49 protein-coding genes (2 of these 49 running past the window's edge) are annotated in these 56,829 nt (G+C 67.8%); 18 read left to right on the top strand and 31 right to left on the bottom strand.

Annotated elements, in window-relative coordinates; translation table 11 throughout:
* The 3 genes from ACFSGX_RS17225 to ACFSGX_RS17235 all read left to right on the top strand — a co-directional run.
* On the top strand, positions 1 to 451 hold the 3' portion of the coding sequence (locus tag ACFSGX_RS17225; RefSeq protein WP_380931528.1) for a DUF3617 domain-containing protein. The gene continues 20 nt to the left of window position 1, outside the view; the window shows 451 of its 471 coding nt (coding positions 21-471); its start codon lies beyond the left edge, outside the window; it ends in the stop codon at positions 449 to 451.
* Positions 448 to 1,305, top strand: coding sequence for an arylamine N-acetyltransferase family protein (locus ACFSGX_RS17230; RefSeq protein ID WP_380931529.1), 858 nt, complete (start codon positions 448 to 450; stop codon positions 1,303 to 1,305). Before ACFSGX_RS17225 ends, ACFSGX_RS17230 begins: the two co-directional genes overlap by 4 nt.
* A 122-nt stretch (positions 1,306 to 1,427) precedes the next feature.
* The gene (locus ACFSGX_RS17235) at positions 1,428 to 3,170 is read left to right on the top strand and encodes a vWA domain-containing protein (RefSeq protein WP_380931530.1); all 1,743 of its coding nucleotides are present in this window, start codon (positions 1,428 to 1,430) and stop codon (positions 3,168 to 3,170) included.
* An 18-nt stretch (positions 3,171 to 3,188) separates the two neighbouring features.
* On the opposite strand, the gene ACFSGX_RS17240 is transcribed toward ACFSGX_RS17235, so the two are convergent.
* The gene (locus ACFSGX_RS17240) at positions 3,189 to 4,319 is read right to left on the bottom strand and encodes an MBL fold metallo-hydrolase (RefSeq protein WP_380931531.1); all 1,131 of its coding nucleotides are present in this window, start codon (positions 4,317 to 4,319) and stop codon (positions 3,189 to 3,191) included.
* Positions 4,320 to 4,483: 164 nt separating this feature from the next.
* Here ACFSGX_RS17240 and ACFSGX_RS17245 point away from each other — a divergent pair, with 164 nt between their 5' ends.
* Complete coding sequence (locus tag ACFSGX_RS17245) at positions 4,484 to 5,110, top strand: outer membrane protein (protein ID WP_380931532.1); 627 nt, start codon at positions 4,484 to 4,486, stop codon at positions 5,108 to 5,110.
* A 30-nt stretch (positions 5,111 to 5,140) separates the two neighbouring features.
* Here ACFSGX_RS17245 and ACFSGX_RS17250 read toward each other — a convergent pair whose 3' ends face one another.
* Both ACFSGX_RS17250 and ACFSGX_RS17255 read right to left on the bottom strand, forming a co-directional pair.
* A complete protein-coding gene (locus ACFSGX_RS17250; protein WP_380931533.1) occupies positions 5,141 to 6,658 on the bottom strand; it encodes a fumarate hydratase in 1,518 nt (505 codons plus the stop codon).
* 87 nt (positions 6,659 to 6,745) lie between these two features.
* A complete protein-coding gene (locus ACFSGX_RS17255; protein WP_380931534.1) occupies positions 6,746 to 7,114 on the bottom strand; it encodes a hypothetical protein in 369 nt (122 codons plus the stop codon).
* Positions 7,115 to 7,542: 428 nt separating this feature from the next.
* Between ACFSGX_RS17255 and ACFSGX_RS17260 the strand changes: the two genes are divergently transcribed.
* From ACFSGX_RS17260 to ACFSGX_RS17275, 4 genes are all read left to right on the top strand, one after another.
* Entirely contained in the window at positions 7,543 to 9,426 is a 1,884-nt protein-coding gene (locus tag ACFSGX_RS17260; RefSeq protein ID WP_380931535.1) for a ribonucleoside-diphosphate reductase subunit alpha, read from the top strand.
* A 47-nt stretch (positions 9,427 to 9,473) separates the two neighbouring features.
* Positions 9,474 to 10,529, top strand: coding sequence for a ribonucleotide-diphosphate reductase subunit beta (locus ACFSGX_RS17265; protein WP_157176085.1), 1,056 nt, complete (start codon positions 9,474 to 9,476; stop codon positions 10,527 to 10,529).
* A gap of 128 nt (positions 10,530 to 10,657) precedes the next feature.
* On the top strand, positions 10,658 to 10,807 hold the full coding sequence (locus ACFSGX_RS17270) for a hypothetical protein (RefSeq protein ID WP_184075218.1): 150 nt from the start codon (positions 10,658 to 10,660) through the stop codon (positions 10,805 to 10,807).
* Between the two features lie 39 nt (positions 10,808 to 10,846).
* On the top strand, positions 10,847 to 11,179 hold the full coding sequence (locus ACFSGX_RS17275; RefSeq protein ID WP_380931536.1) for a hypothetical protein: 333 nt from the start codon (positions 10,847 to 10,849) through the stop codon (positions 11,177 to 11,179).
* A gap of 211 nt (positions 11,180 to 11,390) precedes the next feature.
* Here the strand turns inward: ACFSGX_RS17275 and lepA are convergent, their stop codons facing one another.
* From lepA to ACFSGX_RS17290, 3 genes are all read right to left on the bottom strand, one after another.
* The gene (gene lepA, locus ACFSGX_RS17280) at positions 11,391 to 13,199 is read right to left on the bottom strand and encodes a translation elongation factor 4 (RefSeq protein ID WP_380931537.1); all 1,809 of its coding nucleotides are present in this window, start codon (positions 13,197 to 13,199) and stop codon (positions 11,391 to 11,393) included.
* A gap of 315 nt (positions 13,200 to 13,514) precedes the next feature.
* Positions 13,515 to 14,042, bottom strand: a complete 528-nt coding sequence (locus tag ACFSGX_RS17285; protein WP_380931538.1) for a glycine zipper 2TM domain-containing protein — start codon at positions 14,040 to 14,042, stop codon at positions 13,515 to 13,517.
* A 114-nt stretch (positions 14,043 to 14,156) separates the two neighbouring features.
* Positions 14,157 to 14,798 carry a response regulator transcription factor gene (locus ACFSGX_RS17290; protein WP_380931539.1) on the bottom strand — a complete coding sequence of 214 codons (642 nt, stop codon included), beginning with the start codon at positions 14,796 to 14,798 and terminating at the stop codon, positions 14,157 to 14,159.
* A gap of 122 nt (positions 14,799 to 14,920) precedes the next feature.
* Between ACFSGX_RS17290 and ACFSGX_RS17295 the strand changes: the two genes are divergently transcribed.
* Positions 14,921 to 15,610 (top strand): hypothetical protein, encoded by a 690-nt coding sequence (locus tag ACFSGX_RS17295; protein ID WP_380931540.1) that lies wholly within the window; start codon positions 14,921 to 14,923, stop codon positions 15,608 to 15,610.
* A 304-nt stretch (positions 15,611 to 15,914) separates the two neighbouring features.
* Positions 15,915 to 17,315 (top strand): sugar transferase, encoded by a 1,401-nt coding sequence (locus tag ACFSGX_RS17300; protein ID WP_380931541.1) that lies wholly within the window; start codon positions 15,915 to 15,917, stop codon positions 17,313 to 17,315.
* A gap of 151 nt (positions 17,316 to 17,466) precedes the next feature.
* On the opposite strand, the gene ACFSGX_RS17305 is transcribed toward ACFSGX_RS17300, so the two are convergent.
* The 4 genes from ACFSGX_RS17305 to ACFSGX_RS17320 form a co-directional block, all read right to left on the bottom strand.
* Positions 17,467 to 18,840, bottom strand: a complete 1,374-nt coding sequence (locus ACFSGX_RS17305) for an alpha,alpha-trehalose-phosphate synthase (UDP-forming) (protein WP_380931542.1) — start codon at positions 18,838 to 18,840, stop codon at positions 17,467 to 17,469.
* Positions 18,837 to 20,633 (bottom strand): glycoside hydrolase family 15 protein, encoded by a 1,797-nt coding sequence (locus ACFSGX_RS17310; RefSeq protein ID WP_380931543.1) that lies wholly within the window; start codon positions 20,631 to 20,633, stop codon positions 18,837 to 18,839. The genes ACFSGX_RS17305 and ACFSGX_RS17310 overlap by 4 nt, the downstream gene beginning before the upstream one ends.
* Positions 20,630 to 21,361, bottom strand: a complete 732-nt coding sequence (otsB, locus tag ACFSGX_RS17315; RefSeq protein WP_380931544.1) for a trehalose-phosphatase — start codon at positions 21,359 to 21,361, stop codon at positions 20,630 to 20,632. Before otsB ends, ACFSGX_RS17310 begins: the two co-directional genes overlap by 4 nt.
* A 410-nt stretch (positions 21,362 to 21,771) precedes the next feature.
* Positions 21,772 to 23,337, bottom strand: coding sequence for a peptide chain release factor 3 (locus ACFSGX_RS17320; RefSeq protein WP_380931545.1), 1,566 nt, complete (start codon positions 23,335 to 23,337; stop codon positions 21,772 to 21,774).
* Positions 23,338 to 23,754: 417 nt separating this feature from the next.
* Between ACFSGX_RS17320 and ACFSGX_RS17325 the strand changes: the two genes are divergently transcribed.
* From ACFSGX_RS17325 to ACFSGX_RS17335, 3 genes are read left to right on the top strand one after another with little or no spacing between them, the layout of a single operon-like run.
* Entirely contained in the window at positions 23,755 to 24,948 is a 1,194-nt protein-coding gene (locus ACFSGX_RS17325; protein ID WP_380931546.1) for an efflux RND transporter periplasmic adaptor subunit, read from the top strand.
* Between the two features lie 7 nt (positions 24,949 to 24,955).
* Positions 24,956 to 28,174, top strand: coding sequence for an efflux RND transporter permease subunit (locus ACFSGX_RS17330; protein WP_380931547.1), 3,219 nt, complete (start codon positions 24,956 to 24,958; stop codon positions 28,172 to 28,174).
* Positions 28,171 to 29,781, top strand: a complete 1,611-nt coding sequence (locus ACFSGX_RS17335) for an efflux transporter outer membrane subunit (RefSeq protein ID WP_380931548.1) — start codon at positions 28,171 to 28,173, stop codon at positions 29,779 to 29,781. Before ACFSGX_RS17330 ends, ACFSGX_RS17335 begins: the two co-directional genes overlap by 4 nt.
* On the opposite strand, the gene ACFSGX_RS17340 is transcribed toward ACFSGX_RS17335, so the two are convergent.
* From ACFSGX_RS17340 to ACFSGX_RS17355, 4 genes are all read right to left on the bottom strand, one after another.
* The gene (locus tag ACFSGX_RS17340) at positions 29,750 to 30,172 is read right to left on the bottom strand and encodes a DUF4345 domain-containing protein (protein ID WP_380931549.1); all 423 of its coding nucleotides are present in this window, start codon (positions 30,170 to 30,172) and stop codon (positions 29,750 to 29,752) included. The two genes, ACFSGX_RS17335 and ACFSGX_RS17340, sit on opposite strands and share 32 nt — an antisense overlap.
* Positions 30,169 to 30,651, bottom strand: coding sequence for a DUF2721 domain-containing protein (locus tag ACFSGX_RS17345; RefSeq protein ID WP_380931550.1), 483 nt, complete (start codon positions 30,649 to 30,651; stop codon positions 30,169 to 30,171). The genes ACFSGX_RS17340 and ACFSGX_RS17345 overlap by 4 nt, the downstream gene beginning before the upstream one ends.
* Positions 30,652 to 30,733: 82 nt before the next feature.
* Positions 30,734 to 30,958 (bottom strand): hypothetical protein, encoded by a 225-nt coding sequence (locus tag ACFSGX_RS17350; protein ID WP_380931551.1) that lies wholly within the window; start codon positions 30,956 to 30,958, stop codon positions 30,734 to 30,736.
* A gap of 217 nt (positions 30,959 to 31,175) precedes the next feature.
* Positions 31,176 to 31,328 carry a hypothetical protein gene (locus tag ACFSGX_RS17355; RefSeq protein WP_380931552.1) on the bottom strand — a complete coding sequence of 51 codons (153 nt, stop codon included), beginning with the start codon at positions 31,326 to 31,328 and terminating at the stop codon, positions 31,176 to 31,178.
* 312 nt (positions 31,329 to 31,640) lie between these two features.
* Between ACFSGX_RS17355 and ACFSGX_RS17360 the strand changes: the two genes are divergently transcribed.
* Positions 31,641 to 31,853, top strand: a complete 213-nt coding sequence (locus ACFSGX_RS17360) for a hypothetical protein (protein ID WP_380931553.1) — start codon at positions 31,641 to 31,643, stop codon at positions 31,851 to 31,853.
* Positions 31,854 to 32,041: 188 nt separating this feature from the next.
* On the opposite strand, the gene ACFSGX_RS17365 is transcribed toward ACFSGX_RS17360, so the two are convergent.
* The 6 genes from ACFSGX_RS17365 to ACFSGX_RS17390 all read right to left on the bottom strand — a co-directional run bounded on the left by ACFSGX_RS17365 (position 32,042) and on the right by ACFSGX_RS17390 (position 38,995).
* The gene (locus ACFSGX_RS17365; protein ID WP_380931554.1) at positions 32,042 to 34,087 is read right to left on the bottom strand and encodes a 3-hydroxyacyl-CoA dehydrogenase NAD-binding domain-containing protein; all 2,046 of its coding nucleotides are present in this window, start codon (positions 34,085 to 34,087) and stop codon (positions 32,042 to 32,044) included.
* 12 nt (positions 34,088 to 34,099) lie between these two features.
* Positions 34,100 to 34,879, bottom strand: coding sequence for a class II aldolase/adducin family protein (locus ACFSGX_RS17370; RefSeq protein WP_380931555.1), 780 nt, complete (start codon positions 34,877 to 34,879; stop codon positions 34,100 to 34,102).
* Between the two features lie 418 nt (positions 34,880 to 35,297).
* Complete coding sequence (locus ACFSGX_RS17375) at positions 35,298 to 35,987, bottom strand: aspartate/glutamate racemase family protein (protein WP_380931556.1); 690 nt, start codon at positions 35,985 to 35,987, stop codon at positions 35,298 to 35,300.
* Positions 35,984 to 36,181, bottom strand: coding sequence for a DUF5818 domain-containing protein (locus ACFSGX_RS17380; RefSeq protein WP_380931557.1), 198 nt, complete (start codon positions 36,179 to 36,181; stop codon positions 35,984 to 35,986). The genes ACFSGX_RS17375 and ACFSGX_RS17380 overlap by 4 nt, the downstream gene beginning before the upstream one ends.
* Entirely contained in the window at positions 36,178 to 36,936 is a 759-nt protein-coding gene (locus tag ACFSGX_RS17385; RefSeq protein ID WP_380931558.1) for an SDR family NAD(P)-dependent oxidoreductase, read from the bottom strand. Before ACFSGX_RS17385 ends, ACFSGX_RS17380 begins: the two co-directional genes overlap by 4 nt.
* Positions 36,937 to 36,946: 10 nt before the next feature.
* A complete protein-coding gene (locus tag ACFSGX_RS17390) occupies positions 36,947 to 38,995 on the bottom strand; it encodes a protein-disulfide reductase DsbD family protein (RefSeq protein WP_380931559.1) in 2,049 nt (682 codons plus the stop codon).
* Positions 38,996 to 39,074: 79 nt separating this feature from the next.
* Between ACFSGX_RS17390 and ACFSGX_RS17395 the strand changes: the two genes are divergently transcribed.
* The gene (locus ACFSGX_RS17395) at positions 39,075 to 40,706 is read left to right on the top strand and encodes an alkaline phosphatase family protein (protein WP_380931631.1); all 1,632 of its coding nucleotides are present in this window, start codon (positions 39,075 to 39,077) and stop codon (positions 40,704 to 40,706) included.
* A gap of 380 nt (positions 40,707 to 41,086) precedes the next feature.
* Here ACFSGX_RS17395 and ACFSGX_RS17400 read toward each other — a convergent pair whose 3' ends face one another.
* The 5 genes from ACFSGX_RS17400 to ACFSGX_RS17420 all read right to left on the bottom strand — a co-directional run bounded on the left by ACFSGX_RS17400 (position 41,087) and on the right by ACFSGX_RS17420 (position 48,011).
* Entirely contained in the window at positions 41,087 to 42,016 is a 930-nt protein-coding gene (locus ACFSGX_RS17400) for a right-handed parallel beta-helix repeat-containing protein (RefSeq protein WP_380931560.1), read from the bottom strand.
* Between the two features lie 207 nt (positions 42,017 to 42,223).
* A complete protein-coding gene (metH, locus tag ACFSGX_RS17405; protein WP_380931561.1) occupies positions 42,224 to 44,860 on the bottom strand; it encodes a methionine synthase in 2,637 nt (878 codons plus the stop codon).
* 70 nt (positions 44,861 to 44,930) lie between these two features.
* The gene (locus ACFSGX_RS17410; protein WP_380931632.1) at positions 44,931 to 45,986 is read right to left on the bottom strand and encodes a homocysteine S-methyltransferase family protein; all 1,056 of its coding nucleotides are present in this window, start codon (positions 45,984 to 45,986) and stop codon (positions 44,931 to 44,933) included.
* Between the two features lie 124 nt (positions 45,987 to 46,110).
* A complete protein-coding gene (metF, locus tag ACFSGX_RS17415; RefSeq protein WP_380931562.1) occupies positions 46,111 to 47,058 on the bottom strand; it encodes a methylenetetrahydrofolate reductase in 948 nt (315 codons plus the stop codon).
* Positions 47,055 to 48,011 (bottom strand): ArsR/SmtB family transcription factor, encoded by a 957-nt coding sequence (locus tag ACFSGX_RS17420; RefSeq protein WP_380931563.1) that lies wholly within the window; start codon positions 48,009 to 48,011, stop codon positions 47,055 to 47,057. Before ACFSGX_RS17420 ends, metF begins: the two co-directional genes overlap by 4 nt.
* 112 nt (positions 48,012 to 48,123) lie before the next feature.
* On the opposite strand from ACFSGX_RS17420, the gene ACFSGX_RS17425 reads away from it, so the two are divergent.
* From ACFSGX_RS17425 to ACFSGX_RS17435, 3 genes are all read left to right on the top strand, one after another.
* Positions 48,124 to 49,185 carry an MlaA family lipoprotein gene (locus ACFSGX_RS17425; RefSeq protein WP_380931564.1) on the top strand — a complete coding sequence of 354 codons (1,062 nt, stop codon included), beginning with the start codon at positions 48,124 to 48,126 and terminating at the stop codon, positions 49,183 to 49,185.
* A 67-nt stretch (positions 49,186 to 49,252) separates the two neighbouring features.
* Positions 49,253 to 49,558, top strand: a complete 306-nt coding sequence (locus ACFSGX_RS17430; RefSeq protein WP_380931565.1) for a hypothetical protein — start codon at positions 49,253 to 49,255, stop codon at positions 49,556 to 49,558.
* 183 nt (positions 49,559 to 49,741) lie between these two features.
* On the top strand, positions 49,742 to 51,115 hold the full coding sequence (locus tag ACFSGX_RS17435; RefSeq protein WP_380931566.1) for a glycosyltransferase family 4 protein: 1,374 nt from the start codon (positions 49,742 to 49,744) through the stop codon (positions 51,113 to 51,115).
* Here the strand turns inward: ACFSGX_RS17435 and ACFSGX_RS17440 are convergent.
* The 6 genes from ACFSGX_RS17440 to ACFSGX_RS17465 all read right to left on the bottom strand — a co-directional run.
* Complete coding sequence (locus ACFSGX_RS17440) at positions 51,086 to 52,024, bottom strand: phytanoyl-CoA dioxygenase family protein (protein WP_380931567.1); 939 nt, start codon at positions 52,022 to 52,024, stop codon at positions 51,086 to 51,088. The genes ACFSGX_RS17435 and ACFSGX_RS17440 overlap by 30 nt on opposite strands.
* Before the next feature lie 16 nt (positions 52,025 to 52,040).
* Positions 52,041 to 53,186, bottom strand: coding sequence for a DegT/DnrJ/EryC1/StrS family aminotransferase (locus tag ACFSGX_RS17445; RefSeq protein WP_380931568.1), 1,146 nt, complete (start codon positions 53,184 to 53,186; stop codon positions 52,041 to 52,043).
* A gap of 66 nt (positions 53,187 to 53,252) precedes the next feature.
* Complete coding sequence (locus ACFSGX_RS17450; protein WP_380931569.1) at positions 53,253 to 54,044, bottom strand: CpsD/CapB family tyrosine-protein kinase; 792 nt, start codon at positions 54,042 to 54,044, stop codon at positions 53,253 to 53,255.
* A complete protein-coding gene (locus ACFSGX_RS17455) occupies positions 54,031 to 55,500 on the bottom strand; it encodes a GumC family protein (RefSeq protein ID WP_380931570.1) in 1,470 nt (489 codons plus the stop codon). Before ACFSGX_RS17455 ends, ACFSGX_RS17450 begins: the two co-directional genes overlap by 14 nt.
* Complete coding sequence (locus tag ACFSGX_RS17460; RefSeq protein WP_380931571.1) at positions 55,497 to 56,666, bottom strand: hypothetical protein; 1,170 nt, start codon at positions 56,664 to 56,666, stop codon at positions 55,497 to 55,499. The genes ACFSGX_RS17455 and ACFSGX_RS17460 overlap by 4 nt, the downstream gene beginning before the upstream one ends.
* Positions 56,647 to 56,829 carry the 3' portion of a polysaccharide biosynthesis/export family protein gene (locus ACFSGX_RS17465; RefSeq protein ID WP_380931572.1) on the bottom strand. It continues 477 nt past the right edge of the window, so the window shows 183 of its 660 coding nt (coding positions 478-660); its start codon lies beyond the right edge, outside the window — the gene reads right to left on this strand; its stop codon occupies positions 56,647 to 56,649. Before ACFSGX_RS17465 ends, ACFSGX_RS17460 begins: the two co-directional genes overlap by 20 nt.

Genomic DNA, 56,829 nt, shown 5'->3' on the forward strand with positions numbered 1-56,829 from the left:
CCGTCTCCTGACGATCCCGCTCCTGCTCGCCCCCGCGATGCTGTCCGCGCAGGGGCTCGCCCCCGGCCGCTGGGACGTGAAGTCGACCGGCGTCGAACTGGTCATCCCCGGCGTGCCCGCCTTCATGGTCCGCATGATGCAGGGCAAGTCGAAGACCGAGAACAAGTGCGTCCTGCCCGCCGAGGCGAAGGCCGGCGTCGCCACGCTCATGCTGCCCAAACCCGCTGCGAAATGCAGCGTCGAGCGCGCCGTCGTCGCGAACGGCCGCATCGACCATCTCATGCTCTGCCCGCAAAAGGATGGCGGGGCACCGATGCGGATCACCCGCGTCGGCACCTACACGCCGGCCGGCTTCGCGCTGCGCATGACGATGACCGGCACGACGCCGAAGGGACCGCTCCGCATCGTCGCGGACCAGGTCGCCACCCATGCCGGACCGAAATGCAAATGACCGACCTGCCGTTCGACCTGCCCGCCTACCTCTCGCGCATCGGCCTGTCGGAGGCCCCCGAGCCCGACGCGGAGGGCCTCGCCACGATCCAGCGCGCGCAACGCATGACGATCCCGTTCGAAAATCTCGACGTCCGGCTCGGCCGCGGCGTCTCGGTCGCTCCGCAAGCGATCTTCGCGAAGCTCGTCGGCACGCGGCGCGGCGGCTATTGCTTCGAACATAACCAGCTGTTCGCCGCGGCGCTGACCGCGCTCGGCTTCGTCGTCCGCCCGTTGCTCGCGCGCGTCTGGCTCGGCGTGCCGGACGATGCGACCGGTGACGCGGTCCCGGCGCGCACGCACCAGCTGTTGCTCGTCGAACTGCCCGACGGACCGTGGATCGCGGACGCCGGGTTCGGCGGCGCCTACACCCCGCCGATGCCGCTGCGCGACGACGCCACTGCCACCAGCCCGGACGGCGCGCTCCACCGGCTCCATGCCGATGCGGTCCATGGCTGGATCACGACGCGCGACGGTGATCTCCACGCCACCGATGCGCGCGGCGTGGCGCAGCCCGGCGGCGGCCCCATCCGCCAGTACAGCTTCACCGAAGACGCCGTCTGGCCGGCCGACATCGCGCAGTGCAACCACCACATCGCGACAGTGCCGAACCACCGTTTCACCACCGTGGCGATCGTCAGCATCGTCCTGCCACGCGGCTTCGCCACCCTCACCGACCGCCACTACCGCCGCCGCAACGGCACGGAGGCGGTCACCACCGACATCACCGACCCGCGCGTCTACCGCATGCGGCTCAGCCTGGTCTTCGGCATCGACCTGACCGCGGAAGAGGTGGCTGCGCTCGAGCTGTTCTAGACCGCAACTCTCGCCGGCCGAGACTGCCGCAACCGGTTCTAAGATAACTCGAATCGGTTCCAACCACCGCTTGCCGACAACCGTGCCCCATGCGACCCTCCGGGCAAATGGGGGAGAGCATCATGGTCTACCAGTCGGTTATCGCCGTTGCCGCGGGCATGGCGCTTCTCGCGGCCGCCCCTCCCCCGCCACCCCCCGCACGATCGTCGGCCGACGATTCGCCCGTCCGCTGCCGCACCGGGGACGACGGCGAAGCGATCGTGAAGACGAACGGCTTCACGCGCCGATCGCGCTCGGGCGCCGTCATGAACGCCCTACCATCGCTCAGCAGCGTCGCGCCCTCACCCATCGCACCACCGCCCGCCCCCGCGCCGCTTCCGCCGGAGCCCTCAGCCATGGGTGCCGGCGTACCGTCCATTGTCCGAACGCCTGTCGTCACACCTCCTGGACAGCCGCCCTACGGAGCGGCCGGCAATACCGAACGCTATGCCGAGCAGGCCGTCGCGTCGATCAAGGACAGCGCCACCACCCCGGTCTCCACCTTCTCGGTCGATGTCGATACCGGTGCCTATGCCAATGTCCGCCGCTTCCTGAACAAAGGCGAACCGGTTCCGGCGGCGGCGGTCCGGACCGAGGAGATGATCAACTATTTCCGCTACGACTATCCGCGCCCGACCGACCGGCGCCAGCCGTTCAGTGTCACCACCGACGTGGCGCGCACCCCCTGGAACCCGAACACCCGCCTGCTGCGCGTCGGGTTGCGCGCGGACGCCGTCGCCACGGCCGCACGCCCGGCCGCCAACATCGTCTTCCTCGTCGATACGTCGGGGTCGATGAACTCGCCCGACAAGCTGCCGTTGGTAAAGGGTGCGCTGCGTGGGTTGGCCAAGCGGCTGCGCGCCGACGACCGCGTGGCGATCGTCGCCTATGCGGGCAGCGCGGGCGTGGTGCTGGAGCCGACGTCGCAGACGCGTTACATCGACGCCGCGCTCGACTGTCTCGATGCGGGCGGGTCGACCGCCGGCGGTGAGGGCATCGAACTGGCCTATTCGCTTGCCCGCGCGCATTTCCGTCGCGGCGAGGTCAACCGCATCTTCCTGGCGACCGATGGCGACTTCAACGTCGGTATCCGGGATAATGCCACGCTCGAGGCATTGGTGAAGCGCAACCGCGACACCGGCATCACGCTCACCACGCTGGGGTTCGGCACCGGCAACTATAACGAGGCGATGATGGAGCGGATCGCCGACGTCGGCAACGGCAACTACGCTTATATCGACAGCGCGCGGGAGGCGGACAAGGTGCTCGGCGACGAGCTGTCCGCCACGCTGGTGACGGTCGCGCAGGACGTGAAGGTGCAGGTCGAATTCAATCCGGCGCAGGTCAGCCAGTACCGGCTGATCGGGTACGAGAACCGGGCGCTCCGCGAAGAGGACTTCACCAACGATGCGGTCGATGCGGGCGACATCGGCGCCGGACACCAGGTGACCGCACTCTACGAGATCGTGCCCGCCGGGGCCCAGGGCTGGACGCCGTCGCGCCGCTACCCGGCGAACCGGACAGCCCCCGCCGCGGGCGGATCCGAGGCCTGCGAGGTCCGGCTGCGCTACAAGCTGCCCGGCGAAACCACCTCCCGCGCGCTGTCACGCGTCGTGCCCGCCACCGCGTTGCGTACGGCACGCGCCCCGACCGGCGACATGGCGTTCGTCGCGGCGGTCGCGGCCTATGGCCAAGGACTGCGCGGCGACACCTATCTTGGGCGCTTCAGCATGGCCGACGTCACCCGGCTCGCCGGCCCGCAACGCGATCCCGCGCGTCAGGAGTTCATCACGCTCGCCGGCCTCGCCGGACAGGCGAAGGACTGACGCCGGCCGGGTCGAGCTTTACTCGACCTCCCACGGCACCCCCGCGTCGGTCACCCGGAACCGCGCCTGTTCGGCGGGGGTCAGCGCAGCGACCAGCGCCAGGGGCGGCGCGTCGATCGCCTCGTCGGTCAGCTGGAACGTGCCCCAATGCACGCCCAAAGCGTGACGCGCGCCAAGCGTCCGGAACACCGCCGCCGCCTCGGCCGGGTTCATGTGTGCGTCCGCCATAAGGCCGCGCGGTTCGTAGGCACCGATCGGGATGATCGCCAGCCGCACCGGCCCGCGCGCCGCCGCATCGCGCGCCCAGCTGCCGTCGCCATAGCCCGTGTCGCCCGCGAAGAAGATGTTGCCGCCCGGCAGCCGAACGGTGAAGCCCGACCACAGCGCCCGGTTACGGTCCGCGCCGAACCGCGAACCCCAATGCTGGACGCGTTCGACCACCACCGACACCTCCGGCGTCACCGCCACGCTACCGCCCCAGTCGCGCGCGACCGCAGTGATCCCCGCCTTGCGCAGGATCGTGTCGTTGCCGAGCGACGTCACGATTAACGGCTTGTCACGCGCCCACAGCGCCTTCAGCGTCGTCAGGTCCATATGATCGTAATGATTGTGGCTGAGCAGCACGACGTCGATCTTGGGCAGCGCGTCGAACGCGATCCCCGGCGCGCGCACCCGCTTCGGCCCCGCGAACCCGACCGGTGAGGCACGCTCGGACCAGATCGGGTCGGTCAGGATCGCCAGCCGCTGCGTCTGGATCAGCGCGGTCGAATGACCGATCCAGGTCACCGCCATCCGCTGCGGATCGATCGTGTCGGCCGGCATGCACTGCGCCCAGCCCTCATGCACCACACCGCCGGTCCGCGCCGGGCACGGCGTCAGCGCGGCGAGCGCACCGCCCGGCTTCACCGCGACCGACTTCGGCCACGGCGTCCGATCGCGCCCGCTCATGAACCGCGCCATCGATCCGGACCGCGGCGCATTGCCCGTCGTGCCCGGCGGATTGAAGAAGCGTTCGCCATCGAAATGGTCGCTCACCGGCCCACGATAATAGACCCGGTCCAGGAACCGCGGCACGATCACCACCGCCAGGCAGAGAGCGACCACGACGAACAGCAATCCCGCCCCAACTCTCCTGCCGATCCGCCGCATATGTCCATCCTCATACTCCCGTCAGCCCCGAACGCCCCGCCGCCGGGTCGGGTCCGCACCGCCTGCCGCACCGACAGCCGTTCCCGGAACGCCATGCCGCAAAATGGTTCGCAACCGCCGTCACTTGCCCTAGGCGAACGGAACCAGCCGGAGGATATCGCCGCATGACCGCCCTCGCCACCCTGCTTCGCACCACGACCCTGTTCGCGCTCGCCGTCCCCGGCCTCGCCGGCGCGCAGGGCCTGCCGATCCCGTTCGTGCCGCATGTCTATGCGGGCGTGGAGGCGGGCCGCGGCACGCGCGGCACCACCGACTATGCCGGCTCCGGTCGCCTCGGCGACGACGAGAAGTCGCTCGATTACGGCGCGTTCGCCGGGGTCGAGCTGCCCTCGCTGCCGTTCGGCTACCTCGCGGTCGAGGGGAATGTCGGCAAGTCGGATGCGAAGACCCGCGCTACCTCCGGCACCGGCGCGGCCGCGATCCTGACGCAGGGCGACGCGGACACCAACTGGTCCGCCACCGCGCGCGCCGGCATCAACGCGATCCCCGGCCTCGCCGCCTACGGCATCGCGGGCTATGGCGCGGAGAAAGTCGACGTCACCACCACCAACATCGCGACCGGCCTCGTCACCGGCGAGGACCGCCGTTCGCTCGACGGCCTGATCTACGGTCTCGGCGCCCGCTACACCTTCGGCCGCTTCCTCGGCGCCCGCATCGAATATCGCCGCATGGCCACCGAAGGCCGCTACGATCCCGAGCGGGTGATGGGCGGGGTTTACTTCCGGTTGTAGTGCGGGACGCCGGTCACCCCCGACCGGCGCTCAAACCCCCTCCAACGCCTTCATCCGCGCGATCTTCTCGCGCCACACCAGCGGCGCGGTGTGGTGCACGCTCACCCCCTCCGCATCGACCGCCACGGTCACCGGCATGTCGCGCACCTCGAATTCGTAGATCGCCTCCATCCCGAGATCCGCGAACCCGACGACCTTCGCGCCCTTGATCGCGCGCGCCACCAGATAGGCCGCACCGCCCACCGCCATCAGATAGGCGGACTTCCGCTCGCGGATCACCTCGATCGCCGCAACGCCGCGCTCCGCCTTGCCGATCATGGCGAGCAGCCCCTGGTCGAGCATCATCGCGGTGAACTTGTCCATCCGCGTCGCGGTCGTGGGGCCGGCCGGGCCCACCACCTCGCCCGCGATCGGATCGACCGGCCCGACATAGTAGATCACGCGGCCGGCGAACTCGACGGGAAGTGGCTCGCCCTTGGCCAGCATGTCCTGGATCCGCTTGTGCGCCGCGTCGCGCCCGGTCAGCATCTTGCCGTTCAGCAGCAGCCGGTCGCCCGGCTTCCACGTCGCCACCACCGCGGGGGTCAGCGTATCGAGGTCGACGCGGATCGACTCCTTGGACGGCGTCCATTCCACCTTCGGCCAGTCGTCCAGGTTCGGCGTCTCCAGATACACCGGCCCCGCGCCGGTCAGCGTGAAATGCGCGTGGCGCGTCGCCGCACAGTTCGGGATCATCGCGACCGGCTTCGATGCCGCATGCGTCGGCCAGCTCTCGATCTTCACGTCCAGGATGGTCGACAGCCCGCCCAGCCCCTGCGCGCCGATGCCCAGCGCGTTGACCTTGTCGAAGATCTCGATCCGCATCGCCTCGGTCTCGTTCTGCGCCCCGCGCAGCTTCAGCGTCGCCATGTCGATGTCGCCCATCAGCGATTCCTTCGCCAGCGTCATCGCCTTTTCCGCGGTCCCGCCGATGCCGATCCCCAGCATCCCCGGCGGGCACCAGCCCGCCCCCATCTTCGGGATCATCTCCAGCACCCAGTCGACGATGCTGTCCGACGGGTTCAGCATCGCGAACTTGCTCTTGTTCTCCGAACCGCCGCCCTTGGCCGCCACCGTGACCTCGACGGTCGCACCCGGCACCATCTCCACGTTCACGACCGACGGCGTATTGTCCTTGGTGTTCTTCCGCGAGAATGCCGGGTCCGCCACGATCGAGGCGCGCAGCCGGTTCTCGGGGTGGAGGTAGGCGCGTCGCACGCCCTCGTCGATCACCGCCTGCAACGACGACGCGCTCTCCAGCCGGCAATCCTGCCCCCATTTGACGAACACCGTGACGATGCCCGTGTCCTGGCAGATCGGGCGATGCCCCTCCGCGCACATCCGCGAATTGGTCAGGATCTGCGCGATCGCATCCTTGGCGGCCGGCCCCTGCTCGGCCTCATACGCATCGCCCAGCGCGCGGATATAATCCATCGGGTGGTAGTAGCTGATATATTGCAGCGCATCGGCCACGCTCTCGATCAGGTCGGCTTCGCGGATGGTGATCATGTGCGGCTCTCTCGGCTGGTCGGCGGTTCCCCCGCTCCTACGCCGCCGCGCCGAACGAGGGCAAGTATCGGACGCGCGCGGGCCGGTTCAGAGCATCGTCCAGCGTCGCTCCACCAGATCGAACTGCGCCGACGTCCCGACCATGACGGTCCGCTTATCCCACGTCACCGGCCCGGAATCGCTCAGCTCGAACACCGGGCTCTCGCTCAGCGCCTCGCCCCCTGCCAGCTTGGTGATCCGCACGAAGCCCGGCCATGCATCATATCGCAACGGATGCTGCCAGACCTGCCACCGCCGGGCTTCATAGGTCTCCGCGCGCAAAAGACCGTCGGGGGACACGTCATAGCCGACCAGCCGCGTCCCTCCTTCCAGATACATCCCCAGCGGCCCCGCGATCGCCATCCCGAGCAGGAACGCCGCCAACATCCGCCACCCACTTCGACCGCCCTCGCGCATCTCCGACCCTCCCAAACCAGCGGCACCCGACGGTGTCCGGATAACGGACGCCGCCCATCCCTGTCACCCCGACGCCACACCGCATAGACCATCGTCGCGGACCGCTTGTCGACGCCGCCGCGCAACCCGCGCAAAACCGCCAATGCGACGAACCGTTGATCACTGGCGCAAAATTCCGCTTGGGGTTGGACCCGGTTTGAGCCACTATCTGTTGTGTGGCTGACGGGGTGCGGACACCAGAGAGAGCATATTCGCGAAACCACGGTTTCCCGCCGAATATGCCCTTCGACCATCCCGCAGATGGTCCGGACGGGGATTTGATCCCCCCGGACGCATGAAATCGACTAGGCTCCGGGGCACTCCCCCGAGTCGAACATAATAAGAACGGGGCGAGCGAGACCATGGACCTTTCCGGCGGCGAGACGAGCATGACCGATACCCTCTTCGAAACCACGACCGCGGAACCGCAGGTCGTGAAACCGCCGGAAGGCAGCACGTCGTCGCAACAGGGCGCGCGGCCGCAGCTTTATGCGATTGACGTCGACCATAGCCGCGACGCGCTGCTGACCGATTTCGGCAAAGATACGCTCAAGGACCGCTACCTTCTGCCCGGCGAAAGCTACCAGGATCTGTTCGTCCGCGTCGCCTCCGCCTATGCCGACGATCAGCCGCACGCCCAGCGGCTCTACGACTATATCTCGCGCCTGTGGTTCATGCCGTCGACGCCCGTGCTGTCGAACGGCGGCACCGGCCGCGGCCTGCCGATCTCCTGCTACCTGAACTCGGTCCCCGACAGCCTCGAGGGCATCGTCGAGACGTGGAACGAGAATGTCTGGCTCGCCTCGCGCGGCGGCGGCATCGGCACCTATTGGGGTAATGTCCGCGGCATCGGCGAACCGGTCGGCCTGAACGGCAAGACCAGCGGCATCATCCCGTTCGTGCGCGTCATGGATTCGCTCACGCTCGCGATCAGCCAGGGCTCGCTGCGCCGCGGGTCGGCCGCCTGCTATCTCGACGTCAGCCATCCGGAGATCGAGGAATTTCTCGAAATCCGCAAACCCTCGGGCGATTTCAACCGCAAGGCGCTCAACCTGCACCACGGTGTGCTGCTGACCGACGCATTCATGGAGGCGGTCCGGTCGGGCTCCAGCTTCGACCTCGTCAGCCCGAAGGACGGCAGCAAGCGCGCCGAGGTCGACGCCCGCTCGCTGTTCCAGAAGCTCGTCGAAACGCGGCTCCAGACCGGCGAGCCCTATATCGTGTTCGCCGACACGGTGAACCGCGCGATGCCCAAGTTCCAGCGCGACGTCGGGCTGAAGGTTTCGACCTCCAACCTCTGTTCGGAAATCACGCTGCCCACCGGGCGCGACCAGTTCGGCCGCGATCGCACCGCGGTCTGCTGCCTCTCCTCGCTCAACCTGGAAAAGTGGGACGAATGGAACGGCGACAAGCGGTTCGTGGAGGACGTGCTGCGCTTCCTCGACAACGTGCTGCAGGACTATATCGACCGCGCCGAGCCCGAGATGGAGCGTGCGCGCTACTCCGCGGAGCGTGAGCGCTCGGTCGGCCTCGGCGTCATGGGCTTCCACAGCTTCCTCCAGGCGCGCGGCGTGCCGTTCGAAGGCGCGACGGCGAAGAGCTGGAACATGCGGATGTTCAAGCAGATCAGCCAGCAGGCCGACGAGGCATCGATGCAGCTCGCGGTCGAACGCGGCCCCTGCCCCGATGCCGCCGACCAGGGCGTGATGGCGCGTTTCTCCTGCAAGATGGCGATCGCGCCCACCGCGTCGATCAGCATCATCTGCGGCGGCACCAGCGCCTGCATCGAACCGATCCCGGCCAACATCTACACGCACAAGACGTTGTCGGGCTCCTGGTCGATCAAGAACCCGTATCTGGAAAAGCTGCTCGCCACCAAGTCGAAGAACAGCGACGCGGTGTGGAACAGCATCCTGGAGCTGGGCGGCTCGGTCCAGCATCTCGATTTCCTCACGCCTGAGGAAAAGGACACGTTCAAGACCAGCTTCGAGATCGACCAGCGCTGGCTGCTCGAACTTGCCGCGGACCGGACGCCCTATATCGACCAGGCGACCAGCCTGAACCTGTTCATCCCGGCCGACGTGGAGAAATGGGACCTGCTCATGCTCCACTTCCGCGCCTGGGAACTGGGCATCAAGTCGCTCTATTATCTTCGTTCCAAGAGCATCCAGCGTGCCGGTTTCGCCGGTGGGGTGGAAGCCGACAACAGCATCGACCTTCGCCAGATCGAACTGGACGCCAAGGACTATGACGAGTGCCTCGCCTGCCAGTGAGTTGAGCTTGTTCTAGCCCGTCCGTCCGCACATCAGAAAGAACCACCATGTCCCTCCTTTCCGCCTCCCGCGTCTACAAGCCGTTCGAGTACCCCTGGGCGTTCGATTTCTGGAAGCGCCAGCAGCAGCTCCACTGGCTGCCCGAAGAAGTGCCGCTCGGCGAGGATTGCCGCGACTGGGCGCAAAAGCTCAGCGACCATGAGCGCAACCTGCTGACGCAGATCTTCCGCTTCTTCACGCAGGCCGACATCGAGGTGCAGGATTGCTACCACGAGAAGTATGGCCGCGTGTTCAAGCCGACCGAGATCAAGATGATGCTGACCGCGTTCAGCAACATGGAGACGGTCCACATCGCCGCCTACAGCCATCTGCTCGACACGATCGGCATGCCGGAGAGCGATTATAACGCCTTCCTCCAGTATAAGGAGATGAAGGACAAGGTCGACTATCTCGACACGTTCGGCGTCGACAGCGACGAGGATATCGCCCGCACGCTCGCGATGTTCGGCGGCTTCACCGAGGGGCTCCAGCTGTTCGCGTCGTTCGCGATGCTGATGAACTTCCCGCGCTTCAACAAGATGAAGGGCATGGGCCAGATCGTGACCTGGTCGGTCCGCGACGAAAGCCTGCACTGCGAAGGCATCATCAAGCTGTTCCACGCCTTCTGCCACGAACGCCAGTGCCTGACGCCGGCGGTCCGCGACGACATCATGGACATGTGCCAGAAGACCGTCCGGATCGAGGACGCGTTCATCGACCTCGTCTTCGAAATGGGCCCGGTCGAGGGGATGAAGGCCAAGGATATCAAGAAGTATATCCGCTACATCGCCGACTGGCGGCTGGGGCAGCTCGGCATGAAGCCGATCTACCTGATCGAGGAGCATCCCCTCCCCTGGCTCGCTCCGCTGCTGAACGGTGTCGAGCACGCGAACTTCTTCGAAGCGCGCGCGACGGAATATTCCAAGGCCGCCACCCGCGGCCAGTGGAACGACGTGTGGGACTCGTTCGACCGCCGCAAGGTCGCCGGTGCCGCAGCGCCGGTCGCGAACGAGGACATCGCGGTCGCCGACATGTTCGGCCACGCCGGCATCGCTGCCGAGTAAGGCCTGGTCGCCCTCTCTTGTCGGAGGGGGCGACAACAAACCCCGCGGCGCGACGGACCCTCGCTGCCGGCCGCTCGTTCCTATGTTCGACTCCGCACCTTGGCGGACCATGAACAAAGGACTTTCACATGGCAGACAAGACCCTCGGCAAGAGCATGGCGAAATCGGCAGCACTCGGCGCAGTGATCGCGATCCCAGTGCCGTTCATCGGCCCGATCCTTGGTGCCGCAGCGGGTGCGGGCTACGCTTACTACAAGGCCAAGAAGCGCGGCTACTGATCTCTTGACGCGGACACGGCGCGCAGTGATCCTGCCGCCGTGTTCCTGCCCTATCTTCTTCTGATCCAGCAGGCGTTTGGCCCGCCAGTACCCGCGGCGTTACGTGCGCCTGCGCCTCGGTCCGCCTCGCCAGCCTGCGCGGTGACGCCTTCGGCTACGGACATCACGGTTTGCGCGCGGCGTGGGCCGGACCAGCGATTGTCATCGCTTCCCGAACAGCCTTTGGAACCGCCGGCAAATCCCACGACGTTTCGTCTTCCCGGCGGCGGTAGCGGTTCCGTCAACGCGGCGCAGAGCAACGTCAACGGCTTCACCGGGCAGGCCGCCAAACTCACGCTCCGCATCCCGTTCGGCAAGGGCAAGCGCGATTGAGCTTGCGCTGGAGAAATACCCCGCCGCCGCAAACGGGACCAGACTCCCTCCCCCCTCCGGGGGGGTGGGGAGAGGGGCATGCTGGAAAAGGCCTAGCCAGGAACGGAACCAAAAAAGAGGCCGTGGGCAAAGCCCACGTCGTCGGCCGGGCTCGGCGCCCGCCGGCCGGGCTTCGCGCACTCTTGCCTAAGCTACGCTTAGGCGCGGGCGCTCAGCCTTCATCCCCCATCCGCAGCGCCGCAATAAACGCCTCCTGCGGGATCGACACATTGCCGTACTCCCGCATCCGCTTCTTGCCTTCCTTCTGCTTCTCCAGCAGCTTCTTCTTCCGGCTCGCATCGCCGCCGTAGCATTTTGCGGTCACGTCCTTGCGCAGCGCCGCAATCGTCTCGCGTGCGATCACCTTGCCGCCAATCGCCGCCTGGATCGGCACCTTGAACATGTGGCGGGGGATCAGGTCCTTCAGCCGCTCGACCATGTGGCGGCCGCGCGTTTCCGCCGCGGACCGGTGGACGATCATCGACAGCGCATCGACCGGTTCGTTGTTCACCAGCACGTTCATCTTGACGAGGTCGCCCTCGCGGTAGCCAATCTGGTGATAGTCGAACGAGGCATAGCCGCGACTGATGCTCTTCAGCCGGTCGTAGAAGTCGAACACGACCTCGTTCAACGGCAGCTCGTACGTCAGCTGCGCGCGGCCCGAGACGTAGGTCAGGTTCTTCTGGATCCCGCGCCGGTCCTGACACAGCTTCAGAATCGACCCGAGATGCTCGTCGGGAACGTAGATCGTCGCTTCGATCCACGGCTCCTCGATCGTGTCGATCTTCATCGGATCGGGCATGTCGGCCGGGTTGTGCAGCTCGGTCATCCCCTCGCCGTGCGCCAGGTTGATATGGTAGACGACCGACGGCGCGGTGGTGATCAGGTCGAGGTCGTACTCGCGCGTCAGCCGCTCCTGGATGATCTCCAGATGCAGCAGCCCCAGAAACCCGCAGCGGAAGCCGAAGCCCAGCGCCGCCGACGTCTCCATCTCGAACGAGAAGGACGCATCGTTCAGCCGCAGCTTGTACAGGCTGTCGCGCAGCTTCTCGAAATCGTTCGCGTCGATCGGGAACAGCCCGCAGAACACCACCGGCTGAACCAGCTTGAAGCCCGGCAGCGCCTCCGCCGTCGGCCGTTTCGCATCGGTGATCGTATCGCCGACCGCGGTCTGCGCCACTTCCTTGATCTGTGCGGTGATGAAGCCGATCTCGCCGGGTCCCAGGTCCGCCAGCACGTCGATCTTCGGACGGAACGCGCCGACCCGGTCGACCAGGTGGACGGTGCCCGCCTCCATGAACTTGATCTGCTGGCCCTTCTTCAGGACCCCGTCGATCACCCGGACTAGGATGACGACGCCGAGATACGGATCGTACCAGCTGTCGACCAGCATCGCCTTCAGCGGAGCGGCGGCATCGCCCTTCGGCGGCGGGATGTGCGCGACGATCGCTTCCAGGATCTCGTCGATGCCGATCCCCGCCTTTGCCGACGCCAGCACGGCGTGCTCGGTCGACAGGCCGATCAGGTCCTCGATCTCCGCCTTCACCTTTTCGGGCTCCGCGGCGGGCAGGTCGATCTTGTTGATGACCGGGATGATCTCGTGATCATGTTCGATCGACTGGTACACATTAGCCAGCGTCTGCGCCTCGACGCCCTGCGCGGCGTCGACGACCAGCAACGCGCCCTCGCACGCCGCCAGCGACCGGCTCACCTCATAGGCGAAATCCACGTGGCCCGGCGTATCCATCAGGTTCAGGACATACGCCTTGCCGTCCTTGGCGGTGTAATCGAGCCGCACGGTCTGCGCCTTGATCGTGATCCCGCGCTCCTTCTCGATCTCCATATTGTCGAGCACCTGCGCGGTCATCTCGCGGTCCTGCAGGCCGCCCGTGCGCTGGATCAACCGGTCGGCCAGCGTCGACTTGCCATGGTCGATATGCGCGATGATCGAAAAATTGCGGATCGAGGAAAGTGGGGTCACGCGGGGCCGATCTTGGGCGGGAGTATTGGGTTTCCGCCGCGATAGCAGGTGGGCGCGCGGGGGGCAAAGGCTTGGGGATGCGCGCGTCGCGGGGTGGGACAAGAAAGCCCTCTCCCCCGCGGGGAGAGGGTTGGGAGAGGGGATGTGGCTTGGGGTAACGCCGGGCCCACAAAGAACCCCTCCCGACCATTCCCCGGCCGGAACCGAGAGAAGGAAGGAAGGGGTCCCGGGCAAAGCCCGTGCCGTCGGTCGGGCTAAAGCCCGCCGGCCGCGCTTCGCGCTCTCAGGGTCAGGCTAGGCCTGACCCAGTGGCGCTCAGCGGCACTGAACATTGTTCCGGTCGATCCCACGGCCCACCAGCGCACCGCCACCGGCACCCAGCAGCGTCCCGAGGGTGTTCGAACCACCCGGCGCGATCAGGTTGCCGAGCACGCCGCCACCCAATGCGCCGATCAGCAGGCCGGTCGTGCCATCGTTACGCCGGCAGTAATAGTTGCCGTTCTGCCCGCGATAGACCCGGTCATTGCTGTTCAGCCGGCGCGCCTGATACTGGTTGCCCGAACGGTAATAGCGGTCGGCGTAATAACGGCCACCCTGCGGCGGACGGTTATAGTCGTAGCGACGACCCTCGCGCCACTCTTCCTTGTTCGCCTGGCGCACGTCCTGGCGATACTCCTTGTTCGCGCGGCGCACGTCCTTGCGGCTGTCCGCATTGCGCAGGTCCTCGCGGCGTTCCTGGCGTGCATCGCGGATATCCTCGCGATATTCCCGGCTCTGCGCCATGACGGGGATGGCGGGCACGGCGATGGCGGCCAGCGTGGCGGCGACGATGAACTTGCGCATGAGGTCTCTCCTGTTTGATCTCGAATGTGACCAGTGAACAGGTGGTGGGTGAAACGGTTGCGTGAACCGCAAACTACACGCCGTTCATCCTAGCGCCATGCGGCGCCGGATGCCTCAGCCGGCATGGTCCATCGTGCGGAGCAGCGGCTGGATCGACAACACCGCCTGCGTCCGGTTCAGCACGCCCAGCTTGCGGAAGATCGCGGTCAGATGCGCCTTGATCGTCGCCTCCGACACGTCGAGTTCCTGCGCGATCTGCTTGTTCAGATGCCCGCGCGCCAGCGCCAGCAACACGCGCCGCTGCGCCGAGGACAATGTCTCGAGCCGCCCGCGCGCCGCCTCGATCTCGTGCGCGGACCGCGTCGGCGGCGGGAACACCCGTTCGCCGCGCAGCATGCGTTCGACCATGTCGGCCAGCACGTCGAGCGGCTGCGTCTTGGATAGAAAGCCGCACGCGCCCAGCACGCGGGCGGCCTCGACGATCTGCGGATCGCCGAAGCCGGAGATGATCGCGATCGGCACGTCGCCGAGCAGATATTGCAGGCGGAAGAAGCCGGAATAACCGTCGCTGTCCGGCAATCGGTAGTCGAGTAGGACGAGCCGGATCCCCTTCGCATCGCGACAGGCCGCCTCCGCCGCCGCCACGCTGCTGACGATATCGACACGGTGGTCCGGATACCGGGCCGACAAAGCGAGCCGTAGCGCATCACCGATCAAAGGATGATCGTCTGCGATGATAATACGTGCTGTCGCCACGCGAATACGATATCCTTTATTGCCGTTCGTTACAAAACGGAATGGTAGCGCAACAATTGTAACAGTCGCGGAAACCACGCTCGCTGTCGACTGCCAATCCTTTAGACAAAGGTCTAGAACCAATGTCACTGCTGGAAAACGACGCGGGGCGTGTCGCGGGGACCACACTATTACGGACTAACCATTCCGTCCTGCTGGCCGTCGATCCGGTAACGACCGCCGAACGTGCCGCGGCCGCCCTCACCGAGCGCGGCTGGACGGTCACGACCGTAACCGACGCGGCAACGCTTGTCGCGCGGGTGCAGACGCAGGATTTCGCGCTTCTCCTGCTCGGCGCGCTGCCGGATATCGCGCCGGCATCGCTGGCCGCCCGGATCGCCCGCCTGCCCCCGCCGCGCGGGCTGCTCCCGATCCTCCTGCTCGGCCCCGATGCGGCGCTGCCTACGGACGCCGTCCTGCACGCCCGGATCGCCGCGACGTCGCGGTCCGGCTCGGCGCCGCCCGATCCGATCGCGCGATTGTCGCCGCTGTTCGGCGCGGTCGGCATCGCGGCGTTGATGGGCGATTTCCGCAACAGGCTCGGCGCGTTGCTGGCGGCGACGGATCCGTGCGCGATCGGCGAGGGCGCGACCATCGGCGCGGTCGCCCATCGGATGGCGGGGCTGGGTGGTACGCTGGACTTCCCGCTGCTCTCCAACGCGTGGCAGCAGGTGGAGCGCGACGGCCCCGCGCACCTGCCCGACGCCTGGGCCGAAACCCGGATCACACATGCCGTCCTGACGCTCCTGCTCGACCGCCGAACCGCGAGGTGACGCTACGGTAGCCGGGATTTTTGTACGTTCCGGTCGTGGAGACCCCGTGACGGATCGCAATTGCCGCTCGTCCTGCGGCTTTGATATTGCCATTTTCGCCGCCCGCGCTACCCATCTCCCGACGAGCGGGTGTGATGGTCCGGGGCGTTTGCGAACGTCGCGGTTTTACGCGGCCGAACGCAGCGCCCGGACGCCTGAACGGATGATGATCGCATGACACGCAGGACAGACAGGGTAATGCCCGCCGCGCTGCGCACCATGCGGGCGTTCGCGCGCCCGCCACAACCGATATGGACCATCTGAGATGGGACATCAGTCCACCGGATCGCCGTCGAACGTCGAATGGGGCGGCTATCTCCGGCCGCTGATGCCGCGCCGCAAGGAAAGGCTGCGCGTGCAGTTGCTGATCGGCATGATCGGGTTCGATCTCGGCGCGATCCTGATCGGGTTCGTGCTCGCCAACCTGCTGCGCTTCGACGCGCCGTTCGAACCGCAGGGCTTCTACCTGATGAAGATCGTGGTGCCGATCTTCCTGGCGATCGCGGTCAACAACGGCGCCTACTCGCTCGATGCGCTGGTCCAGCGCCGCTACGGCATCGGCCGGGCGCTCAGCGCGTTTATGATCGCGATCGCGGCGGTCGCGGTGCTCGTCTTCTACCTGCGCGTCGCAGCCAGCTATTCGCGTGTCGGGTTCAGCATCGGCATCACGCTGTCGATGGCGACGCTCATCGCCGGGCGGCTGCTCTACGATCGGCTCGCGCGCCGCGTCTACGGCGCCTCGCCGCTCAGCATCGTGCTGATCAACGACGGCGCCGATGCGGCGGCCGAACCCGGCGTCCTGCTGGTCGATGCCGCCGCGGCCGGCCTGGTCCCCGACGCCCGCGATCCGCTGATGCTCGACCGGCTCGGCCGCTTCCTCGAAAATGCCGATCGCGTCGTGGTGGCCTGTGCCGAGGATCGCCGGCTGGCCTGGGCGATGGCGCTGAAGGGTGCCAATATCCTGGGCGAGATCATCGATCCGGAGATCGCCCGGGTGGGTGCGCTCGGCACCGGCTATTATGCGGGCGCGGGGACTTTGGTGGTGTCCGCCGGCGCGCTCAGCCTGCCGAACCGCGTGCTCAAACGCGTGCTCGACCTGTCGCTGGCGGTGTTCGGCATGATCGCGATCACCCCCGTGCTCGTTGCCACCGCGATCGCGATCAAGCTGGACGATGGCGGCCCCGTACTGTTCGTCCAGCAACGGCTCGGCCGCGGCAACCGGCTGTTCAACATGTACAAGTTCCGCAGCATGAAGACCGCGCAGCTCGACCATTCCGGCTCCCGCTCCGCCACGCGCGACGACGATCGCATCACCCGCGTCGGCCGAATCATCCGCAGCACGAGCATCGACGAACTGCCGCAGCTGCTCAACATCCTGAAAGGCGACATGAGCTTCGTCGGCCCGCGCCCGCACGCGCTCGGCTCGCTCGCCGGCGACCAGCTGTTCTGGGAAGTCGATCAGCGCTACTGGCACCGCCACGCCAGCAAGCCCGGCCTCACCGGCCTCGCCCAGGTCCGCGGTTTCCGCGGCGCCACGCTCGAACGGATCGACCTCGTCAACCGGCTCCAGGCCGATCTGGAGTATCTCAACGGCTGGACGCTCGCCCGCGACATCCGCATCCTGGCCGCCACGCTCAAGGTCCTGGTCCACCGCAACGCGTTTTGAGGGCGCCAGACTGCTATTAGGCCTGGCCCCGAAGCCTACCCAGTCCCCCACACCACCCGTTTGGTTCGAGCCTGTCGAGAACTCATCGCCGAGTTCTCGACACGCTCGAACCAAACGGAACTGAGGTTCGGATCAGCCGCGCATCAGCCCCTCAAGCCGCCATCAGCGCAGCCGCGAACCGGTCGCGCCACCACAGCACGTCCTCCTGCTCGATATTGTCCATCAGCGCGCGCCACCGCTCGATCCGCTCGGCTTTCGGCATCGCCAGCGCCATCGAGATCGCGTCGGCCATCTCCTCCGCGCTGTACGGATTGATCAGCACCGCCTGGGTCAGTTGTTCCGCGGCCCCCGCGAAGCGCGACAGAATCAGCACGCCCGGGTCCTCCGGGTCCTGCGCGGCGACATATTCCTTCGCCACCAGGTTCATCCCGTCGCGCAGCGGGGTGACCAGCCCGATCTTCGCGGCGCGGTAGATGCCGGCCAGCACGTCGCGCGGATAGCCCTGGTTCACATAGCGGATCGGCACCCAGTCGGTATCGGCGAACGCCCCGTTGATCCGCCCGGACATCGCGTCCAGCGTGCTGCGGATCTTGCGGTAGCTCTCGACGCTCGCCCGGCTCGGCGGTGCGATCTGCAGCAGGAACACTTCTTTCCGCTGGTCGGGATGCTCTTCCAGGAACCGCTCGTAGCCGAGGAACCGCTCCTCCAGCCCCTTGGAATAATCCAGCCGGTCGACGCCCACGATCATGTCGCGCCCGTCGGCACTGTCGCGCATACGGCGATACGCCAGCCGCGCGTTCACGCCGCGCGATGCCTCGACGAACTCGGTCGTGTCGATCCCGATCGGGCACGCGATCGCGGTCACCGTCCGGTCGCCCAGCGTCAGCACGCCCCCCTCGCCCAGCGTCGCGCCCAGTTCCTTCGTCGCGAAATCCTGGAAGCTCTCCAGCCATTCGCGCGTGTGGAACCCGACGACGTCGTATGCGAACAGCGTCGTCGCCAGTTCGGCGGCATGCGGCAACGTCGACAGCAACCGGCGCGGCGGCCACGGGATGTGCAGGAAGAACCCCATCCGGTTCGTCACCCCCCGCTTGCGCAATTCCTGGCCCAGCGGGATCATGTGATAATCCTGGATCCAGACGGCGTCTCCCTCGCCGATCAGCGGCCGGACGCTGTCCGCGAACCGCTCGTTCGTGCGCTGATACCCGTCGGCGAACCCGCGCTCATATTCCGCCAGGTCGATCCGGTAATGGAACAGCGGCCACAACGTCCGGTTGGCGTAACCGTCATAATATTCCTCGATATCCTGGTCCTCCAGGTCGATCGTGGCCGTCGTGACGCCGAACCCCTCGGTATAGTTGATCTCGCCGGTATACTCGTCGGTCCGCTCGCCCGACCAGCCGAACCACACCCCGCCATGTTCCAGCAAAGCGGCCTGCAACGCGACCGCCAGGCCACCCTGCGCGCCAGAATGCGACCCGGTCGGGGCCGCAACGCGGTTCGAAATGACGACCAGCCGGCTCATCGCACAGCACTCCATGGTTTCGACAACAGGACGGCGCAGTTGATCAGCCCGACCAGCGAATAGGTCTGCGGGTAATTCCCCCACAGCTCGCCGCTGACCGGATCGATATCCTCGGACAGCAGCCCGGCCCCCGTCCGGCGCGCCAGCATCTCGTCGAACAACGCACGGGCATCCGTCTCGCGCCCCGTGAAATGCAGCGCCTCGATCAGCCAGAAGGTACAGACGTTGAACGCCGTCTCGGGCAGCCCGAAATCGTCCTCGCTGTCGTAACGCAGCATATGGCTGCCGCGCCGCAGGCCCGCCTCGACCGCCTTCAGCGTCGACAGGAAGCGCGGATCGTCCGGCCGCAGGAACCGCAGGTCGAGCAGCTGGATCAGGCTCGCGTCCAGATCATCGCCCGAGAAAGTGGCCGACAGCCGCTGCGTCTCCTCGCGCCATGCCGAATCCATGATCGTCGCGCGGATGGTGTCGGCGCGGTCCTGCCAGAACTGCCGGCGGTCCTCCAGCTCGAGCGCCGCGGCCGCATTGGCCAGCCGGTCGCACGCGGCCCAGCACATCGCGGCGGAATAGGTATGGACCGACTGCCGCGTGCGCAGTTCCCACAGGCCGGCGTCGGGCTGGTCGTGGAACTTCCACGCGCGCTCGCCCACCTTTTCCAGCGCGCGGAAATCGGCGATCCCCGCCATCCGGAACAGCCGCCGGTCGACGAACGCCTGCACGTTGCACAGCACGATCTGGCCGTATGCGTCGTGCTGGATCTGTTCATAGGCCTGGTTGCCGACCCGCACCGGTCCCATCCCGCGATAGCCGGGCAGGCCGGGCGCCAGCCGTTCCTCCAGCTTCGCCTCACCCAGCACGCCGTACAGCGGCTGGATATGGCCGCCCTCCGCCTCGCCGACGATGTTGCGGAGATATTCGAGATACGCCTCCAGCACGTCGAGCGCGCCAAGCCGGTTGAGCGCCTGCACCGTATAATAAGCGTCGCGCACCCAGCAGTAGCGATAGTCCCAGTTGCGTTCCGACCCGGCATGTTCGGGCACCGACGTGGTCAGCGCCGCGACGATCGCGCCGGTCTCCTCATGCTGGCACAGCTTCAGCGTGATGGCGGAGCGGATGACCGCGTCCTGCCACTCGACCGGCGTTGCCAGTCCGCGCACCCAGCCCTGCCATTCGGCGATCGTGCGGTCGAGCATCTGGTCGACCGTGGCACCGATATCGCCCGAGAAACTCTCGTCCGGCCCCAGGAAGAAATGCAGCGGCCGTTCGCACCGGAACACCGTCTCCGCCTCGATCCGCCCGACCGGCGCGGTGGTCGACAGCCGCATCGTCAGCGGGTTGAGCAGATAGCGGACATGATGCGATCCGCTCGTCGTCTCGACCGCCTGCGTCGTCCAGTCATGCGTCGGGCGCAGCCGGATCCGGATCCGCGGCACCCCCGCCACCGGCCGCACGACGCGCGCATAGGCGACCGGGCGATAGGTCCGCCCGACCTGTTCGAACCGCGGGCAGAAATCGACGACCTCGATCGCGTTGCCGTCCGCATCCTCGTGGCGCGTCACCAACACCGGCGTGTTGCGGAGATATTCCTGGCTGGTCTTCACGACGCCTTCCAGGTCGATCGCCCAGAACCCGCGCTCGGCCTCGTCGCCGCCGATCAGCGTGCTGAACAAGGGATCGCCGTCGACCCGCGGCACGCATCCCCACACGAACCGCCCGCGATCGTCGATCAGGGCGGACACCTGGCAATTGCCGATCGGCCACAGGTCCAGGTTGGTCTTCGGTTCGGTCATCATGCTCCCTTTAGCCAGCGGCGCACCGCCGTCACATCGTCCAGCCGGTACCGCGCGGCGGTCGCCCGCGCCGGCCCCACGAGGATACCGCATCCGCCCAGCGCCGTCGCCGCCACGAAAGCCGCCTCGTCCGTATCGTCGTCGCCCACGAAGATCGGATCGTGCCCGGCAAAGGGGTTCGCGGCATGCAACCGGCGGAGCGCATGCCCCTTATCGACGCCCGCGGGGCGCAGTTCGACGACCATCTTGCCGGTCTGCACGTCGAGCCCGGTCCGCTCGGCCAGCCCGGCGACCAGCGCATGCGCGTCGGTCTCCGCCCCCGGATCGCCGCGATAATGCAGCGCCACGCCGAACGGCTTCTCCTCGACCAGCACACCCTGCCGCTTGGCCGCAAACGCCGTCATCTCCGCGATCGCCGCGTCCAGACCGTCGGCCCGGTCCGGCCCTTCGCGCCGCCCATCGGCCCAGCGCGTCTCGACGCCGTGGCTTCCGCTGATCGGCAGGCCCGGCACCGGAACCATCGCCGCCAGCCCGTCGATCGCCCGCCCGCTGATCAGCGCCAGCCGCCCGTCCAGCCGCTCCGTCAGCGTCGCGAGCAGATCCGGCACCAGCGGCTCCACCACCACCGCGTCGGGCGTGTCGGCGATCTCCACCAGCGTCCCGTCGAAATCGAGATACAGGCTGGCCCCGTCGATCAGATCGGCGGGCGGCGGGGGAAGCGGGTCGTTCATGGGAGGAGGAACGCTGGCATCGTGGATTGTTCCGTTGCAGTGCAGCAAAATCCGCGCAGGTGCTGCTTTAGGCGCGATGACCCGAGCAACCTCTCAACAAGAACCGCCCATCCCGAGCGAAGTCGAGGGACCCCGTCGAGCGAAGCCGAGACGAGCAACAGCGCCTCGGCTGCGCTCGGCATGCAGGGTTGGGGTTTAGGCCGGATCGGTAGTCAGTATCCATAGCCGCTGCGCTCATGGAGTCCGGGCCGAAGCGCTCAAAGACCGCCCCGGATCCCAACCGTACCCCCGCGCATGCGGGGGTCCAGCGCCACGAGCGATACCGCTTGTGGCACTGGGGCCCCGCCTGCGCGGGGGTACGCAAGCTTTCCGATTGAACATCGATCCGGCCTACAACCGATCCGCCCGACCTACACCCGCTCCTTCGTCGCCGAGAACCGCACCGTCGGCGACCGCCCGCTTACGAAGTTCAGATCCCACAGATCCTTCGCCAGGAACACCGGCTGCCCGTCGCGGTCGGTCGCCATCGCGCTGCGATGCTGCGACTGGAACGCCGCCATGTCGGGCGCCGCGTCGGTCGCGATCCAGCGCGCGGTGTCCCAGGGCGAGGGCTCCAGCCGGGCGTCGACCTTGTACTCATGCTCCAGCCGGCTGATCAGCACCTCCAACTGCAGCTGCCCGACCACGCCGACGATCATCTGCGATCCGATCGCCGGGTGGAACACCTGCACCACCCCCTCCTCGGACAGGTCGTCGAGCGCTTTCCGCAACTGCTTCGTCTTCGTCGGATCGACGAGCTGCACGCGGCGCAGGATCTCCGGCGCGAAGTTCGGTAGCCCGGTGAACACCACCGGCGTCCCCTCGGCCAGCGAGTCGCCCACCCGCAGCGTGCCGTGGTTGGGAATGCCGATGATGTCGCCCGGCCACGCCTCGTCCGCCACTTCGCGGCTCTGCGCGAAGAACAGGATCGGCGAATGCACCGCGATCGCCTTGCCCGTGCCCGACTGGTTCAGCTTCATGCCGCGCCGGAACTTGCCCGAACACAGCCGCATGAACGCCACGCGGTCGCGGTGCTGGGGGTTCATGTTGGCCTGCACCTTGAACACGAATCCGGTCACGCCGTCCTGGTCCGGGCTGATCGGCGCCGGGTCCGCGGGCTGCGGCCGCGGGCTCGGCGCCAGATCGCGCAATGCGTGGATCAGCTCCGGCACGCCGAAATCGCGCAGGGCCGACCCGAAATAGACCGGCGTCATGTCACCGCTCAGATACTTCGCCCGGTCGAACGCGGCATAGCCCCCGACGCCCAGCTCGACCTCCTCGCGCAACCGCGCCGCCGCCCGCTCCGACAGCATCGTGTCGAGCTTCGGATCGTCCAGCCCGTCGACCGACTCTACCCGCCCCTCGGGCAACAGCATCCGCTGCCCCGCGACATCGTATAACCCCTCGAACTCGCCACCCAGGCCGGCCGGCCACATCATTGGCGCGACGTCGAGCGCGAGTTGGTCGGCGATTTCGTCCATCAGGTCGAACGGCGACCGCCCTTCGCGGTCCACCTTGTTCACGAAGGTGATGATCGGAACGGACCGCAGCCGGCACACCTCGAACAGCTTGCGCGTCTGCGCCTCGATCCCGCGCGCCGCATCGATCACCATCACCGCGCTGTCGACCGCGGTCAGCGTGCGGTACGTGTCCTCGCTGAAATCCTCGTGCCCCGGCGTATCGAGCAGGTTGAACGTCAACCCGTCATATTCGAACGTCATGACCGACGACGTGACCGAAATCCCGCGCTGCTGCTCGATCTTCATCCAGTCGGACCGCGCGCGCCGCGTCTGGCCGCGCGCCTTTACCTCGCCCGCCAGGTGGATGGCGCCACCCGCGATCAGCAGCTTCTCGGTCAGCGTCGTCTTGCCGGCGTCGGGATGCGAGATGATCGCGAAGGTCCGGCGGTCGGGGCGTCCGGTCGGACGGTCGTTCATGCGTCATGGTCCAGCAGAAATCGGGGATGCCGGATGCGGTACAGCCTGCCGCGTCCAAAGGCGAGCATGGCGGATCGTTAAAAAACGCACGAAGCCCGGAACCCGAACCGCTTTCATGCGCTTCGCACCATGTCCCTTCCGACCCCCCCTCGGAACGGATATAGATCGCGGGCCGCGCATCCTCCCCCCCCCGGAGCGCGGCCCGTTTTCTTGCGGGCCGGTTGTGGTCGCGGTTCGTCCGCGATAGCGCCGGCCCGCCTAGTTTTCACCAACCCGCAACCCGTATGGGTGCCATATCCGTAGCTCATGCCGTCACGTCCCAGCGCGCACGACCGGATCCGGCGGCGCGTCGATTGTGTCAGCATTGAAACCATACTCTGATTGACCGGGATCGCGCGGAAACCCATGCTGACCACCATGAAAGTTTCGCGCGCCGGGGGCCTTGCCGGGTCCCTTCCCTTCCGCCTGCTCGTCATCCTGGCCTTGTCCGGATGCGGCGCGAAGGAAGATGAGAAGAAGGGCCCGCCGCCCATCCCCGAAGTCGGTTTCGTGACGGTGCGCACACAAAGCGTCCCGCTGGTCGCGGAGCTCGCGGGCCGCACGGCGGCCTATGAAACGTCGGAGGTCCGGCCGCAGGTGTCGGGCATCATCAAGGCGCGGCTGTTCACCGAGGGCACGATCGTCCGCGAAGGGCAGACGCTGTACCAGATCGACCCGCGGCTTTATCGAGCGACCGCTGCGGAGGCGCAGGCCAACGTCGCCAGCGCGCGCGCCGCCGAAACCGCCGCCCGCGTCCGGGCCGACCGCCTCCGCCCGCTGGCGCAGATTGAGGCCGTGGCGCAGCAGGACTATACCGACGCCGCCGCCACCGCCGCGCAGGCCCGCGCCACCATCGCGCAGAACCGCGCGCAGTTGGACACAGCGCAGATCAACCTGGCCTTCACCCGCGTGCCCGCGCCGATCACCGGCCGCATCGGGCGCTCGCTGTTCACCACCGGCGCGCTGGTCACCGCCAGCCAGGCCGATCCGCTCACCACCATCCAGCGGCTCGACCCGATCTTCGTCGATATCCAGCAATCGTCCGCCGAACTGCTCACGCTCCGCCGCGCGCTGGCGTCCGGCGGCGTCGTGCCGACCAGCGGCACCGTCCGACTGAAGCTGGAAGACGGCAGCGACTACGGCCGCACCGGCACCGTCCAGTTCGCGGAGGTCACGGTCGACCAGAACACCGGCACCGTCACGCTGCGCGCTCGCTTCCCCAATCCGGACGGGCTCCTGCTGCCCGGCATGTATGTCCGCGCGATCCTGGCACAAAGCAGCGACACCAACGCGATCCTCGTACCGCAGGCCGGCATCGCGCGCGATCCGAAGGGTCAGGCGACCGCCTTCATCGTCGGCCCGAACAACAAGGCCGTGATGCGCGTCGTGCAGACGAACCGCACCGTCGGCAGCAACTGGCTCGTCACCGGCGGGCTGAAGCCCGGCGACCGCGTCATCACTGAAGGGCTCGCCAAGCTGAAGCCGAACCAGACCGTGCGGCCCGTGCCCGCGGGTTCGAAGCCCCGTGCCCAGGCCGCCCCCGCGGGTGCCGCGCAGCCCAAGGGCAACTGACCGCCTCATGATCAGCCGCGTCTTCATCGATCGCCCGATCTTTGCCTGGGTCATCGCCATCGTCATCATGCTGGCGGGCGTCGGCGCGATCCTGACGCTGCCGATCGAGCAATATCCCGACGTCGCCCCACCGCAGGTCAGCATTCGCGCCAACTATCCGGGCGCATCCGCGGACATCCTCGAATCGAGCGTCACGCAGATCGTCGAACAGCAGCTGACCGGTATCGACGGGCTGATCTATTTCCAGTCGACGTCCAGTTCCGAAGGCCAGGTGACGATCTCCGTCACGTTCGAAAAGGGGACCGATCCCGACATCGCGCAGGTCCAGGTCCAGAACAAGGTCCAGCAGGCGCTCCCCCGCCTGCCCCAACAGGTGCAGCAACAGGGGCTGTCCGTCACCAAGTCGAACAGCGATTTCCTGCTGCTCGCCGCAATCTATGACGAGACCGACCGCCGGACGAACGGTGACATCTCCGACTATCTCGTCGCCAATCTTCAGGATCCGATCGGCCGTATCCCCGGCGTCGGCGCGACCAACGTGTTCGGCGCGCAATATGCGATGCGGATCTGGCTCGATCCCTACCGGCTCAACTCCTACGCGTTGATGCCGTCGGACGTCACCGCCGCGATCGAGGCGCAGAACGCGCAGGTCGCCGCCGGCCAGATCGGCGCGTCGCCCTCCCCGGTCACGCAGATGCTGAACGCCACCGTTACCGCCAAGACGCGGCTGACCACGCCCGAACAGTTCCGCAACATCATCGTCAAGACGCAGACCGACGGTTCGAAGGTGCTGCTGTCCAACGTCGCCCGCGTCGAGTTGGGCCAGGAAAACTACAACGCGCTCAGCCGGTTCAACCGCCACCCCGCTTCCGGCATCTCGATCCAGCTCGCACCCGGCGCAGACGCGCTCAAGACCGCCGAACTGGTGAAGGCGGAGGTCACGCGCCAGTCGAAAGCATTCCCGGACGGGTTCCGCTTCACCTTCCCGCGCGACAGCACCGACTTCATCAAGCTGTCGGTGGAAGAGGTCGTCAAGACGCTGATTGAGGCGATCATCCTCGTCATCATCGTCATGTTCGTGTTCCTGCAGAACTGGCGCGCTACGCTGATCCCGACGATCGCGGTGCCCGTCGTACTCCTCGGCACGTTCGGCGTGATCGCGCTGTTCGGATATTCAATCAACACGCTCACCCTGTTCGGCTTGGTGCTGTCGATCGGCCTGCTCGTCGACGACGCGATCGTCGTGGTCGAGAATGTCGAACGCGTGATGGACGAGGAACCCGACATCTCGCCGCGCGATGCGACGATCAAGTCGATGTCCGAAATCCAGACCGCGCTGATCGGCATCGCGCTCGTCCTTTCCGCCGTGTTCATGCCGATGGCATTCTTCGGCGGCTCGACCGGCGTCATCTACCGGCAGTTCTCGATCACGATCATCTCCTCCATGGTCCTCTCGGTCGTGGTCGCGCTCGTCCTCACCCCCGCACTCACCGCCGCGCTGCTCAAGCGCCGCGACGAGACGGACGAGAAGCCGCGCAACCGCGTCGCCGGCTGGTTCGCCAAGTTCGCGGACTGGTTCAACCGCATGTTCGACCGCACCACCAAGCGCTACGTCGACGGTGTGAAGGCGATGATCGCGCGCGCCTGGATCGCGATGCTCGCCTTCGCCGGCATCGTCGCCGTACTGATCCTGATGTTCCTGCAATTGCCGCAGGGCTTCCTGCCGACCGAGGATCAGGGTTCCGCGATCATCCAGTACACGCTGCCGCCCGGCGCGACGCAGCCCCGCACACTGGCCGCCGCCAAGTCGATCGAGGATTATTTCCTGGGGTCGGAGAAGGCCAATATCGCCGGTATCTTCACCATCTCCGGCTTCCGCTTCGGCGGGTCCGGCCAGAATGTCGGTCAGGGCTTCGTCCAGCTGGCGCCGTGGGACGAGCGCAAGGGCAAGGAAAACGCCGCCAAGGCGATCACCGAACGCGCGACCAAGAGCGTCTCGCCGCTGGTCCGCGACGTGCAGTTCGTGGCGCTCACCCCGCCGTCGGTCCAGGGTCTTGGCCAGTCCAACGGCTTCACCATGGAACTGCAGAACGCATCCGGCATGCCGCAGGCGCAGTTCAAGACGCTGCGCGACAAGCTGCTCGCCGACGCCGCGGCCGATCCGGATCTCGCCGCGGTTCGCCCCGGCGGGCTGGAGGACGTGCCCACGCTTCAGGTCAATGTCGATCAGGCGAAGGTCGGTGCGCTCGGCATCGCCCAGGCTACCGTCGACAACACGCTCAGCGCGGCGTGGGGCGGCGTCTACGTCAACGACTTCGTCGATCGCGGCCGGGTGAAGCGCGTCTATGTCCAGGGCGACGCACCCTACCGCGCCTCGCCGAGCGACCTCAACGACTGGTTCGTCCGCACCGAGAGCGGCCAGATGGCGCCGTTCTCCGCGTTCGCGACGACCAGCTGGTCGCAGGCCCCGACCACGCTCGTCCGGTTCAGCGGCCTGCCCGCCTATGAAATCCAGGGCCAGGCCGCGCCCGGCAAATCGTCTGGCGAGGCGATGGAGCGGATGACCGCAATCGCGGCGAAACTGCCCGGCACTTCGGTCGCTTGGTCCGGGCTGTCCTATCAGGAACGGCTCTCGTCGGGTCAGGCGCCTTTGCTCTACGGCCTGTCGATCCTCGTCATCTTCCTCTGCCTCGCCGCCTTGTACGAAAGCTGGTCGATCCCCTTCTCGGTGCTGCTCGTCATCCCGCTCGGGCTGGTCGGCGCGGTCATCGCGGTGGCGCTGCGCGGGCTGGAGAACGACGTCTATTTCCAGGTCGGCCTGCTGACCACCATGGGCCTGTCCGCCAAGAACGCGATCCTGATCGTCGAATTCGCCGAACAGGCCGAACGCGCCGGCAAGTCGCCGTTCGACGCGGCGATCGAGGCCGCCCGCCTGCGCCTCCGCCCCATCCTGATGACCAGCCTCGCCTTCATCTTCGGCGTGCTGCCGCTGGCGATCAGCACCGGGGCCGGCGCGCAGAGCCGCGTCGCGATCGGCACCGCAGTGATCGGCGGCATGCTCACCGCGACGATCCTGGCGATCTTCTTCGTGCCGTTGTTCTTCGTGCTGGTCCGCCGCGTGTTCAAGGGCCCGCAGCACGGTGCCCCCGCGCGCGCGAACGACAAGGACGACAAGGACGCGACCGACCGAAGCGCGCCGCCGCCCGCGAAACCGGAGCCCGCATGACCCGTAACGCCGCCCTCCTGCCGTTCGCCGTCCTGCTGCTTGGCGGATGCAGCCTCGAACCGCGCTACGAACGCACCACCCCGCCGGTCACCACCAGCTGGCCGCTCGGCGACGCCTATCTGCGCCGGACCGAGGCGACACTGCCGACTCTGTCCTACACCGACATCTTCCGCGATCCGAAGCTGCAGACGGTCATCGCCCAGGCGCTCATCAACAACCGCGACCTGCGCATCGCGGCCGGCAACGTCGCGTCGGCCCGCGCACTCTACCGCGTCGAACGGTCGTCGCTCTTCCCGCAGGTCAACGGCACCGGCCGGGTCCAGCTCGGCGACCAGGGCTCCAACGGCGCCGGCAACGTCAACACCGGTACGGGTAATGTCGGCACCGGAACCGGTGGCATCGGAACGGGGATCGACACCGGCACCGGGACCGGCGGTATCGGCACCGGGACCGGCGGCACCGGCACGGGCAACGGCGGGATCATCTCGACCGGCGGCGGCGGCGGGTTCTACGATCAATATTCGATCAACGTCGGCGTCAGCGCGTTCGAGGTCGATCTGTTCGGCCGCATCCGCTCGCAAAGCCGCGCCGCGCTCGCCACCTATTTCAGCACCGAGGCCGCCGCCCGCGCCACCCGCCTTTCGCTCGTCGCGGAAGTGGCAAGCGCCTACCTTACCTACGCGTCGGACCGCAGCCAGCTCGCGATCGCCCGCGCGACGGAGGCCAGCGCCGCGCGCTCGGTCACGCTCACCCGCGCCCGGCTGCAGGGCGGCATCGCGCCGCGCACCGACCTGCGCCAGGCCGAAACGGTCCTGCTCACCGCCCGCGCCGACACCGCGACGCTCACCACCTCGCTGGCGCAGGACGTCAACGCGCTCACCCTGCTCGTCGGTGCTCCGGTCGATCCCACGCTGCTCCCCGCCTCGATCGAAAGCGTCGACGGCCTGCTGGCGGAGATCCCGGCCGGGCTGAACTCCGACATCCTCCTGCGCCGCCCCGACGTCGTGCAGTCCGAGTTCGACCTGCGCGCCACCAACGCGCGGATCGGGGCCGCCCGCGCCGCCTTCTTCCCGACGATCAGCCTGACGAGCCTCGCCGGCCTCGCCAGCGGCGCGCTCGGTTCGCTGTTCAGCGGCGGCGCGTTCAACTGGAGCGCGTCGCCCACCGTCTCGCTGCCGATCTTCGACGGTGGCGCCAACCGCGGCAACCTGGCCTATGCCCGCGCGCAGCAGCAGGTCGCGCTCGCCACCTACGAACAGACGATCCAGACCGCGTTCCGCGAAGTGTCCGACGCACTCGCCCGCCGCGGGACGATCGACCGCGAACTGGCCGCGCGGCGCGAGCTGACCGCCGCGGCGCAGGACAATTACTACCTCACCGAACGCTCCTATCGCGGCGGGATCGGCACTTTCCTCAACAGCCTCGACGCGCAACGCACGCTCTACAACGCGCAGCAGCAGCTCGTGACGACTCGCCTGACCCGCGCCGACAATCTCGTGACGCTCTACCGCGTGCTCGGCGGCGACGCGCAGATCGCGGGCGACCCCGCCGCCGCCGCCGTCATGCGCTCACCCGTCAGCGAAGCGGACCAGACCCCAACCCGCTGATCCGCGCCACCCGCGTCTGCCACAGCATCAGCAGCGGCACGACGCCCAGTTCCATGCACAACCCGAACAGATGCCCGTTCGACGGTACCCCCACCTCGACCAGCGACAGCAGCCGCGCCAGCCCGCCGAGCACGACCATCAGCCCGAGCATCCGGAAGATCGCCGTCCGCCGCTCGATCGCCGCAATCGCATAGGCAAAGCCGAAGCCCAGCCCCAGAAAGATCCCCGACACATAGCGGAAATGGCTGTCCAGATCGGGCGGCACCGGGATCGGCGCGCCCTTCAGATATACGACACCACGCAGCACGCTCTCCCCACCGACGGTCAGCGGGACGAGGCACGCCAGCGCGGCCACCGCCTGCAACAGCCGGCGCTCGGTCGCAGGCGTCATCGCCACCACCGCACGCCGCGGCCCTGGCCATGTTCGAGCAGTTCGTGGCGGATCTTGATGCTCTTCATCGACAGATGCACCTCGAACAGGAACATCGTCAGCCCGCCGATCAGCATCAGCATGGCGGCGGCAAATATGATCGCCATGGTATTGGAGAAGCCAAGCCCGACCAGCCGCGCCAGGAACAGTCCGGCGACCACGCCGCAGATCAGCGCCGCGCTGGCGGTACAGAGCGAGATCGCCCGGCTTACCACCCGCATCCGCCGGTCGAGCAGCCGCAGTTCCCACACCTGCCGATCATGATCCGCATGGCCGACCGGCGTGAAGCGCGTTTCGAGCGCACGCGCCCGGTCCACGACGCGCGCCAACCGCCCGACCATCACGTTCAGGAACGCGCCGATCCCGGTCAGCAGGAAGACCGGTGCGGTCGCCATCTGGATCGTATGGGCGAGTTCCGCGGCGGCTGTTGGGACGATCATAGATGTTGGGATGACGGGTCTGCCCGCGCCGCGTCAAGCGAAATGGGGTCGCATCGGCTTGCCGGATGCTGCGACTCGCAGTTCAGAGGACGGTGAGGACCACCGCGATCACCGCCAGCCAAAGGATGGCCGACACGACCATCGCGAACGCCAGTCCACGAAAGACTTTACTCGGGGCATCGCTGTAAGGTTCATCCTGTTCGACCTCGACACCGACTTCCCGGGCCAGGTCCTCGAACAAATTGCGCGATAGCTCTGTATGGCTCGCGTCGAATCCATCGCGAACGTTCGTTTCAGTCAACTTCATCAGGTACCTCGAACGCCCCCCCGGACGGCCAATACTGATAAATATGCACTGAACTTCGTGGAGAGTTCAATCAGCTATTAGTCTGATTAAATGCCTGTTGGCTCACGATGCCGATGGGCTGGGATCAAACGACGGAGGGTGTTCGGCAGGTCTACCCATTGTCCGGTGGGCGAAGCTGAAAAGAACGCGGCCGCATCGGCAGCGTCCGAATCGACCGTCAGGCGTAGTGCAGGACCATCAAAATCAGCACGCTCCACAGGACGACCGAAAAAATTGTCGCCAGGGCAAGACCCTGGAACATGTCGCTCGGCCGGTCGCCCGCCGTCGTGCCGGAGGTACCAACACGAAAATCCGTCTGTGCCTGTGCCACGTTCACTCGCATCCTCTAAACGCCGTCTTTGCAGCGACTTGAACGGCATATGGACATAAAACTGCAACGGGTTCAATCGGATAATAGTAGAATCCGAACATTAGTTTTGGAGTGTGTCGCGAACGGCAAAACGCGTGGTCCGTCAATCGACCGGCCTGTCGCGCGCCATAACGAAACTGGCGGCCCGCCTTGCGATTAACGCCTTTCTAATACCCCCGGCGTAACCGCACACAGGACAAACGAATTTGTTCCCGAGGGGGGAAGACAATGTTGAAATTACTTCTGACAACAATCATGTTCGCGACACCGGCATTGGCGAACGCGATCCCGACAAAACCCGGTCACCCGACCGTGGTCGGCATTTTCAGTACCGCGGAACTGAACAATCTCGCCCGGCTCGACGAAGCCGCACCGCCCGCCCGGCTGCGCCGCATGGAATACGAGATCGCCGACCTGCGCGATCAGGTGGGCCGCATGAAGCTGGAGCGCCTGATCGACACCGTCATCCGCCAGAAGCGCCGCTGATCGACGACCTCGGCCGGCATGACCGGCCGATCTGGGCCGGATCGAGACAGGTCCGGACCGCAGTTGCCTTCGCTCACCCATTTCCTGTTCGAAACTGTTGCTAAACTTGGACTCGAAAGCAGCATCGCGATCGGCCCGACGTCCGATCCACAGTCCGGAGTCGGCGCATCGCTGCGGGTCCGGCCACCTCACCCCGTCAAACGAGCGCCTTCCGCGGCCAACCGCCGCAACAACGGCGCAACCGCGACACCCTGCCGCTCCAGCCCCGCCACCACCGTGCCCAGCCCGATCATATCGGCCCAGAACATCGGCCCGCCCGTCCCGATCGGCCAGCCATAGCCGTTGATCCATACCACATCGATGTCGGACGCCCGCTGCGCCACGCCCTCCTCGACGATCCGCGCGCCCTCGTTCACCATCGGGTACAGCAGCCGTTCCAGCATCTCCGCATCGTCGACCGCACGCTGCGCGGTCCCGCTCTTGGCGACGAAGCCTGCAATGATCGCCTCCGCGTCCGCCGACGGCGTGCCGCGCCGCTCGGCGTCATAATCGTAGAAGCCGCGCCCGTTCTTCTGCCCGCGCCGCCCCGCCTCGCACATCGCCTCGCGCAGCGTCGCGCCCTGCGACGTCGCGGCATCCCAACCCAGGTCGAGCCCGGCCAGGTCCGCCATCTGGAACGGCCCCATCGGAAATCCGAACGCGGTCAGCACGCGGTCCACGTCCCACGGCCTGGCCCCTTCCAGCACCAGCCGGTTCGCCGCCTCCTGCCGCGGTTTAAGCATGCGGTTGCCGATGAACCCGTCGCACGTCCGAGCCACCACCGCGATCTTGCCGATCCGCTTGGCCAGCGCCATCGCGGTCGCCAGCACGTCCGGTGCGGTCGCGGCACCACGCACGACCTCCAGCAACCGCATGATGTTGGCGGGCGAAAAGAAATGCAGCCCCAGCACCGCCTCCGGCCGCCCGGTCGCCGCCGCGATCGTATCGATATCGAGGTAGCTCGTATTGCTCGCCAGGATCGCCCCCGGCCGCACGATCCGGTCCAGTTCGGCGAACAACGCCGTCTTGACCGCCAGATCCTCGAACACCGCCTCGATCACCAGATCGCTGTCGGGAAGCTCCGCCAGCGTCAGCGTCGGTCGCAACAACGCCATCGCCGCCCCCGCCGCGTCTTCCGTCATCCGCCCGGACTGGACGTTGCGCGCATAATTGCTGCCGATCGTTGCGACGCCGCGGTCCAGCACCGCCTGCTCGCGCTCGACCAGCGTCACCGGGATCCCGGCGGACAGGAAGTTCATCGCGATCCCGCCGCCCATCGTGCCGGCGCCGACGATCCCGACCCGCTCGATCGCCCGCGGCACGACCGCCGCGTCCAGCCCGGCGATCTTCCCCGCCGCCCGCTCCGCAAAGAAATAATGGCGCTGCGCCTTCGATTCGTCCCCGGCAAGCAGGTCCTGGAACAACGCCCGCTCGCGCAGGAGGCCATCCGCGAACGGCAGCTCCACCGCCGCCTGCACCGCCGCGATGCATGCCTCCGGTGCGCGCAGCCCCTTCAGCAGCCGGCCATGCGCCTGCCGGAACCGGTCGAACACCGCCGGATCGCGCACCGCCTCCGCGATCCGCTCGCCGCGCTCCGACGCCCGCGGCAACGGCTTCCCGACGATCTCGCGCGCAAAAGCGACCGCATCCGCCTCCAGCGCATCCGCCCCGACAACCCGATCGACCAACCCGATCTCCGACGCCCGCCCGGCCGAAATCGGACTCCCGCCGACGATCATCGTCAGTGCCTCGCTCACCCCCACCAGCCGCGGCAGGCGCTGCGTCCCGCCCGCGCCGGGCAACAGCCCCAGCTGCACCTCCGGCAGCCCGAGCTTCGCGCCCTCCGCCGCGATCCGGTAATGGCACGCCAGCGCCACCTCCAGCCCGCCGCCCAGCGCCGTCCCGTGGATCGCCGCCACGATCGGCTTCGGGCTCCCCTCGATCACCTCGACCAGTTCGGGCAGCAGCGGGAACACCGGCGGCTGCCCGAACTCGGTGATGTCCGCACCCGCAAAGAATGTCCGCCCCGCGCAGCGCAGCACCATCGCGCGCACGTCCGCGTCCGCCGCGCCCTCCAGCACCGCCGCCATCAGCCCGGTCCGCACCGCGGCGCTGAGCGCGTTGACCGGCGGGTTGTTCGACGTGATGACCAATATGTCGCCATCGCGGTGGGTCGTGATCGGGGCAGTCGCCATGAACGTCGTCTCCTAGTCGCGATACCCCGGATCGATCCGGTCCAGCTTGCGCAGCAGCGCCGGCCACGCAAGCATGTCCGCCAGCATCTGCATCCCCGGCCCGCTCGATTGCCCGCGCACCTTTTCGGGCGTGCCCTGCGGCGGGTTGAGCAGCGCGGCGCGCCCGGCGGACAGCATATGGACCTGCGCCTCGCACGCCCGTTCCAGGAAATACATCCGCAGGAACGCCTGCGCCACGCTCTCCCCCACCGTCAACGTCCCATGATTGCGCAGCAGCATGACGTGCCGCTGCCCCAGGTCCGCCACCAGCCGCTCGCGCTCCTCCAGCTCCGTCGCGATACCCTCATAGTCGTGATAGGCGATGTCGCTCCCCGCGATCATCGCGGTCTGCGTATGGGGCAGCAACCCCTCGTCCATCGCCGACACCGCCTGCCCGTACGGCGTATGGAGATGCAGCACCGCCGCCGCATCTTCGCGCCCCATGTGGATCGCCGAATGGATCACGAACCCCGCCGCGTTCACCATATACGGCGTCGCACCCACCGGCCGCCCGTTCGTGTCGATCTTGACCAGCGACGACGCGGTGATCTCCTCGAACATCAGCTGATACGGGTTGATCAGGAAATGGTGCTCCGGCCCCGGCACCCGCGCCGACAGATGCGTGAAGATCAGGTCGTCCCACCCGTACAGCGCCACCAGCCGATACGCCGCCGCCAGATCGACGCGGATCCGCCATTCCTCGGGCGAAACCTGCTCCTGAACGGAGGGGGTCTGCGTCGCTGCCGTCGCCATATGCTGCATCCTTCTCGCGGGCTTTGTTCTGACTCTCACGGTCCTTTCCAAGAAGGCTATGCCGCCCTGCCCAACCGCGCCAGTCCCCCGGAAGTCGCTTGCGGCTCCGAACCCTCAATGACGCAACGTCACCCTGGAAAAGAATTTTTTGGAGCACACCGGCCGACGCCAGCGGCCCGCGCTGCACCGTGCCGCACTCAAATCACCACAGCCCGTCCATCCCGGGCGAAGTCGAGGGAACCTTCGAGCGAAGCCAAGAAGCCGACATCACCTCAAAGGCTTTCATAATTCAAGGATGCTGCCCCCACCCCCGTTCGGTTCGAGCCTGTCGAGAACCCTGCGCGGAGTTCTCGACAAGCTCGAACCAAACGGGGTTGGGAATGGGAATTGGCACAAAGCAGAGCTTTCCAACCAAACTCTACCCCAAAGCCAACTCCACAGCCGCGCGCGCATGCAACTCGGTCGTATCGAACAACGGCACCGCACTGTCCCCCGCCCCGACCAGCAGCATGATCTCGGTACAACCCAGCACGACCGCCTCCGCCCCGTCGGCCACCAGCCGCGCGATCACTTCGCGATACGCGTCGCGCGAAGCGTCCGACACCACCCCCACCACCAGCTCGCGGTAAATCACGTCATGCACCACCGCCCGGTCCGCCGCGCCCGGCACCAGCACCGCCAGCCCCTGCGCTTCCAGCCGCTCGCGGTAAAAGGCCTGCTCCATCGTGAACGCCGTCCCGATCAACCCGACGCGTGTGTATCCGGCAGCCAGGATCGCCGCCGCGGTCGGGTCCGCGATATGCAGCAACGGAATCGCCACCGCCGCCTCGATCGCCCCCGCCACACGGTGCATCGTGTTCGTGCACAGCACCACGAAGTCCGCCCCGCCGCGCTCCAGCCCGCGCGCCGCCCCCGCCATCATCTCCGCCAGCGCCGGCCAGTCGCCACGATGCTGCGCGGCCTCGACCTCGGCAAAATCGACCGACAGCATCAGGCACCGCGCGGAATGCGTGCCGCCCAGCCGCGCCCGCACCCGCTCGTTCAAGATCCGATAATAATGCGCCGAGCTTTCCCAGCTCATCCCACCGATCAGCCCAATGGTCTTCATGGCGCCGACACCCCATCCGCCTCGACCAGTGCATCACCGATCCAGGTCCCGATCACCCGCACGCGCTTCTCGACCCGGTCGACCGGCAACCGGTGCAGGTCGAGCCGCACCAGCCCGCCGCCGTCCTGCTGCAGCGCAAAGCCGCCGCCGTCGCGCACCAGCGTACCGGACAGGTCGGCGGCGTCGCCGATCATCCGCCGCGCTTCACCACGAACGGTCCCGCGCCCTGCACCACCGGCATCAGCTCGATCCGGTTGACGTTCACATGCGCCGGCAGCCCGATGATCCACAGCACCGCCTCCGCCACGTCCGCCGCGGTCATCGGCGTCGTGTCCGTATAGGGCGCCGCCGCCTTCGCATCGTCGCCGCCGAACCGGACATGGCTGAACTCGGTCCCACCGACCAACCCCGGCTGCACGTCGCTTACCCGCACGCCCGTGCCCGCCAGGTCGGTCTTCAGCCCCAGCGTGAACTGCTGCACGAACGCCTTCGTCGCGCCGTACACATTGCCGCCGGGATAGGGATAGTTCGCCGCCACGCTGCCCAGGTTGACGATGTCGCCCCGCCCGCGCGCCACCATGCCGGGCAGGATCGCATGCGTCAGCCGCATCAACCCCAGCACGTTGGTCGCCACCATCTGCTCCCACTGCGCCAGATCGCTGTCCTGCGCCGCGGTCGTGCCCAGCGCCAGCCCGGCATTGTTCACCAGGATGTCGACCTCACGCCAGGCCTCCGGCAACGCACCCGGCAGCGCCGCCACCGCGCCCGCATCGGTCACGTCCAGCGTCAACGGACAGATCGCCTTGGCGCCCAGCTCGTCGCGTAACGCATCGAGCCGCTCGGTCCGCCGCCCCGCCGCGATCACGCGGTGCCCGGCCGCCACCAGCCGCCGCGCAATCTCCAGCCCGAACCCGGACGTCGCGCCCGTCACCAATGCCGTCCTGCCCATCGTCATCTCCTCATGCCGCCAGCGCGGTCAGCGTTCCCGGCGTGAGCACCTGCGGCAACACCTTCAGCGGCGCTCCCTTGCCCGCGAACAGGTAAAGCGGAACGCCGGATCGGCCATGTTCGCCCAGGAACCGCGAAATATCCGCGTCGCCGTCGGTCCAGTCGCCCACCATCGTCACGATCCCGGCCTTGGCGAACGCGGTCTGCACCGCCTCGCGCTCGATCGCCGCCTTCTCGTTCACCTTGCACGTCAGGCACCAGTCCGCGGTGAAGTACACGAACACCGGCGTCCCCGCCGCCTGATACGCCGCCAGTTTCGCGCGATCGAACGGCACCGACTTCACGTCCGCCGCGGCCACCGCGGTCGAGGCCCCCGCCGGCGCGCGCGGCACCACCGCGACCAGCGCACAGGCCGCCGCCACCGCCGGCGCCAGCGGCCACCACGCGTGCGTCCGGCCGCCCGCCTGCCGCCCGCCGACCCACCACAGCCCGATCGCGACGATCACCGCCGCGACCAGCCCCAGCATCATCCCGTCGACCCCCGCCTGCCGCCCGAGGATCCACGCCAGCCCCAGCGCGGTCGCGAACATCGGCAACGCCAGCACGCGCCGCATCACGTCCATCCACGCCCCCGGCCGCGGCAGCATCGCGCGCACCCGCGGCACATAACCCAGCAGCAGGAACGGGATCGCCATGCCGAGCCCAAGCCCCGCGAACACGGCCAGCGCGGCGACAGTCGGCAGCACCAGCGCCGCGCCGAGCGCTGCGCCCATGAAAGGCCCGGTACACGGCGTCGCGACGAACGCGGCCAGCGCCCCCGTCCAGAACGCGCCGCCCGTACCGCCCTTCCCCGCCAGCGCCCCGCCGCCGGAGATCGCCGGCAGCTCGAACAAGCCCGCCAGGTTGAACCCGATCCCGGCGGTCAGCAGCATCAGCACCACGATCACGCGCGGATCCTGCAACTGGAACGCCCAGCCCGCCGCACTCCCCCCGGCGCGCAACGCCAGAAGGATGCCGCCGAGCGCCACGCACACCAGGATCACCCCCGCCGCATAGGCCAGCGCCTCGCGCCGCACGCCGCGCTCGTCGCCGCCCCCGCGCGCCAGGCTCAGCGCCTTCAGGCTCAGGATCGGGAACACGCACGGCATGATGTTGAGCAGCAACCCGCCCAGCAACGCCCCGCCCAGTGCCACGAGCAAAGTCCCCGCCCCGCCCGAACCGGCCGGCGCATCGCCTTCATCCGCCGCCCCGATCGCGACGCCCGCCGCCGGCACCGTCCCCGGCACCGCATCGAGCGTCAGGCCCTTGCCCCGCCCGATCCGCAGCACGCCGGCCATCCGCCGCGGTGCCGCGCCCTTGGCGACCGTCTCGACGATCAGCGCATTGCCACGCCGCGACACGCGCTGGGGCGCCGCATAATCGATCACCCCGTCGGTCAGCGGGAAGAAATACGGCTCGGCGACCCGAACGCCCGCCGGCATCGGCACCGCCAGCCGGAACCGCCCGCCCGCCACCGCGAACCGCGCCCGCCCGCCGAGCGGCTTGGGCAAGGCGGCACGAAATCCGTCGAACGCCGCGCGCGCCGCCGGCGTCACCGCGCCGTCGCCTACGGTCAGCACGATCGCCAACTCCGCCTTCTCCGGCACGCAGATCTCGCGCGTGCAGGCCAGGTAATCGAGCCGCACCTTGATCGGCAACCGCGTACCCCGCGCCAAGCCGGCTGGCAGCGTGAGCGTCAGCGGCTGCGCATACCGCCCCTCGTAAACATAGTTCATCAGCCCCGCGACGATCAGCGTCTGCGGCACCGGATAGCCGATCGGCCCCGCCGAAACCCCACGCGGCAACGTCCAGGTCGCCTGCGTTTCGACCCCCGCATCGCCCGGATTCTGCCAATATCCGTGCCAGCCCGCCGCCGGCGTCATGACGAAGGCCAGCGTCACCGGCGCACCGGCCCGCGGCGTGGCACTCTCCGCGACCAAGCTCGCGCGGATATGCTGCGTGCGCCCCAGTTGCGCATTGGCGACACCGGGCAGCACGATCAGCGCCAGCAGCCATGTCATGATTCGGAAACAGGATCCGCGCATCGCCACTCCCAACATGCTGCCGCCGCGCTATAGCATGCCGTTCGCGCTGTGGAGAATGCCCGTGTCCTTGTCGCCTTTCGTTGTTGCGACCGCCCTCGCCGCCGCTGCCGCTGCCCCTGCGGCGGCCCAGCAGCCCGCCCCGAAACTGCTCGTCGCCATCTCGGTCGACCAGTTCTCGGCCGATCTGTTCGCCGAATATCGCCCGCTCTACACGGCCGGTCTCAAGCGCCTGTCGACCGGTGCAGTGTTCCCGTCGGGCTATCAAAGCCACGCCGCCACCGAAACCTGCCCCGGCCACAGTACGATCCTGACCGGCGCGCACCCCGCCCGCACCGGGATCATCGCGAACAACTGGTACGACCTGTCGCTCGCCCGCGCGGACAAGAAAGTCTACTGCACCGAGGACCCGACCGTCGCCGGCTCCAGCTCGGACAACTACACCGTCTCGCCGCAATATCTGAAGGTCCCGACATTGGGCGACCGGATGAAGGCCGCCAACCCCGCCAGCCGCGTCGTGTCGGTCGCCGGCAAGGATCGCGCCGCCGTCATGATGGGCGGCCACGCGATCGATCAGGCCTGGTATTGGGGCGGCAAGTCGTTCGTCACGCTGCCCGGCCGCACCGGCGCGGTGCCGGCCACCGTCAACCGGATCAACGCGGACGTGCTGGCGACGCTCGCCCGTCCCGGCCGCGCGGCTCTGCCCGCCGCCTGCGCCTCGCATTCCGCCGCGGTCCATGTCGGCACGCGCGACGTCGGCGTACTGATCGACCGAAAGGCGGAGGATTTCTCCCGCTTCCGCACCGCGCTCGATTTCGACCGGGAGGTGGCCGACCTCGCCATCGGCCTGATCGGCGAGCTGAAACTCGGCAGCGGCCCGGCCCCCGACGTCATCTCGATCGGCCTGTCCGCCACCGACTATGTCGGCCACGGCTACGGTACCGAGGGTGCGGAGATGTGCACGCAGCTGCTCGGCGTCGACAATGCGGTCGGCCGCATCCTGGCCGCGCTCGATGCGCGCAAGGTGCCCTACGCCGTCGTGCTGACCGCCGATCATGGCGGCACCGACCTGCCCGAACGGAGTCACGCGCGGGGTGTACCGGATGCCGTCCGGGTCGATAAGGCCTTGCTCCCAGATGCGATGAGCGCGGCGCTCGCCGCGGAGTTCAAGCTCACCGGCCGCGTCCTCTATGGCGACGGCCCGTTCGGTGACCTCTACCTATCGCGCGACATTCCTGCCGACCTGCGTTCGCGCGTGCTGGCCGCCGCCAAGGCGCGCTACCAGTCCAGCCCGCAGGTCGCCGCCGTCTTCACCGCCGACGAATTGCGCCGCATGCCGACCCCGAGCTCGACCCCGGTCGAGGAATGGTCGCTGGCGGACCGCTTCCGCGCCAGCTTCGACCCCGAACGCTCGGGCGACCTGCTCGTGGCGCTGAAACCCCACGTTACCCCGATCGCCACGCAAGGCGGCACGGTCGCCACGCACGGCTCGCCCTGGTCCTACGACCGCCGCGTGCCGATGCTGTTCTACCGCCCCGGCATGACCGGCTTCGAACAGCCGCTTTCAGTGGAGACGGTCGACATCCTCCCGACGCTCGCCTCGCTCATCGCCCTGCCGGTGCCGAAGGCGGAGATCGACGGACGTTGTCTGGATCTGGATCCGGGTCCCGCTGACACCTGCGCAAAGTAAAGGCGACCTCTCGACGGGGCGAGGTTCCGAACAAACAGCACCCCCAACCGACCAGCATCCCGGACTTTATCCGGGATGCTGGGCCACAAGCGCAACGGCCGGCGTCCTGAGCGAGGCCTAGAACATCCCACGCCCCCACCCGTTCGGTTCGAGCCTGTCGAGAACGTTGCGCAGCGTTCTCGACAGGCTCGAACCGAACGGGTGGGGGTGAAGAGGAACCTTCCCCACTCCGTCCATCCCGAGCGAAGTCGAGGGACCCTTCGAGCGCAGTTGAGAAGTCAACACCGCCGCCTCGGCTACGCTCGAGGGAAAGCATGCCTCGACTTCGCTCGGCATGGACGGGGGTTGGGGGTCGCGCTCAGCCTACGCTGTAGAACCCCTCAGTTCCGCACATCCAGCAAGGTGATCCCCTTGCCCAGCTGATTCCCCGAGATCTTCAAAGGCTCATGGCTCCAGTCCGCCACGAAATTGCTCGGCCAGCTCACGCCCGGCGCCAGCGACGCGCGGTTGCCCGTAATCACCAGCCCCGCGGACGGGTTCGTGCGCGCTTCGGGTGCCACGGTGATGAACGCGCTGTGGTTTTCCTTGTCCTTGCCCATCACGAATTCGTTGCCCACGATCCGCCCGGTGGCACCGCTCGACAGGTCGATCATGTAGTTGGTGGCCTTGCCCTGCGTATCGTCGAAGCTGTTGTCGACGATCGTCACGCGCCGCGCGCGCGCCTTGGCATAATGCCCGCCGCGCCCGCGCTCGAACCGGTTGTTGGTCAGCTCCAGCGTCCCGCCCGTGCCGGTGTACAGCCCGTGGGCACAACCGCCCGCCCCTTCGCAGGTGCCGAGGCCGGAGAAAGTCGACCGCCGCACGGTCAGCACCTGCGCCGGATCGTCGGTGGTCAGGATGCCCTGCTCGCTGTCGCGGAACGCCGTGCCCGTCACGGTCAGGTTGCCCTTTTCCAGCCGGATGCCCGCGCCATTATGGTCGGGCACCGTCACGCCCCGGAACACCAGCCCGTCCACCGCCGCGTCGCGCCCGCGCAGCACCAGCGTCGCCTTGCCCTCGCACACGCCGCCGTCGAAGATCGCGGTGCCCGCCGTCACGGCCGCGAACGCCACGCGCCCGTCGCTCACGATCGCACAGTCCTTGTACGTGCCGGGCGCGATCCGGATCGTCCCGTCGCCCCCACCGATCGCGTTCACCGCATCCTGCAACCGGAAGAACCCGCGCCCGGTCTCGGCGACCGTAAACGGCCCTGACCCTTGCGCAAACGCGGAGGCGGACAGTAGGGCGGCGGCAAGGATCAGCTTTTTCATGGGCGCGACTATGCCGCCGGCCACGCCGAAGTCGAGCCGCTTTCCGCGCTACGCGACCCGATATGGGACCGGTCAAATGACCCGCCCCCAAACACTCCGTTCGCTTCGAGTAGCCGTCGAGCCTGTCGAGACGGCGTATCGAGAAGGGACCGGCATCGTCGTGCTGCCATAGTTCTCGACAGGCTCGAACCGAACGGAAGCGGCGGCTCAGTCCAGGTTCGGCCGCACCCAGCGTTCCGCCGTCTCGATATCCACCCCGCGCCGCGCCGCATAATCCTCGAGCTGATCCCGCCCGATTCGCGCGACACCGAAATACTCACTGTCCGGATGGCCGAAGTAGAAGCCCGAAACCGCCGCCGTCGGCAGCATCGCGAAACTCTCGGTCAGCGTGATACCCGTCGCATCGGTCGCCTTCAGCAGGTCGAACAACGCCGGCTTCAGGCTGTGATCCGGACAGGCGGGATAACCCGGCGCCGGCCGGATGCCGCGATACTGCTCCTTCACCAGCGCTTCGTTGGTCAGCTGTTCGCCCGTGGCATAACCCCACAGGTCGGTGCGGACATGCTTGTGCAGCCGTTCCGCGAACGCCTCCGCCAGCCGGTCGGCCAGCGCCTTCAGCAGGATGTCCTGATAATCGTCGTGCGTCGCCTTGAACCCGGCAAGATGCTCGTCGATCCCGTGGCCCGCGGTCACCGCGAACCCACCGATCCAGTCGCCCGCCGGATCGACGAAGTCGGCCAGGCACATGTTCGGCCGCCCGCTGCGCTTCGCGATCTGCTGGCGCAGCATCGCGAACGGCACCTCGCCATCCTCCGTCTGCACGACGATGTCGTCGCCATCGCGCCGGCACGGCCACAACGCCGCGACACCCTTCGCGGTCAGCCACTTCTCGGCGATGATGCGGTCGAGCATCGCCTGCGCATCCTCCCACAGGCCGCGCGCGCTTTCGCCGACGATCGGGTCCTGCAGGATCGCGGGATAATTGCCCGCCAGCTCCCACGCGCGGAAGAACGGCGTCCAGTCGATATAGTCGCGCAGATCCTCCAGCGGCCAGTCGGCGAACACATGCGTACCCGGCTTCAGCGGCGCACCCGGCTTCTGCGTGAAATCGGCAACGAAGCCATTGGCCCGCGCCTCGGCAAGCGGGGTCAGCGCATTCTGCCCCTTGCTCGCCCGCGCGACGCGCACCGCCTCATATTCCGCCGCGGTCCGCTCGACGAAGCCGTCGCGCTGCGTATCGGACATCAGCGTCGAGGCAACGCCCACCGCGCGGCTCGCGTCCAGCACATGCACCACCGGCCCGTCATAGACCGGCGCGATGCGCAGCGCGGTGTGAACCTTCGACGTCGTGGCCCCACCGATCAGCAGCGGCATCGTCATGCCCTTGCGCGCCATCTCGACCGCCACCGTCACCATCTCGTCCAGCGACGGCGTGATGAGGCCGGACAGCCCGATCATGTCGACATCGTTGTCCGCGGCGCATTTCAGGATGTCGACCCACGGCACCATCACGCCCATGTCGATCACTTCGTAGCCGTTGCACTGCAACACCACGCCGACGATGTTCTTGCCGATATCGTGGACGTCGCCCTTCACGGTCGCCATGATGATACGACCCTTGGCGCGCGCGCCCGGCTCCTTCTGCGCCTCGATATACGGCAGCAGATGGGCGACCGCCTTCTTCATCACGCGGGCGGACTTCACGACCTGCGGCAGGAACATCTTGCCCGACCCGAACAGGTCGCCGACCACGTTCATGCCGTCCATCAACGGCCCCTCGATCACCTCGATCGGCCGGGCGTACAGCTGCCGCGCTTCCTCGGTATCGTCCACGACATGCGCGTCGATCCCCTTGACCAGCGCATGCTCCAGCCGCTTGACTACGTCCCAGCCGCGCCATTCCGCCGCCGCTTTCTCCGCCACCGCATCGGTGCCGCGGAACTTCTCGGCCAGCGCGATCATCCGCTCGGTCGAATCCTCGCGCCGGTCCCAGATGACGTCCTCGCACGCCTCGCGCAGTTCCGGGTCGATCGCGTCGTACACGTCGAGCTGGCCGGCGTTGACGATGCCCATGTCCATCCCCGCCTGGATGGCGTGGTACAGGAACACGCTGTGCATCGCGCGCCGCACCGGCTCGTTCCCGCGGAACGAGAAGCTCAGGTTCGACACGCCGCCCGAGATATGGGCATGCGGGCAGCGCACGCGGATATCGCGGCACGCCTCGATGAAATCGATCGCATAGCGGCGATGCTCGTCGATCCCGGTCGCGATCGCGAAGATGTTCGGATCGAAGATGATGTCCTGCGGATCGAACCCGATCCCGACCAGCAGGTCATAGGCCCGCGAACAGATTTCGACCTTGCGCGCGCGCGTGTCGGCCTGCCCCACCTCGTCGAACGCCATGACGACCACGGCCGCGCCGTACGCCATGACCTTGCGGGCATATTTCAGGAACTCTTCCTCGCCCTCCTTCATGCTGATCGAATTCACGATCGGCTTGCCGGACACGCACTTCAGCCCTGCCTCGATCACGCTCCACTTGGAACTGTCGACCATCACCGGCACGCGCGCGATGTCGGGTTCGGCGGCGATCAACTTGAGGAAGGTGGTCATCGCCACCTCCGCGTCGAGCAGCCCCTCGTCCATGTTGACGTCGACGACCTGCGCGCCGGACTCGACCTGCTGCCGCGCGACCTCGACCGCCGCGGTATAGTCGCCCGCCATGACGAGCTTCTTGAACCGCGCCGAACCGGTCACGTTGGTCCGCTCGCCGATATTGACGAAGTTGGCCGACGCCGCGACCGGGGTCTCGTCGTCTTCGGGGATCAGGGGTGCGGTCGCCACGTTGGTATTACCTTACTTGTCCAGCGCCCCGGCGCAGGCCGGGGGCTGGGTGAAACAGTTGCGCCTACGTCTACGCTGCCAGGATCATCGGATCGAGACCCGCCAGCGTCGTTTTCACCTTCAAGTTCGGCACCTGCCGCGGGGCATGCCCCTTCACCGCGGCCGCCATCGCCGCGATGTGGCCCGGGGTCGAACCGCAGCATCCGCCGACCACGTTGACCAGCTGCCCCTCCGCCCATTCGCGGATGAACTGGCCCGTCGTCTCCGGCTGCTCGTCATACTCGCCCAGGTCGTTGGGCAGACCGGCGTTCGGATAGACCATGACCAGCGCATCGGCGATGCCCGAGATCACCTGCACATGCGACCGCAGCAGGTCCGCCCCGAACGCGCAATTCAGCCCGATCGTCAGCGGCCGCGCATGGCGCACCGTGTACCAGAACGCCTCGACCGAATGGCCCGACAGGTTGCGCCCCGACATGTCGGTGATGGTCATCGAGATCATCACCGGCACCTCGACGCCGCGCCGTTCGGACACCTCGATCACCGCCATGATCGCTGCCTTGGCGTTCAGCGTGTCGAAGATCGTCTCGATCAGGATGAAGTCGCAGCCACCGTCGAGCAGCGCCTCCGCCTGGTTGGCATAGACGTCCTTCATCGTGTCGAAATCGACCGCGCGGAAACCCGGATCGTTGACGTCCGGCGACAGCGACAGCGTCTTGTTCGTCGGTCCGATCGCCCCTGCGACGAACCGCGGACGCCCGTCGCGCGCCTGATACTCGTCCGCCGCCTTCCGCGCGATCCCCGCCGCCGCCAGGTTCATGTCGCGCACCAAGTGCACCGCGCCATAATCTTCCTGGCTGATCGTGTTCGCGTTGAACGTGTTGGTCGACACAATGTCCGACCCGGCATCGAGATACGCCCGCGTGATCGCATCGATCACGTCCGCCCGCGTCAGCACGAGCAAATCGTTATTGCCCTTCTGATCGAGCGACAGTTCGTAATCGCCGCGATAGTCGGCTTCCTGCAACCCGTAGTTCTGGATCATCGTCCCGAATGCGCCATCGGTGATCAGCACGCGGTCCGCCGCCTGTTCACGGAACCGGGCGGCGGCGGCAGAGGGGGTCATGGTCATCGTGAAAGACCTTCAGTCATCAAGGGGCGCTCGAAACCCCGATCGGTTCGAGCCTGTCGAGAACTCAGCGCAGAGTTCTCGACAGGTTCGAACCAAACGGATCGGGTGGGTGACCGGCTTAAGCCGCCATCTCCAGCGGCTTCACGCCGCCCACCGGCCGTTTGCCCAGCAAGTGGCAGATCGCATAGGCCAGTTCCGCCCGGTTGAGCGTGTAGAAATGCAGGTCGCGCACGCCACCGGCATACAGCTTGCGGCACATCTCGGCCGCCACCGTCGCGGCGACCAGCTGGCGCGTGCCCGGATGATCGTCCAGCCCGTCGAACAGCCGGTCCATCCACGGCGGGATCGCCGCGCCGCACATCGCGGCGAACTTGCGCGTCTGCGCCACGTTCGACACGGGCAGGATACCGGGCAGCAGATCCGCTGTGATCCCGGCCGCAACCGCACGGTCCCGGAACCTGAAAAAGGCGTCGGGCGAAAAGAAGAACTGCGTGATCGCGCGCGACGCGCCGGCATCAATCTTGCGCTTCAGATTGTCGATGTCGGTATCGGCGCACGTCGCCTCCGGGTGCATCTCCGGATAGGCCGCGACCGAAATCTCGAACGGCGCGATCCGGCTCAATCCGGCCACCAGTTCGGCGGCGGACTGATACCCGTCGGCATGCGGCGCGAACTTCTCGCCCTCGCGCGGCGGATCACCGCGCAGCGCGACGATATGCCGCACGCCGGCGTCCCAGTAAGCCCGCGCGACCTCGGCGATCTCGTCCTTCGACGCATCGACGCAGGTCAGGTGGGCGGCGGCCGGCACGTTCGTCTCCGCTGCGATCCGTGCGACGGTCGCATGCGTCCGCTCGCGCGTCGATCCGCCGGCGCCGTAGGTCACCGAAACAAAGTCCGGCTCCAGCGGCAGCAGCGTGGAAATCGCGTTCCAGAGTGCGGCCTCCATCTTCTCGGTCTTCGGCGGGAAGAATTCGAACGACACCTTCGCGTCGCCCGCCAGATCGGCGAACAACGGGGCATCCAGCGCGCGCCGCGCTTCTTCCAGTTCGGTCACGGACAATGTCATGCAGCGATCCTCTCGGGCAGGGCGTCGGGCGTCTTGCGGCCCAGCCATAATTTCACGGTCAGCGTACCGCCGGCCAGTTCCTGGACACCGTCCAGCGTGAGGCCCGCCGCGGCGAACCATTTCGCCAGTTGCGCATCGTCGAACCCCAACCGGACATGCGCGGCCCGCTGGCGCAGTTCCTCGCGCTCGTGCCGCGCGAAATCGACGATCAGCAGGCGGCCACCACGGCCGAGCAGGCGGGCCGCCTCCGCGATCACCGCCGCCGGCTGCTGCGCATAATGCAGCACCTGATGCAGGATCGCGGTGTCGGCGGACGCGGGGGCCAGTGGCAACGCGTACATGTCGCCCTGCCGCAATTCCACGCTGCCCAGCCCGGCGTCGGACAGCTTGGACCGCGCCATCCGCAACATTTCGGGGCTGCGGTCCACGCCGATCGCACGTTGCGACAGCGGGGCCAATAATTCGATCATGCGCCCGGTGCCGGTACCGATATCGACCAGCCGGCCGACGCCCCCCTGCGCCAGCATCGCCACGGTCGCCGCTTCGACTTCGCTTTCGGCGACGTGCATCGACCGGATCGCATCCCATTCGACGGCATGTTCCGCGAACCAGGCCTGCGCCGCCACCGCACGGTCGGCGCGCACCGCGGCCAGCCGGTCGAGATCCACCGTCGCCTCATGATCGTCGCGATCCGCCCAGGCATCCGCCGCGATCAGCAGCGGCTCCACGATCGCGCGATCGCCCAGCGCCACGAAGACCCAGGCGCCTTCCTTGCGACGATCGGCCAGCCCGGCGTCGGTCAGGATCTTGACGTGGCGGGACACGCGCGGCTGGCTCTGCCCCAGCACCTGCGCCAGTTCGCCCACCGATAATTCCATCGCACGCAACAACGCCACGATCCGCAGTCGGGTCGGGTCCGCCAGTGCGCGGAAGATGTCGAGGGGCGTCGTCATGCTGATATAAGGACATAAAGATATCTTTATATGAGCGCAAGCGCCTTGTGTGGTCGGGGCGGCTGTGGCACCCGGCCGGCAGGGCGATACAACGCCAGGATCGGATTTCGTAATGCGTACAACCGTCGCGGCCTGTTCGGTCGCTCTCTTGCTGAGCGGGGTCTCGCCCGCCGCAATGGCGCAGCCCGCCCGGCCGGTCGCCGCACCGACCTCCGCCGCATCGCCGCAGACCCCGCAGTCCCCGGCCACCACGCCCGCCCCGCAGGGCGCGACTCCGGCGCCGGACGCCGCGACTCCGGATGCCGGTTTCGCTGCTGACGGACTGGCCGACGCCGCCCCGGAACCGCGCGATCGCTACGAAAAACTGAACCGCGGCATCTGGGGCTTCAACCAGCTCATCGACCGGATCATCCTGAAACCCGTGTCGTCCGGCTACCGTGCGATCATCCCGCGCGTCGCCCGCCGCGGCATCACCCGGGTCTTCAACAATCTCGGCGAACCCTGGTCGTTCGTGAACAACATGCTCCAGGCCAAGCCGAAGCGCGCGCTGCTCAACCTGCGCCGCTTCGTCGTCAACACCACGATCGGCGTCGGCGGGCTGGCGGATCACGCAACCAAGATCGGCATCCGGCCCGCGCCGGAGGATTTCGGCCAGACGCTGGCCGTCTGGGGGATCAAGAGCAGTGCCTATGTCGTGCTGCCCGTCTTCGGCCCGTCCACCGTGCGCGACGGCATCGGCACCGGCGTGGCGTTCGTCGCCGATCCGTACCAGATCGCGATCAACCAAAGCGACCTGTCGCTCTGGACGAAACGCGGCATCGGCATCGTCTCGCTGGTCAACGCCCGCGCGAACCTGACCGAAAGCGGCGCGGACAGCTTCCTCCAGTCGAGCCTCGATCCCTACGCCGCCGCGCGGTCCGCCTTCTGGCAACGCCGCACCGCCGCCATCGCCAACCAGGACGCTGGCCCCGCGATCAACGCCAACGCGACCAACTCGTCCGCCGCCAATCCGACGACCGGTCCCGTGACGGACGCGGCCATCGCGCCGGACCCGTTCATCACCGACGACGCGCCCGCCCCGGACGCGACGCCAACCAACCCGGTGGCGCCACAGGGAACGTCCGCGACGGACGGTCCGGCGACGCAACCGGACGCCGCCGTTCCGCGGCCCTGAACGGCCGCATGGAACCGGCCCGCATCATTTTCTGTTGTCGACTGATCTTTTTGGGGAAGGACCCGCAATGAAGAAGACCGTTTTCGCCACCACGATCCTGCTGTCCGCGCTGTCCATGGCGGCGTGCAGCCCCACCGCGAAGAACGAAGCGGGCGAGGCCGCCAACGCGATCTCCGCTGATATCAACGCGACCGCATCCGAGGCCGCGGCCGACACGTCGAACGCGCTCGACGCCGCCGGATCGAGCATCAACAACGGTGCCGCCGCGCTTGGCGCCGCCACCGAGAACGCGATCGACAAGGCCGATGCCGAAGCCGACCGCACCGGTGCCGCGCTCGCCAACGGCGCGGAGGCCGTCGACAACAGCATGTAATCGACGACCGGCACCGCAGGAATGACGTCTTTGCCCTGTGGAAGGGCCGGACCGCACGTCCCATCCCCAAACGAGCGGTCCCACGAACTGCAGCGGTAAAACCGGGGGTGGGAAAGACGCATAGGATCGCCCGACGGGACCGGGCAATCACGGCCGTTGCCAACGGCTCAAGAAACGCTTCCCATGTCGGACACCCGGTTTCACGATAATCGTTCAGGCACCGAACAGGGCCTGCTCGAGCAGCCACCGAAGCGCGGGGCGCAACCGACCGGACCAATCGCGGACGTCCCGACGGAACCTCCGGCGGCGACCATCCCGACGATCGCCTATTTCACCAACGTCTACCCCAAACCCAGCCACACCTTCATCCGCACCGAGATCGCGGCGCTGGAGGCACAGGGGTTCGCGGTCGTCCGCATCACGATCCGCCCGCCCGCCGACCCGCTGGTCGATGCCGACGACCGGGCCGAGGCCGATCGCACGCAGCGACTGCTCGATCGCGACCCCCGCCCGCTGATCGCTGCCGTCCTGCGCCAGCTCCGCCGCGATCCCCGCAAGCTCCTCAGCGCCACCGCGACGCTGTTCGCCGCCCGCGCCGCATGGCTCACGCCGGTCCGCTCGCTCGCCTGCCTGGCGGAGGCGTGCCGACTCGTCGCCATCGCGGACGCGCACGCCGTCAGGCACGTCCACGTCCATTTCGGGACGAACCCGGCCACCGTCGCCTGGCTGGCCAACCGCATCGCCGGGCTCGGCTACAGCATGACCGTCCATGGGCCGGACGAGTATGACGCGCCCGTCGCGTGGCGGCTGCGTGAAAAGATTGCCGGCGCGGCCTTCGTGGCGGCCGTGTCGGACTATGGTCGGGCACAGCTGATGCGGTGGGCGGCACCCGCCGACTGGTCCAGGCTCCACGTCGTCCGCTGCGGCCTCCGCGGCGAGTGGTGGAGCCCGCGCCGCACGATCGACGGCCCGACCGCATCCACCGTCCTGGTCTGCGTCGCGCGATTGAGCGCGCAGAAGGGCATCCCGCTGCTGCTCGACGCCGCGGCCGCCCTCCTCGCACGCGGTCGCAAGTTCCAGCTCCGGATCGTCGGCGACGGCGAACTCCGCGCCGCGCTCGACGATGCCATCGCCGCACGGGGTCTCGGCCGGGTCGTCCGGCTGCTTGGCTGGCGCGATGCGGCCGCGGTCCGCGCGGAGATCCTCGGCGCCCGCACGCTCGTCCTCCCCAGCTTCGCCGAAGGGTTGCCCGTCGTGCTGATGGAGGCGCTCGCGATGGAGCGCCCCGTCATCGCCACCGCGATCGCGGGAATCCCCGAACTGGTGGATGACGACTGCGGCTGGCTGATCCCCGCCGGATCGGTCGAGTCGCTCACCACGGCGATGGACGCCGCACTCTCCGCCTCGCCCGTCACGCTGCGGGCGATGGCGACATGCGGACGTGCGCGGGTCCGCCGTGATCATGACGGCGACGTCAACGCCGGCCGGCTCGCCACCCTGCTGCGCGCCGCGCTCGTCCCGCCGCAGTCAGATACGCGCCGGCGGAATCATCCGTAGGAGCAGCGGAACCTGCCGCCACCAAAGCGCGCTGGCCAGCTGGCGCGGCGGCAGACCGACGGACAGCCGCCGGATATCGCGCCGCGACAGCCCGGTCCGCTCGCACAGGAACGGGTGGCGCGGCCGCTGCGCGAAATAGCTGTAGAAGATCGCCTTCCGATCCCGCGCCACCGCCGGCCGGCCGCGGTGGAAGAAGCGCGCCGTGTCGGTGAACACGACGGTCCCGGCCGGCCCTACGCATGACACGATGTCCGCCGCATAGTCGGGGCCGAGCAGTTCCACGAGTTCGCGGTCGGACGACAGTGCGTAGCGGAACCCGCCCGCATCGTTCTGGCAGGAATCGGACCGCGCGATCATCTCGAACGGCCCGCCCTCCCCGTCGACATCGTTCAGGTAGACCGCGACCTTCAGCATGCGGCGGTCTTCCCAGTCGCGGTGCCATTTGCGCGTCGAAACCTCGCGCCCGTCCGCGACCGTGTAGTTGATGCACACCCCGTCATACGCCGCCGGCAACCCGATATAGGTTTCGGCGATGTCGAGCAGCCGATCGGACAGGCCCCAGGTGAACAGTTCGGGCGCCGTCATCATCTGCGCGGCTGGCACGACGTTGAACACCGCCCCCGCGGCCACCTGGCGATGCGCCTCGTCGGCATGCGCGTCCGCCAGTTCCGTCGCGCGCGCCAGCATGGCGTCCGACCCGGGCAGCCCCAGCGCAGCGATCGACACCATCGCGATGCCGTCGCGTTCCAGTCCGGCGACGACCTGCGCATCGATCCCGTGCAGCCGCGGCCGTTGCGGCCGGAACGCGTCGACCGCGGCGTCGTAGCGCGGCCCCATCATCCGCCGGACCGGTCCCAGGTTCATGAGTCGCAACGCGGTCCGGGCCGGCAGATCGCGCAGACGGGCCATCGCCGCCTGCCCCGTCTCAACCACCGGTCATGATCCGCACGATGGTATCGACATCGTCCGGCGTGATCTCCGGATGGATCGGCAGGCAGATGACCTGCGCCGCGATCCTCCGCGCATTCGGCATGGGTTTCCGCGCGGACGACAGGTCCTGATACCATGGCATATCGGACACCAGCGGGTGGAAATAGCGCCGCGCCAGGATGCCGGAGGCCTGCAACCGCATCCACAACGCGTCCCGGCTTTCGGGGTATTCGGGTTCGACCAGCACCGGGAAATAGGAATGGTTCAGCGTCCACTCCGGCGGCACCGGGAACGGACGGATACCGGCGACATCGGCCAGCTTGTTGCGGTACCGCGCGGCGATCGCCCCGCGCGCCGCGATCGACCGGTCGATATAGCGCAGCTGCAACAACCCGAACGCCGCCTGGAATTCATTCATCTTCGCGTTCAGCGCCACTTCCGGCAGCACGGTCTCCTGCACGAACCCGAAATTGCGCAGCTGGTCGACCCGCTGCTTCGTCCGGTAATCCGGCGACACGACCGCCCCGCCCTCGACCGTGTTGAACACCTTGGTGGCGTGGAAGCTCAACGTCGCCATGTCGCCCTGGCGCAGCAGGCTTTCGCCGCCGTCGCGGACGCCGAACGCGTGGGCGGCGTCGTAGATCACCTTCAGCCCGTGGCGCGCCGCAACCTCGGCGATCCCGGTGGTATCGCACGGCTGGCCGAAACAATGGACCGGCAGGATCGCAGTCGTGCGCAGCGTAACCGCGGCGGCAACCGCGGCGGGATCGAGGTTGCCGGTGATCGGATCGACATCCACGAACACCGGCACCGCCCCCACCAGGCGCAACGCATGCGCGGTCGCGACGAAGGTGAACGGCGTCGTGATCACCTCCCCCCCGACACGCAGCGCGCGCAGCGCCAGCCACAGCGCGACCGTGCCGTTCGACACCAGCGACAGATGCGGCACGTCCAGATAGGCGGCGAGCCGCGCCTCCAGTTCCTCGTGCATCGCGCCGCTGTTGGTCAGCCATTTGCGTTTCCAGATCTCCTCCAGATACGGGACATATTCGTCCAGCGGCGGCATGAACGGCTGCGTCACCAGCATCACGTTCGACGGGGCGGCCGGCGTCGGCAGCGCGATCTGGCCTGCGGCGGTCATGCCGCCCACCATGACGTGAAGGTCAGGGAGCCCGGCACGATGCGACGGGATCCGGGGTCGGGGCGATCATCCCTTGTCATGATAATATCCGTCCATGTTGCGGACGGACCGTCCCGTCAGCGATTTGTTCAGCACCGATCCGATCACCGGCGTGGGGCTGAGGATGCGCAGCGCCTGGGCGATGTCGCTGCCGCGCGTGCGGCCTTCCTCGACGATCATCAGCACCGCATCGACGTTGCGCGCGATCAGCATGATGTCGTCCAGCACCAGCACCGGCGGCGTATCGACGATGCAGATCGGTTGCGCGGGATGGTTCCGGATCGCGGCCAGGAACACCGCCAGCCGCGGCGCGGCCAGCAAGCTCGCGCTGTCGGCGCGCGACTCGCGCGCGCCGTGGATCGTCAGGTCGGCCCCGGCGATGCGCGTCCCGGTCGACGGCCACGCGGCCGTCCCGTCCAGATAATCGTCGATCCCGCTCGACGGCGTGATGCCGAACCGCCCGGCCAGTCGCGGTCGCCGCAGGTCGAGATCGACCAGCACGGTCGGATGGATCAGGCTGAGCGCCGCCGCCAGGTTCGCGGTGACGAACGTCTTGCCGTTCTCCGGCTGCGTCGACGTCACCGCCAGGATGCGGCCGCCCGGCCGGTGGAACCGGTGCAGGATCTGCGACCGAAGCAGGATGAAGCTGCGCGACCGGATATCGAGCGGCGCGAAGCCGAACACGCCCGCCTCGGCCAACACGGCGCGGTTCAGCACGACCGCCTCCGCCGGCATGCAATCCGGCCGGACCCGACCGACCGGGCGGTCGTGCGGCATGGCCGACTCGGGCGTCATCTGGAGGACATCAGACCGGTTCATGGGACCTCCACGGGGTCAGCAGGCGGACGACGCCGGTGGCCACGCCACTGCGGTTTCCGGTTCGCAGCACCGGCACGGAGACGAGCGGCAACGCGCCCATCGACTGGATCACCCCGCCCTCGCCGTGGATCGCACCGGTCAGGATCTCCCACGCCAGCAGCGCGACCATCCCGGCCCCCAGCCCCGCGATGATCCCGGCGGCGATCCGCGTCAGGCGGTCCGGGCCAAGCGGATCGTTGGGCAGGCTGGGCGCGTCCACGACGGAGAAGCGCTCGCCCTTGTCCTCCGACTGGAGGTTGGCGGCGACCTGCGCCTCCAACTGCTTTTCGCGGATGTCCTGATACCGCATCTGCAGGCTGGTATAGTCGCGCTCCAGGTTGTTCAGTTCGTAGCTGGCCTGGGGGGCGAGCGAGGTCTTGTGTTCCATCCCCGAAATCGACCGGACAAGGCCCGAACGGCGCTCCGCCAGCATCCCGATGCGCGACCGGCCGGCCGCCACTTCCGCCGCGATCGCGCCGCTGCCGGTCGGTGCCGGCTGGCTGCGGACCAGTTCGGCCTGCCGCGCCACCGCTTCGCGCGCCGCGACGACATCGGGGAAATCGTCGGCATAGACGCTGGTCAGCTGGTTCAGCCGCTCTTCCGCGCGGCGCAACGCGTCGGTCCCCTGTCGCGGCGTCGCGGCAATCTCCTGACCACGCGCGGCGAGCAGACCGTTCTGCTGCTGCAGCCCCTGCTGCTCGGCGTCGATCCGCGACACTTCCGCGCGCAGGCCGGCACCCGATTGCGCGCTCATCGCCACCTGGTCGGGCAATGCGCCGGCATAGCGCGCCTCGATCTCGCGGCGCTTGCCCGCCATCGTGACCAGTTGTTCGCGCAGCTCGTCCGCTCGCCGCCCCAGGAACGCCGCCGTGCCCGCCGCCTGTTCGGTCCGCAACTGCTTGTCCGCATTCAGGAACATCGCGGTCAGCCGCTCCGTCACCGCCTGCGCCTGCGCCGGATCGCGGTAGGTGAACGACAATCGGAACGCGATCGTGCTGCCGTTCGGCGCGGGCCCCGCACTGCCGTTGGTGCCGACCAGGTCGACGCTGATCGCCTGCCGCATCTGCGCGATGACGTTGTCCAGCGGCAACCGCCGGCGCTCCTCCGGATACAGGCCCATCGTCGACACGATCTGGCCCAGCGCGACGCGGCTCATGATCTGCTGGCGAATCTTGGCGATCCGCTCGTCCGCATAATTGGCCTGTGCCGCCGGCATCACGCTCGTCGGGATCTGTTGCGACGCGATCAGCAATGTCGACGAGGACTGATAGGACGGCGTCGTCAGCAGCACCGCGCCGATCGCGATCGCGAATCCCAGCAGGACGGGGACGATCAACCACCAGCGCCGGCGGTAGACGATCGCGGCCATCTCGTTCAGGCCGAACGTTGCGGCGGGTGGGGCTTCGGTCTCGGTCATCGCCCGTCCATCGCATAGGTCAGCTGGAGGCCACCGAACGCCGCGCCGATCCGCTCCCCGCCGATCAGCCGGCGGCGCAGATACTGGACCTGCGCCGATGCGGTCAGCGTACTGCCGATCGTGCGTTCGAAACGTGCCGTGGTGCGGACCGCGTCGAACGACGGGACGATGTCGCCCTGGATCATCGCGCGCTGATATTCGCCCGAAAGGTCGACGACGCTGCGCCGCCCCGTCCGCTGCCGGAACGATGCACCGGCGACCGCGCGCCGCTGCAAACCGCCCAGCCCGCTGATTTCTGAGTTCAGCGACCCGCGCACGCACAGCACCGGGCCGGGCAATGCGCGGCACAGGTCCGCCCGCCCGCTCAACAGGGTCCGGGCCGGCTGGGCGATCGGCGCGTCCAGCACCGCTTCGGTGCGGCTGCTGCTCCGCTCCGCGCCCAGTTCCGCGGTCGCGGTCCAGCCGTCACCCAGCTGCCGCTCGATCGTACCGTACAGCCGCTGCGTCGACAGGTCGGACGCACGCCGCGTCCGGCTGAACGTCGCGCCGCCGCGCACGCCGATCCGCGTGGCCGGGTCGATCCGCCGGGCATAGGCCAGCCCCGCGTCCAGCGCGCGCGTATCGTCGAGCAGGTCGGTTCCGGTGAAACCGCTCCGTTCGTAGCCGATCTCTGGCCGGATCATCGTGTAGGCGTCGGGATTGACCGTGGCGGACAACCGCCCGCGATACGCCATACGCACGCTGCCCGGATCCGCGGCCGCCTCGACGCTGCTGGTCAGCAGGTCGACCGCCAGGTCGCGCGCCACGCCGGCCGACGCCGCGATGGTCAGATATTCGCTGCGCCGGACCTCCCCGCTCGCGTTCACCTGCCCGGTCACGAAATTGCCGTAACGCCGGCTATACGCGCGATCGGTGATGACAGCGTCCAGATCGTAGCGCGACCCGTCGGTGGTGCGCACCGCGATGCTGGGCCGGAGCGATGCCTCCACGCCCAGCGCGCCGCGTTTCCGACCGGGCAGCAGGAACGGGTTGGGCGATGCGAACGCGTTCACGTCCGCCTCCAGCCGCGATACGGTCTGCGCAGCGATCGGGCTGGCCAGGACCAGCGCGATCGCGGTCGCCCCGCCAAAGGCGCAGCGGCGCGGATCATGGGATGACCAGGACATCGCCGCTCCGAAGCGTGGGCAGCGCATCCGGCAGCATCCCGGCATCCAGCCGCCGCGCGCCCTTCAGCACGTTCGTCAGCGCGATCGGCTCGACCACCTGACCGTCGCGTGTATGGCGCAGGATCACGGCGTGCTTGGCATCGGCGAACTCGGCCAGACCGCC

Origin of the sequence: Sphingomonas arantia (genome assembly GCF_042682045.1) — a bacterium.
Classification (GTDB): Bacteria; Pseudomonadota; Alphaproteobacteria; order Sphingomonadales; family Sphingomonadaceae; genus Sphingomonas_R; species Sphingomonas_R arantia.

Excerpts from the sequence above, each read along its gene's own strand:
- metF (WP_380931562.1), bottom strand. The coding sequence starts at position 47,058 with ATGACATTGTCCGTGACCGAACTGGAAGAAGCGCGGCGCGCGCTGGAT.
- ACFSGX_RS17265 (WP_157176085.1), top strand. The coding sequence starts at position 9,474 with ATGTCCCTCCTTTCCGCCTCCCGCGTCTACAAGCCGTTCGAGTACCCC.
- ACFSGX_RS17450 (WP_380931569.1), bottom strand. The coding sequence starts at position 54,044 with ATGAACCGGTCTGATGTCCTCCAGATGACGCCCGAGTCGGCCATGCCG.
- ACFSGX_RS17435 (WP_380931566.1), top strand. The coding sequence starts at position 49,742 with ATGTCGGACACCCGGTTTCACGATAATCGTTCAGGCACCGAACAGGGC.
- ACFSGX_RS17400 (WP_380931560.1), bottom strand. The coding sequence starts at position 42,016 with ATGAAAAAGCTGATCCTTGCCGCCGCCCTACTGTCCGCCTCCGCGTTT.
- ACFSGX_RS17250 (WP_380931533.1), bottom strand. The coding sequence starts at position 6,658 with ATGATCACCATCCGCGAAGCCGACCTGATCGAGAGCGTGGCCGATGCG.
- ACFSGX_RS17350 (WP_380931551.1), bottom strand. The coding sequence starts at position 30,958 with ATGAAGTTGACTGAAACGAACGTTCGCGATGGATTCGACGCGAGCCAT.
- ACFSGX_RS17425 (WP_380931564.1), top strand. The coding sequence starts at position 48,124 with ATGCGTACAACCGTCGCGGCCTGTTCGGTCGCTCTCTTGCTGAGCGGG.
- ACFSGX_RS17385 (WP_380931558.1), bottom strand. The coding sequence starts at position 36,936 with ATGGGCAGGACGGCATTGGTGACGGGCGCGACGTCCGGGTTCGGGCTG.
- ACFSGX_RS17305 (WP_380931542.1), bottom strand. The coding sequence starts at position 18,840 with ATGAGCCGGCTGGTCGTCATTTCGAACCGCGTTGCGGCCCCGACCGGG.
- ACFSGX_RS17325 (WP_380931546.1), top strand. The coding sequence starts at position 23,755 with ATGAAAGTTTCGCGCGCCGGGGGCCTTGCCGGGTCCCTTCCCTTCCGC.
- ACFSGX_RS17245 (WP_380931532.1), top strand. The coding sequence starts at position 4,484 with ATGACCGCCCTCGCCACCCTGCTTCGCACCACGACCCTGTTCGCGCTC.
- ACFSGX_RS17445 (WP_380931568.1), bottom strand. The coding sequence starts at position 53,186 with ATGACCGCCGCAGGCCAGATCGCGCTGCCGACGCCGGCCGCCCCGTCG.
- ACFSGX_RS17370 (WP_380931555.1), bottom strand. The coding sequence starts at position 34,879 with ATGGCGACGGCAGCGACGCAGACCCCCTCCGTTCAGGAGCAGGTTTCG.
- ACFSGX_RS17255 (WP_380931534.1), bottom strand. The coding sequence starts at position 7,114 with ATGCGCGAGGGCGGTCGAAGTGGGTGGCGGATGTTGGCGGCGTTCCTG.
- ACFSGX_RS17295 (WP_380931540.1), top strand. The coding sequence starts at position 14,921 with ATGTCACTGCTGGAAAACGACGCGGGGCGTGTCGCGGGGACCACACTA.
- ACFSGX_RS17300 (WP_380931541.1), top strand. The coding sequence starts at position 15,915 with ATGGGACATCAGTCCACCGGATCGCCGTCGAACGTCGAATGGGGCGGC.
- ACFSGX_RS17375 (WP_380931556.1), bottom strand. The coding sequence starts at position 35,987 with ATGAAGACCATTGGGCTGATCGGTGGGATGAGCTGGGAAAGCTCGGCG.
- ACFSGX_RS17455 (WP_380931570.1), bottom strand. The coding sequence starts at position 55,500 with ATGACCGAGACCGAAGCCCCACCCGCCGCAACGTTCGGCCTGAACGAG.
- ACFSGX_RS17440 (WP_380931567.1), bottom strand. The coding sequence starts at position 52,024 with ATGGCCCGTCTGCGCGATCTGCCGGCCCGGACCGCGTTGCGACTCATG.
- ACFSGX_RS17345 (WP_380931550.1), bottom strand. The coding sequence starts at position 30,651 with ATGATCGTCCCAACAGCCGCCGCGGAACTCGCCCATACGATCCAGATG.
- ACFSGX_RS17340 (WP_380931549.1), bottom strand. The coding sequence starts at position 30,172 with ATGACGCCTGCGACCGAGCGCCGGCTGTTGCAGGCGGTGGCCGCGCTG.
- ACFSGX_RS17460 (WP_380931571.1), bottom strand. The coding sequence starts at position 56,666 with ATGTCCTGGTCATCCCATGATCCGCGCCGCTGCGCCTTTGGCGGGGCG.
- ACFSGX_RS17390 (WP_380931559.1), bottom strand. The coding sequence starts at position 38,995 with ATGACATGGCTGCTGGCGCTGATCGTGCTGCCCGGTGTCGCCAATGCG.
- ACFSGX_RS17235 (WP_380931530.1), top strand. The coding sequence starts at position 1,428 with ATGGTCTACCAGTCGGTTATCGCCGTTGCCGCGGGCATGGCGCTTCTC.
- ACFSGX_RS17230 (WP_380931529.1), top strand. The coding sequence starts at position 448 with ATGACCGACCTGCCGTTCGACCTGCCCGCCTACCTCTCGCGCATCGGC.
- ACFSGX_RS17420 (WP_380931563.1), bottom strand. The coding sequence starts at position 48,011 with ATGACGACGCCCCTCGACATCTTCCGCGCACTGGCGGACCCGACCCGA.
- ACFSGX_RS17395 (WP_380931631.1), top strand. The coding sequence starts at position 39,075 with ATGCCCGTGTCCTTGTCGCCTTTCGTTGTTGCGACCGCCCTCGCCGCC.
- ACFSGX_RS17430 (WP_380931565.1), top strand. The coding sequence starts at position 49,253 with ATGAAGAAGACCGTTTTCGCCACCACGATCCTGCTGTCCGCGCTGTCC.
- ACFSGX_RS17335 (WP_380931548.1), top strand. The coding sequence starts at position 28,171 with ATGACCCGTAACGCCGCCCTCCTGCCGTTCGCCGTCCTGCTGCTTGGC.
- ACFSGX_RS17240 (WP_380931531.1), bottom strand. The coding sequence starts at position 4,319 with ATGCGGCGGATCGGCAGGAGAGTTGGGGCGGGATTGCTGTTCGTCGTG.
- ACFSGX_RS17330 (WP_380931547.1), top strand. The coding sequence starts at position 24,956 with ATGATCAGCCGCGTCTTCATCGATCGCCCGATCTTTGCCTGGGTCATC.
- ACFSGX_RS17365 (WP_380931554.1), bottom strand. The coding sequence starts at position 34,087 with ATGGCGACTGCCCCGATCACGACCCACCGCGATGGCGACATATTGGTC.
- otsB (WP_380931544.1), bottom strand. The coding sequence starts at position 21,361 with ATGAACGACCCGCTTCCCCCGCCGCCCGCCGATCTGATCGACGGGGCC.
- ACFSGX_RS17260 (WP_380931535.1), top strand. The coding sequence starts at position 7,543 with ATGACCGATACCCTCTTCGAAACCACGACCGCGGAACCGCAGGTCGTG.
- ACFSGX_RS17380 (WP_380931557.1), bottom strand. The coding sequence starts at position 36,181 with ATGATCGGCGACGCCGCCGACCTGTCCGGTACGCTGGTGCGCGACGGC.
- ACFSGX_RS17320 (WP_380931545.1), bottom strand. The coding sequence starts at position 23,337 with ATGAACGACCGTCCGACCGGACGCCCCGACCGCCGGACCTTCGCGATC.
- ACFSGX_RS17310 (WP_380931543.1), bottom strand. The coding sequence starts at position 20,633 with ATGATGACCGAACCGAAGACCAACCTGGACCTGTGGCCGATCGGCAAT.
- ACFSGX_RS17285 (WP_380931538.1), bottom strand. The coding sequence starts at position 14,042 with ATGCGCAAGTTCATCGTCGCCGCCACGCTGGCCGCCATCGCCGTGCCC.
- ACFSGX_RS17270 (WP_184075218.1), top strand. The coding sequence starts at position 10,658 with ATGGCAGACAAGACCCTCGGCAAGAGCATGGCGAAATCGGCAGCACTC.
- ACFSGX_RS17410 (WP_380931632.1), bottom strand. The coding sequence starts at position 45,986 with ATGACCCCCTCTGCCGCCGCCGCCCGGTTCCGTGAACAGGCGGCGGAC.